At 45.4% G+C, this 57,671-nt stretch carries 51 protein-coding genes (1 of these 51 running past the window's edge); 26 read left to right on the top strand and 25 right to left on the bottom strand.

What is annotated here, in order from left to right:
- Positions 1–1,534 carry the 3' portion of a 1-deoxy-D-xylulose-5-phosphate synthase gene (locus tag H6A28_RS00255; protein WP_204478519.1) on the top strand. It extends 227 nt beyond the left edge of the window, so only the last 1,534 of its 1,761 coding nucleotides appear in the window; the start codon falls outside the window, past its left edge; its stop codon occupies positions 1,532–1,534.
- A gap of 88 nt (positions 1,535–1,622) precedes the next feature.
- Here H6A28_RS00255 and H6A28_RS00250 read toward each other — a convergent pair whose 3' ends face one another.
- Positions 1,623–3,275: an AMP-binding protein gene (locus H6A28_RS00250; RefSeq protein WP_204478518.1), complete on the bottom strand. Its 1,653-nt coding sequence runs from the start codon at positions 3,273–3,275 to the stop codon at positions 1,623–1,625.
- A gap of 23 nt (positions 3,276–3,298) precedes the next feature.
- Positions 3,299–3,877: a helix-turn-helix domain-containing protein gene (locus H6A28_RS00245; RefSeq protein WP_177865082.1), complete on the bottom strand. Its 579-nt coding sequence runs from the start codon at positions 3,875–3,877 to the stop codon at positions 3,299–3,301.
- A 186-nt stretch (positions 3,878–4,063) separates the two neighbouring features.
- On the opposite strand from H6A28_RS00245, the gene H6A28_RS00240 reads away from it, so the two are divergent.
- Positions 4,064–4,570, top strand: coding sequence for a TlpA family protein disulfide reductase (locus H6A28_RS00240; protein ID WP_430622422.1), 507 nt, complete (start codon positions 4,064–4,066; stop codon positions 4,568–4,570).
- Positions 4,570–5,370: an N-acetylmuramoyl-L-alanine amidase gene (locus H6A28_RS00235; protein ID WP_204474967.1), complete on the top strand. Its 801-nt coding sequence runs from the start codon at positions 4,570–4,572 to the stop codon at positions 5,368–5,370. The genes H6A28_RS00240 and H6A28_RS00235 overlap by 1 nt, the downstream gene beginning before the upstream one ends.
- A 79-nt stretch (positions 5,371–5,449) precedes the next feature.
- Here H6A28_RS00235 and H6A28_RS00230 read toward each other — a convergent pair whose 3' ends face one another.
- From H6A28_RS00230 to H6A28_RS00215, 4 genes are all read right to left on the bottom strand, one after another.
- Complete coding sequence (locus H6A28_RS00230) at positions 5,450–6,421, bottom strand: eCIS core domain-containing protein (RefSeq protein ID WP_204478517.1); 972 nt, start codon at positions 6,419–6,421, stop codon at positions 5,450–5,452.
- Positions 6,422–6,884: 463 nt separating this feature from the next.
- Positions 6,885–7,937 carry a recombinase RecA gene (gene recA / locus H6A28_RS00225; RefSeq protein ID WP_204474911.1) on the bottom strand — a complete coding sequence of 351 codons (1,053 nt, stop codon included), beginning with the start codon at positions 7,935–7,937 and terminating at the stop codon, positions 6,885–6,887.
- A 2-nt stretch (positions 7,938–7,939) separates the two neighbouring features.
- Positions 7,940–8,389, bottom strand: a complete 450-nt coding sequence (bcp, locus tag H6A28_RS00220; protein WP_204474912.1) for a thioredoxin-dependent thiol peroxidase — start codon at positions 8,387–8,389, stop codon at positions 7,940–7,942.
- 105 nt (positions 8,390–8,494) lie between these two features.
- Positions 8,495–9,688: a saccharopine dehydrogenase family protein gene (locus H6A28_RS00215; RefSeq protein ID WP_204474914.1), complete on the bottom strand. Its 1,194-nt coding sequence runs from the start codon at positions 9,686–9,688 to the stop codon at positions 8,495–8,497.
- A 174-nt stretch (positions 9,689–9,862) separates the two neighbouring features.
- On the opposite strand from H6A28_RS00215, the gene H6A28_RS00210 reads away from it, so the two are divergent.
- From H6A28_RS00210 to H6A28_RS00200, 3 genes are all read left to right on the top strand, one after another.
- Positions 9,863–10,660 (top strand): META domain-containing protein, encoded by a 798-nt coding sequence (locus H6A28_RS00210; protein WP_204478516.1) that lies wholly within the window; start codon positions 9,863–9,865, stop codon positions 10,658–10,660.
- 76 nt (positions 10,661–10,736) lie between these two features.
- A complete protein-coding gene (gene purT / locus H6A28_RS00205; protein WP_022354587.1) occupies positions 10,737–11,906 on the top strand; it encodes a formate-dependent phosphoribosylglycinamide formyltransferase in 1,170 nt (389 codons plus the stop codon).
- A gap of 117 nt (positions 11,907–12,023) precedes the next feature.
- Entirely contained in the window at positions 12,024–12,275 is a 252-nt protein-coding gene (locus H6A28_RS00200) for a cyclomaltodextrinase C-terminal domain-containing protein (protein ID WP_204474917.1), read from the top strand.
- Between the two features lie 164 nt (positions 12,276–12,439).
- Here the strand turns inward: H6A28_RS00200 and H6A28_RS00195 are convergent, their stop codons facing one another.
- The 4 genes from H6A28_RS00195 to H6A28_RS00180 all read right to left on the bottom strand — a co-directional run bounded on the left by H6A28_RS00195 (position 12,440) and on the right by H6A28_RS00180 (position 18,918).
- Positions 12,440–14,338, bottom strand: coding sequence for a RecQ family ATP-dependent DNA helicase (locus H6A28_RS00195; RefSeq protein ID WP_204474918.1), 1,899 nt, complete (start codon positions 14,336–14,338; stop codon positions 12,440–12,442).
- Positions 14,339–14,344: 6 nt separating this feature from the next.
- Positions 14,345–16,066, bottom strand: coding sequence for a single-stranded-DNA-specific exonuclease RecJ (recJ, locus tag H6A28_RS00190; protein ID WP_204474919.1), 1,722 nt, complete (start codon positions 16,064–16,066; stop codon positions 14,345–14,347).
- A 233-nt stretch (positions 16,067–16,299) separates the two neighbouring features.
- Positions 16,300–17,493, bottom strand: coding sequence for an aminopeptidase C (locus tag H6A28_RS00185; protein ID WP_204478515.1), 1,194 nt, complete (start codon positions 17,491–17,493; stop codon positions 16,300–16,302).
- A gap of 33 nt (positions 17,494–17,526) precedes the next feature.
- The gene (locus tag H6A28_RS00180; protein WP_204478514.1) at positions 17,527–18,918 is read right to left on the bottom strand and encodes an aminopeptidase P family protein; all 1,392 of its coding nucleotides are present in this window, start codon (positions 18,916–18,918) and stop codon (positions 17,527–17,529) included.
- A 131-nt stretch (positions 18,919–19,049) separates the two neighbouring features.
- Here H6A28_RS00180 and H6A28_RS00175 point away from each other — a divergent pair, with 131 nt between their 5' ends.
- Positions 19,050–19,916, top strand: a complete 867-nt coding sequence (locus H6A28_RS00175; RefSeq protein ID WP_204478513.1) for a patatin-like phospholipase family protein — start codon at positions 19,050–19,052, stop codon at positions 19,914–19,916.
- A 60-nt stretch (positions 19,917–19,976) separates the two neighbouring features.
- Here the strand turns inward: H6A28_RS00175 and rny are convergent, their stop codons facing one another.
- The 3 genes from rny to H6A28_RS00160 form a co-directional block, all read right to left on the bottom strand.
- A complete protein-coding gene (gene rny, locus H6A28_RS00170; protein WP_204474926.1) occupies positions 19,977–21,512 on the bottom strand; it encodes a ribonuclease Y in 1,536 nt (511 codons plus the stop codon).
- A gap of 106 nt (positions 21,513–21,618) precedes the next feature.
- Positions 21,619–21,924, bottom strand: coding sequence for a cell division protein ZapA (locus tag H6A28_RS00165; RefSeq protein WP_204474927.1), 306 nt, complete (start codon positions 21,922–21,924; stop codon positions 21,619–21,621).
- Positions 21,925–21,950: 26 nt separating this feature from the next.
- Entirely contained in the window at positions 21,951–22,244 is a 294-nt protein-coding gene (locus H6A28_RS00160; RefSeq protein ID WP_204474928.1) for a hypothetical protein, read from the bottom strand.
- 210 nt (positions 22,245–22,454) lie between these two features.
- On the opposite strand from H6A28_RS00160, the gene queD reads away from it, so the two are divergent.
- Positions 22,455–22,787 (top strand): 6-carboxytetrahydropterin synthase QueD, encoded by a 333-nt coding sequence (gene queD, locus H6A28_RS00155; RefSeq protein ID WP_204474929.1) that lies wholly within the window; start codon positions 22,455–22,457, stop codon positions 22,785–22,787.
- Positions 22,774–23,319 (top strand): 7-carboxy-7-deazaguanine synthase QueE, encoded by a 546-nt coding sequence (locus tag H6A28_RS00150; RefSeq protein WP_204478512.1) that lies wholly within the window; start codon positions 22,774–22,776, stop codon positions 23,317–23,319. Before queD ends, H6A28_RS00150 begins: the two co-directional genes overlap by 14 nt.
- A gap of 329 nt (positions 23,320–23,648) precedes the next feature.
- On the opposite strand, the gene H6A28_RS00145 is transcribed toward H6A28_RS00150, so the two are convergent.
- The 6 genes from H6A28_RS00145 to H6A28_RS00120 form a co-directional block, all read right to left on the bottom strand.
- Complete coding sequence (locus tag H6A28_RS00145; protein ID WP_204474931.1) at positions 23,649–24,380, bottom strand: LytR/AlgR family response regulator transcription factor; 732 nt, start codon at positions 24,378–24,380, stop codon at positions 23,649–23,651.
- Positions 24,377–25,456 carry a sensor histidine kinase gene (locus H6A28_RS00140; protein WP_204474933.1) on the bottom strand — a complete coding sequence of 360 codons (1,080 nt, stop codon included), beginning with the start codon at positions 25,454–25,456 and terminating at the stop codon, positions 24,377–24,379. Before H6A28_RS00140 ends, H6A28_RS00145 begins: the two co-directional genes overlap by 4 nt.
- Positions 25,457–25,600: 144 nt before the next feature.
- Positions 25,601–26,821, bottom strand: coding sequence for an ABC transporter permease (locus H6A28_RS00135; protein ID WP_204474934.1), 1,221 nt, complete (start codon positions 26,819–26,821; stop codon positions 25,601–25,603).
- A gap of 19 nt (positions 26,822–26,840) precedes the next feature.
- The gene (locus tag H6A28_RS00130; protein ID WP_204478511.1) at positions 26,841–27,587 is read right to left on the bottom strand and encodes an ABC transporter ATP-binding protein; all 747 of its coding nucleotides are present in this window, start codon (positions 27,585–27,587) and stop codon (positions 26,841–26,843) included.
- 12 nt (positions 27,588–27,599) lie between these two features.
- The gene (locus tag H6A28_RS00125) at positions 27,600–28,820 is read right to left on the bottom strand and encodes an efflux RND transporter periplasmic adaptor subunit (RefSeq protein ID WP_204474936.1); all 1,221 of its coding nucleotides are present in this window, start codon (positions 28,818–28,820) and stop codon (positions 27,600–27,602) included.
- Between the two features lie 12 nt (positions 28,821–28,832).
- Positions 28,833–30,176: a TolC family protein gene (locus tag H6A28_RS00120; RefSeq protein ID WP_204478510.1), complete on the bottom strand. Its 1,344-nt coding sequence runs from the start codon at positions 30,174–30,176 to the stop codon at positions 28,833–28,835.
- Between the two features lie 142 nt (positions 30,177–30,318).
- On the opposite strand from H6A28_RS00120, the gene H6A28_RS00115 reads away from it, so the two are divergent.
- From H6A28_RS00115 to H6A28_RS00100, 4 genes are all read left to right on the top strand, one after another.
- Complete coding sequence (locus tag H6A28_RS00115; RefSeq protein ID WP_204474938.1) at positions 30,319–30,537, top strand: DUF4492 domain-containing protein; 219 nt, start codon at positions 30,319–30,321, stop codon at positions 30,535–30,537.
- A 37-nt stretch (positions 30,538–30,574) separates the two neighbouring features.
- A complete protein-coding gene (locus H6A28_RS00110) occupies positions 30,575–32,071 on the top strand; it encodes a cytochrome ubiquinol oxidase subunit I (protein WP_204474939.1) in 1,497 nt (498 codons plus the stop codon).
- A gap of 34 nt (positions 32,072–32,105) precedes the next feature.
- Complete coding sequence (gene cydB, locus H6A28_RS00105) at positions 32,106–33,257, top strand: cytochrome d ubiquinol oxidase subunit II (RefSeq protein ID WP_204474940.1); 1,152 nt, start codon at positions 32,106–32,108, stop codon at positions 33,255–33,257.
- Between the two features lie 295 nt (positions 33,258–33,552).
- Positions 33,553–36,051 (top strand): family 43 glycosylhydrolase, encoded by a 2,499-nt coding sequence (locus H6A28_RS00100; RefSeq protein WP_204478509.1) that lies wholly within the window; start codon positions 33,553–33,555, stop codon positions 36,049–36,051.
- 105 nt (positions 36,052–36,156) lie between these two features.
- Here the strand turns inward: H6A28_RS00100 and H6A28_RS00095 are convergent, their stop codons facing one another.
- From H6A28_RS00095 to H6A28_RS00080, 4 genes are all read right to left on the bottom strand, one after another.
- Complete coding sequence (locus tag H6A28_RS00095) at positions 36,157–39,417, bottom strand: S41 family peptidase (protein ID WP_204478508.1); 3,261 nt, start codon at positions 39,415–39,417, stop codon at positions 36,157–36,159.
- Between the two features lie 8 nt (positions 39,418–39,425).
- Positions 39,426–39,686 (bottom strand): hypothetical protein, encoded by a 261-nt coding sequence (locus tag H6A28_RS00090; protein ID WP_204478507.1) that lies wholly within the window; start codon positions 39,684–39,686, stop codon positions 39,426–39,428.
- A gap of 4 nt (positions 39,687–39,690) precedes the next feature.
- Positions 39,691–40,059, bottom strand: coding sequence for a phage holin family protein (locus tag H6A28_RS00085; RefSeq protein WP_204474944.1), 369 nt, complete (start codon positions 40,057–40,059; stop codon positions 39,691–39,693).
- 73 nt (positions 40,060–40,132) lie between these two features.
- On the bottom strand, positions 40,133–40,336 hold the full coding sequence (locus H6A28_RS00080; protein WP_072543161.1) for a YtxH domain-containing protein: 204 nt from the start codon (positions 40,334–40,336) through the stop codon (positions 40,133–40,135).
- Between the two features lie 190 nt (positions 40,337–40,526).
- Between H6A28_RS00080 and H6A28_RS00075 the strand changes: the two genes are divergently transcribed.
- The 11 genes from H6A28_RS00075 to H6A28_RS00025 all read left to right on the top strand — a co-directional run bounded on the left by H6A28_RS00075 (position 40,527) and on the right by H6A28_RS00025 (position 53,591).
- Positions 40,527–41,021, top strand: a complete 495-nt coding sequence (locus H6A28_RS00075) for an SPOR domain-containing protein (RefSeq protein WP_204474945.1) — start codon at positions 40,527–40,529, stop codon at positions 41,019–41,021.
- A gap of 107 nt (positions 41,022–41,128) precedes the next feature.
- Positions 41,129–42,082 carry a PCMD domain-containing protein gene (locus tag H6A28_RS00070; protein WP_204474946.1) on the top strand — a complete coding sequence of 318 codons (954 nt, stop codon included), beginning with the start codon at positions 41,129–41,131 and terminating at the stop codon, positions 42,080–42,082.
- A 241-nt stretch (positions 42,083–42,323) separates the two neighbouring features.
- Positions 42,324–43,334, top strand: a complete 1,011-nt coding sequence (gap, locus tag H6A28_RS00065; protein WP_204474948.1) for a type I glyceraldehyde-3-phosphate dehydrogenase — start codon at positions 42,324–42,326, stop codon at positions 43,332–43,334.
- A gap of 121 nt (positions 43,335–43,455) precedes the next feature.
- A complete protein-coding gene (miaA, locus tag H6A28_RS00060) occupies positions 43,456–44,367 on the top strand; it encodes a tRNA (adenosine(37)-N6)-dimethylallyltransferase MiaA (protein ID WP_204478506.1) in 912 nt (303 codons plus the stop codon).
- 5 nt (positions 44,368–44,372) lie between these two features.
- Positions 44,373–45,305: a diacylglycerol/lipid kinase family protein gene (locus H6A28_RS00055; RefSeq protein WP_204474950.1), complete on the top strand. Its 933-nt coding sequence runs from the start codon at positions 44,373–44,375 to the stop codon at positions 45,303–45,305.
- 2 nt (positions 45,306–45,307) lie between these two features.
- Positions 45,308–46,111: a 3-deoxy-8-phosphooctulonate synthase gene (gene kdsA, locus H6A28_RS00050; protein ID WP_204478505.1), complete on the top strand. Its 804-nt coding sequence runs from the start codon at positions 45,308–45,310 to the stop codon at positions 46,109–46,111.
- Between the two features lie 106 nt (positions 46,112–46,217).
- Positions 46,218–47,327, top strand: a complete 1,110-nt coding sequence (locus tag H6A28_RS00045) for an OprO/OprP family phosphate-selective porin (protein WP_430622423.1) — start codon at positions 46,218–46,220, stop codon at positions 47,325–47,327.
- A gap of 101 nt (positions 47,328–47,428) precedes the next feature.
- On the top strand, positions 47,429–48,703 hold the full coding sequence (gene serS, locus H6A28_RS00040) for a serine--tRNA ligase (RefSeq protein ID WP_204478504.1): 1,275 nt from the start codon (positions 47,429–47,431) through the stop codon (positions 48,701–48,703).
- Positions 48,704–48,964: 261 nt separating this feature from the next.
- Complete coding sequence (locus H6A28_RS00035) at positions 48,965–50,902, top strand: glycogen debranching enzyme N-terminal domain-containing protein (RefSeq protein ID WP_204478503.1); 1,938 nt, start codon at positions 48,965–48,967, stop codon at positions 50,900–50,902.
- A 17-nt stretch (positions 50,903–50,919) separates the two neighbouring features.
- Entirely contained in the window at positions 50,920–52,191 is a 1,272-nt protein-coding gene (locus tag H6A28_RS00030) for a glycosyltransferase family 4 protein (protein ID WP_204474960.1), read from the top strand.
- 14 nt (positions 52,192–52,205) lie between these two features.
- Positions 52,206–53,591: a glycoside hydrolase family 57 protein gene (locus H6A28_RS00025; protein WP_204474962.1), complete on the top strand. Its 1,386-nt coding sequence runs from the start codon at positions 52,206–52,208 to the stop codon at positions 53,589–53,591.
- A gap of 86 nt (positions 53,592–53,677) precedes the next feature.
- On the opposite strand, the gene H6A28_RS00020 is transcribed toward H6A28_RS00025, so the two are convergent.
- Together H6A28_RS00020 and H6A28_RS00015 are read right to left on the bottom strand one after the other, a co-directional pair.
- Positions 53,678–55,141: a DUF4270 domain-containing protein gene (locus tag H6A28_RS00020; protein WP_204478502.1), complete on the bottom strand. Its 1,464-nt coding sequence runs from the start codon at positions 55,139–55,141 to the stop codon at positions 53,678–53,680.
- A gap of 24 nt (positions 55,142–55,165) precedes the next feature.
- Positions 55,166–55,984, bottom strand: coding sequence for a glycogen/starch synthase (locus tag H6A28_RS00015; protein WP_204476739.1), 819 nt, complete (start codon positions 55,982–55,984; stop codon positions 55,166–55,168).
- Between the two features lie 255 nt (positions 55,985–56,239).
- Between H6A28_RS00015 and panC the strand changes: the two genes are divergently transcribed.
- Together panC and panD are read left to right on the top strand one after the other, a co-directional pair.
- Positions 56,240–57,085 (top strand): pantoate--beta-alanine ligase, encoded by an 846-nt coding sequence (panC, locus tag H6A28_RS00010; RefSeq protein WP_204478501.1) that lies wholly within the window; start codon positions 56,240–56,242, stop codon positions 57,083–57,085.
- A 6-nt stretch (positions 57,086–57,091) separates the two neighbouring features.
- Entirely contained in the window at positions 57,092–57,442 is a 351-nt protein-coding gene (gene panD / locus H6A28_RS00005) for an aspartate 1-decarboxylase (RefSeq protein ID WP_204476771.1), read from the top strand.
- The last annotated feature ends 229 nt before the right edge of the window (positions 57,443–57,671 follow it).

Here is a 57,671-nt window from a genome sequence, read left to right as displayed (position 1 = left end):
CCATAAAATGTTGACCGGACGTAAAGATGCCTTCCTGCATGCGGAACAGTATGACGAGGTGTCTGGTTATTCGGAACCGATGGAAAGTGTGCACGACCATTTTGTGATGGGACATACTTCTACTTCTGTCAGCCTGGCGGGCGGACTGGTGAAAGGACGAGACCTGACGGGGAAGGGTGGCAACGTGATTGCAGTCATCGGAGACGGCTCACTCAGCGGGGGAGAAGCCTTGGAAGGACTCGATTATGCAGCTGAATTAGGTACGAATTTTATCATAATAGTCAACGACAACCAGATGTCGATTGCCGAGAATCATGGAGGACTGTACCGCAATCTGCAGGAACTGCGTGAAAGCAACGGGCAGTGTCCTTGCAATCTTTTCCGGGCGATGGGATTGGATTATCTTTACGTGAACGAAGGAAACAATGTGGAGGCACTGATCAAGGCCTTCCAGCAGGTAAAGGACATTGACCATCCGGTTGTGGTACACATCAATACACTGAAAGGGAAGGGATATGCTCCTGCCGAAAAAGACAAGGAAACCTATCACTGGACCATGCCGTTCAACCCAGAAACAGGAGTGGTGTTCCACCCGAGCGAAGAGCCGCAGGACTATGCCGACCTGACTGCCTGCTACCTGTTGCGCCGCATGCAGGAAGACCGTCGTATTGTAGCTATTTCAGCCGGTACGCCTACCGTGATGGGATTCACTCCCGACCGTCGGAAAGCTGCCGGGAAGCAGTTCGTGGATGTGGGCATTGCAGAGGAACATGCCGTGGCGCTGGCTTCCGGCATTGCCAAGAATGGAGGAAAGCCTTTGTTTGGCGTATATAGTACGTTTATCCAGCGTGCGTACGACCAGATTTCACAGGACTTGTGTATCAACCGCAATCCGGCCGTACTGTTAGTGTTCTGGGGTTCACTCTCGGCCATGAATGATGTGACGCATCTTTGCTTCTTCGACATTCCGCTGCTCAGCAACATTCCGAATCTGGTGTATTTGGCTCCCACTTGCCGGGAAGAATACATGGCCATGCTGGAGTGGAGTATCCGGCAGAACGAACATCCGGTGGCTATCCGTGTGCCGGCCACGGAACTGGCTTACGGGTATCGTCCGGTGGATGCAGATTATAGCCGGTTGAACCGTTATCAGACTGTCCGGAAGGGGAGCCGCGTAGCCATTTTGGGACTGGGTTCTTTCTTCGGGCTGGCAGAAGAGACAGCCGCTTTGCTCAAGGAACAGAAAGGAATAGAAGCTACTCTGATCAATCCGCGTTACATTACGGGAGTGGATGAGGCCCTGATGGAAGAACTGAAGGCCGACCACGAACTGGTGGTAACCTTGGAAGACGGGGTACTGGACGGCGGATTCGGTGAGAAGATTGCCCGCTATTTCGGTTGCAGTCCGATAAAGGTGCTCAATTTCGGTGCCCAGAAGGAATTTGTAGACCGTTTCGATGTGCAGGAATTCCTGGAAAAGAACCATCTCACTGCTCCGCAGATTGCCGCCGACATTCTGCAACAGCTTGCCTGACGTGTATTATTGGAAAGAATAAAAATGAATGGCTCCCCAAGATGGATTTATCCGTCCGGGGAGCCATTTCTTTTGGTTGTTTGAAAGTTTATATAATCTCGATGCCTCGTTCGGCACAGAGTTTTACGCTCAGTTCTTTCAGCTTGAATTTCTGGATCTTTCCGCTTCCTGTCATCGGGAACTCCTTGACGAAGAAGATGTATTTGGGAATTTTGTAGCGGGCGATTTTCCCCTGGCAGAACTCCCTGACATCGAACTCGTTCATGGTGTATCCCTCGTGCAGGATGATGAAGGCCCCTACGGCTTCTCCGTATTTCTTGGAAGGCACGCCGGCCACCTGTACATCCTTGATGCCCGGCATCTTGTAGAGAAATTCCTCTATTTCACGCGGGTAGATGTTTTCACCGCCACGGATAATCATGTCCTTGATGCGGCCCGTGATGCGGTAGTTCCCGTTTTCATCCTTCACTCCCAAGTCGCCCGAATGGAGGAATCCCTGGGCATCGATGACCTCAGCCGTAGCCTCCGGATTCTTGTAATATCCTTTCATGTTGTTGTAGCCCCGGTTGCACATCTCTCCCTGTACCCCTATCGGACATTCCTCGCCGGTTTCCGGGTCGAGCACCTTCACTTCGGTAAATTCAAAGTCGTGTCCTACGGTGTGGTATCTCACTTCCGAATCATCGTCGATGCGGCTGTGCGTCATGCCCGGTGAGGTTTCCGTCAGTCCGTACACGCTGGTGACGCGCATGAACATCTTTTCTTCCACCTGTTTCATGAGCTCCACCGGACAGAGGGAGCCAGCCATGATACCGGTGCGCAGGCTTGACAGGTCGAACAGGCTGAACATCGGATGATTCAGTTCGGCAATAAACATCGTCGGTACGCCATAGAGGGCCGTACACCGTTCCTTGTGGACGGAAGCCAGGACCAGCAACGGGTCAAAACGCTCAATCATCACCTGTGTACAGCCATGTGTCAGGCAGTTCATGGTGGCCAGTACCACTCCGAAACAATGGAACAGCGGTACGCAGACACACAGTTTGTCGTCGGGGGTGAATTTCATGTGTTCGCCCGTCAGGAATCCGTTGTTGGCGATGTTGTAGTGGGTCAGCATGACGCCTTTGGGGAATCCCGTAGTGCCCGAGGTGTACTGCATGTTCACGGTGTCGTGGCTGTTTACCTGCTTTTTGGCCCGTGTCAGTTCTTCGTCGTCCACGTTATGTCCCAGCAGCAGAATCTCTGCCGTGTTGTACATCCCTCGGTATTTTTCCTGTCCGATGTAAATCACGTTGCGCATGTGGGGGAAGCGCTTGCTTTTCATGTGTCCCCGTTCAAAGAGTTTCAGTTCGGGCAGCATGGTGTAGGTCATTTCCACGAAGTTGCTGTCCTTTTCCCCGTCGACGATACACAGCGTATGCATGTCGGAGTTCTCACAAAGATACTCCAGTTCCGCCTGCTTGTAGTTCGTGTTGACGGTGACCGCCACGGCCCCGATTTTGGCACAGGCATACAGAAAAGTCAGCCAGTCGGGTACGTTGCGGGCCCAGATGCCCACGTGCGTGTCTTTTTGCACTCCGATGGCCAGCAAGCCTTTAGCCATACGGTCCACCCGCTCGTTGAACTGTTTCCAGGTGAAACGCAGGTTGCGGTCGGAATATACGATGTATTCTTTGTCGGGAGTCACTTCCGCCCAGTGCTCCAGCCAGTCGCCCAAGGTTCTTTCAGATAGTTGTAACATGTCGTTGGAGGTTTGAGTAAGACTTAGGCCGGAGTGTAGACCACGGCCAGAATTTGTGCGGCTTGTCCTTCGGCAGCGTGTACGTGGTGCGGCACGATGGAATCGTAATAGATGGTGTCCCCTTCCTTCAGTCGGTAAGTACTTTTCCCGTAGCTGATTTCCAGTTCCCCTTTCAGCACCATAATGAACTCTTCTCCTTCATGTCCGGAAAGGAAGAAATCCTTTTCGCTGTCGGCTTCGATATCGATGATAAACGGGTCCATGTGACGGTCGGCCTTGCTTCTTGCCAGTGAGTGGTAGTGCATGTGCTGCCGTGCCTGTGTCGCATTGTTGGAAAAGCCGATGGTATCGTCTGCTTCTCCCTTCCGGCAGACCACTGGTCCCGTTTCATTGGGCTGGTCGTCCAGAAAAGTACCCAGCCGTACCCCTAGTACACGGGCGATTTTTATTAGTGGGGCAAGCGAAGGAATGTCGATGTTTTCTTCGATGCGGCTCACCTGTTCCACGGTCAGGCCGGCACGTTCGGCCAGTTCCTGAATACTTATTTCCTGATTGCTTCGGAGCGCTTTGATTTTTTCTCCGATAATGTTTGTGCAGTCCATAGGTCGGGTTGTTTTGAGTTTTTCATGTTTCGCAAAGGTAATAAAGTTTCCGTATAAACATCCGGTGCAGTGGATAAAATACGTGTTTCTCTTCCGATATGCCTGTTTTTCACTTTTTTGTGTTATCTTTGGCCCGGATTATAATTTAGAATGAATATGAAGAAGCTGTTTTTAGCATTGGCTTTGATGGGATGTATGGGGAGCCATGCCCCTCTTCAGGCCAGCCAGCCGGTTCCCGATGCGGCTGGATATATTGTAAAGGTGGGCGATGAGGCACCCGATTTTGAGATGACGCTGACGGATGGCAGCAAGGTGAAACTGTCCGACCTGAAAGGCAAGGTGGTGATGTTGCAGTTCACGGCCAGCTGGTGTGGGGTCTGCCGCAAGGAAATGCCTTTTATCGAAAAAGACATCTGGCAGAAACATAAAGACAATGCGTCATTTGTGCTCTACGGGGTAGATCGTGATGAACCGCTGGAACGCGTGAAGGCTTTTGCCAAGCAGACAGGGGTGACCTATCCGTTGGGCCTTGATCCGGGAGCAGATATCTTTGCCAAGTATGCGGAGCGCAATGCCGGAATCACCCGGAACGTCCTGATAGGGAAGGATGGAAAGATTGTCATGATGACGCGTTTGTATAATGAAGAGGAATTTGCTTCTCTTTGCCGGAAAATAGAGGAGTTGCTGAAGTGATGAAGAAGTATGGCTGTATGTTGTTGGCCTTTTTGCTGTGTCTCCCCTTGGGAATGTACGCAAGGAAAAAAGGCCACTACGAACCTCTGTTAGGAAAGAAATATGCTTCGTATGCCGTGATCTCCAGTTCCTTGAAAGGAGCCGTTTTTTATCTGGTGAGCGGACACGGTGGTCCAGACCCTGGTTGTATTGGCAAATATCAAGGGAAAGAACTGCATGAAGACGAGTATGCCTATGACATCATTCTTCGTCTTGGCCGCGAACTGTTGAAGCGGGGAGCAAAAGTGTATTTCATTATTCAGGACAAGAAAGACGGCATCCGTAACCAGGCAGTGTTGAACAACAGCAAACGTGAGACTTGTATGGGCAAGGAAATACCGCTGAATCAGGTGGCCCGTCTGCAGCAGCGTTGTGATGCCATCAATCGGCTCTATCGGCAGGACAAGAGCCGTTACAAGCGGGCGGTGTTCATTCATGTGGACAGTCGGGCACGCCATAACCAGACCGACGTGTACTTTTATCATGCTCCGGGCAGTTCAAAAGGAAAACGGCTGGCAAAAGAGGTGCAGCGTACGTTCCGTGCCAAATACGACCGCCATCAGCCTAATCGCGGATTCGATGGTACGGTAAGTGAACGCAACCTGTTTGTGCTTCGCAAGACCAATCCGGTAGGCGTATTCCTGGAAGTAGGAAACATCCAGAATGCACAAGACCAGAAACGTCTGGTTATTGCCGACAACCGGCAGGCATTGGCTAACTGGATTACGTTGGCATTGGAAAAGGATTTTCGGAAGAAATAAGAATAAGATAAAGTGATCACAAAAAAAGTCAGGCACCTTTCTAAGGCAACCTGACTTTTTTGTAGGAATATGAAATTTTTTATCGGTTATTGGCTTTTAGTACCTTTTGTGTATTCTGAATGATTTCCGGATTGGGCAAGTCCTTTTTGCCAATCAGGGTGAAGGCAAAATTGTCGGCCATGATTTCCTCCGGGTTGATTACATAACTGGTGTTCTTTCCGACCTGTGTGTAGAAATCTGTTGCATCGTCCAATGAGTAAATAATGGTTTTACCGGATTTTTGGACGGGGATAAATTCCCCATTCAGCGGAACCAGTCCGATTTTCAGGTACTCAAACAAGGTCTTTCCGTCGTAAGGCTTGTCGGTATAGATCACCATGGTGCAATATTGCTTCTGTCCTCCGATCGTGAATGTGCCGTAGCTGTCGTAGCGGCTGATGTCGGGATTGGAGATGCGCATCTCTGCCAAGTCGGACGGGAAAAGGATCTCTTTTTCGGTGGTATCAAATCCGATAACCTGATATATGTCTTTCTTGAAGTCGGCATTCTGTCGGGTCAGCAGGTGGAACAACTCATGGGCAATCAGGTATTTAAAGTCTTCCTCGGAGGCACTTTTCAGAGCTTCCTCTCCAATGGCAATCCAGTTCATACGGGTGTAGGCCTGTGCGTTACCCTCTTCCTTTTGAGTGGTCTTCACGAAAATAATTTCTTTCGGAAATTCCAAATGATATTTTTGTTTCTTGATTTCTGCATCCAGGCTTTTCATGGTTTTGCTGATACGTGCTTTTTCTTCATCGCTCCAGTTGAGTGTCTGGTCCATGGCGAATTGCAGGAGTTCAGATTTACGTCCCTGAGGCTTCTGTAAGCGGACGTCAATGTCAAACTGGTTCCAATTGCGGGTATAGTCGTCCAGTTCTGTAATCAGCATTTGTGCCTCGGCACGGGTAGCAAACCGGAAAGCCGAATTGGCAAATTTATTACTTTGTGCCCACGCAGCAACTGTGGAAAGAGTCAGGCAGAATATGAAAAGAAATTGATGCTTTAAGGTCATAGTCTCGTTTTTTTAGTGGTTCACAATAATTCATCGTGGTAAATATAGCGTATTTTTTTGTTTCTTTCGCTGATTTTTGTCAAGAAAAACGTATAAAGAGAAAAATAGAATGATTGTGTGCGTAGACGGTGGGCGGGAGGAGCTCAAGCATGTTGTGCGATGCGGGTGTCTGGAAAAGGTAAAATGCAGGCATCCATCTTGTTTTTTGAAGGGACGACAGTTCTGTTTCACAGTGCGGGATTTGTGTCCCACACTGTGAAATATATATCCCACACTGTGGTTTTTGTATCCCACAGTGTGAAACAGAGAATTTGTCCTGGGATTTGGAAGAAACGGGATAGGAGTTTGTCATTTAATAGGTAGGTGAAAGTATTAGGTGGAAGGAGAAGACATAAAAAATACGGATTCACCCGCTGAACCTCAGCAAAGTGAATCCGTTCTTAAATTATAGAAAAGAATGAAGTTATTCCTTGTCTTTCAACGCATCGAAAATCAGTTTTTCCAGTTCGTCGGCCAGTTCTGGATTGTCTTGGATGCACTGTTTGGCGGCATCACGGCCCTGTCCTAACTTGGTGTCGTTGTAGCTGTACCATGAACCGCTTTTCTTGATGATGCCCAGTTCGGCACCCAAGTCGATGATTTCTCCGCTGCGGGAAATACCTTCACCGAACATGATGTCGAATTCGGCTTTGCGGAAAGGAGGAGCCACCTTGTTCTTTACGACTTTCACACGTACCTGGTTACCGATGACTTCATCGCCGTCTTTCAACTGAGCGGCACGGCGGATGTCCAGGCGGACAGACGCATAGAATTTCAGCGCGTTACCACCGGTGGTAGTTTCCGGGTTGCCGAACATGACACCGATTTTCTCACGCAGCTGGTTAATGAAGATACAAGTGGTGTTGGTCTTGCTGATGGCAGAAGTCAGCTTGCGCAGAGCTTGTGACATCAGTCGGGCTTGCAGACCAACTTTGTTGTCGCCCATGTCGCCTTCAATTTCAGCCTTTGGAGTCAGAGCCGCTACAGAGTCGATGACAATGATGTCGATGGCAGAGGAACGAATCAGCTGTTCGGCAATTTCCAATGCCTGCTCGCCGTTGTCGGGCTGTGAAATCCACAAGTTGTCGATGTCCACTCCTAACTTGGCTGCATAGAAACGGTCGAAAGCATGTTCTGCATCGATGAAGGCCGCAATACCGCCTGCTTTCTGTGCTTCAGCAATGGCATGGATGGCCAGCGTGGTCTTACCGGAGGATTCCGGGCCATAGATTTCGATGATACGTCCTTTCGGGTAACCACCTACACCAAGTGCTGCATTCAGGGCAATGGAGCCGGTCGGGATGACTTCTACTTCCTGCACGTGGTCGTCGCCCATTTTCATGATAGAGCCTTTTCCGAAGCTCTTCTCAATTTTGTCCATGGCGGCCTGCAGGGCTTTCAGTTTCTCACTGTTATCGGGTTTGGGGGCGTTGTTTTCGATGCCTCCTTCAAATTCTAATTCGTCTTTCTTGGCCATAATTATTGTAGGATTTGTGCGGCATGGTCTTTGGTCTTCACTTCCTTGGGTGAAATAATCCGTTCGATGATGCCTTGTTCGTTAATGATGAAAGTGGTACGGAAAGTGCCCATGTATTTGCGTCCGTACATGCTTTTTTCTCCCCATACACCGAAAGTTTCCACCAGCTTGTGGTCGGTATCGGCAATCAGTGTAAACGGAAGCTGGTTCTTCTCGATGAATTTCTGGTGTGATTTCTCGTCGTTGATGCTCACACCGATGACTTCGTAGCCGGCTTTCTGGAGTTCGGCATAGTTGTCGCGGAGGTTGCAGGCTTGTGCCGTACAGCCTGAAGTCATATCCTTGGGATAGAAATAGAGGACGATTTTCTTGCCCGCGTAGTCGCTCAGGCGAACTTCTTCACCTTTTTCGTTGACTCCCAGTATTTCGGGAGCTTTGTCTCCTATGTTCATAATTGTTTGTTGGAAAAAGTTAGAAAAAAGAAAAGAACCAAGAATGAAGAATGAGTGCTTCGGTTCTCCATTCTTGATTCTTTATATAGGTAATCTTTCAGTCAATTACAGTTCCAGGTCGCCGTCGAATACTTCATGCCAAGGCAGTCCGTATTTGTTCAGCGCGTCCATGAATGGATCCGGGTCGAATTCTTCCACGTTCCATACACCCGGGCGTTTCCACAGGCCTTTCAGGAACATCATGGCACCAATCATGGCCGGTACACCGGTGGTGTAGCTTACACCCTGCATGCCTGTTTCTTTGTACGCAGCCTGGTGAGAGCAGTTGTTGTATACATAATAAGTATGTTCTTTTCCGTCCTTGATACCCCGAATACGGCATCCGATAGAAGTCTCGCCTTCGTAGTTCTCGCCCAAATCCTGTGGGTTAGGCAATACGGCTTTCAGGAACTGCAATGGAACAATCTGCATGCCGTTGTAGTTGATAGGCTCGATGCTGGCCATACCGATGTCCTGAATTACGCGCAGGTGGGTCAGGTATTCCTGGCCGAAAGTCATCCAGAAACGGGCACGCTTGATGGTCGGGAAGTTCTTGACCAGTGATTCCAGTTCTTCGTGATATAGAAGGTAAGAATCGCGCGGGCCGATGTTCGGATAAGTCAGGTCTTTATGGAATTCCAGCGGTTTGGTCGTAATCCATTTGCCGTTTTCGTAGTAACGTCCGTTCTGTGTGATTTCGCGGATGTTGATTTCCGGGTTGAAGTTGGTGGCAAAAGCCTTGTGGTGGTTTCCGGCGTTGCAGTCTACGATGTCCAGGTATTGGATTTCATCGAAATGGTGTTTGGCAGCGTATGCAGTATATACCCCACTTACTCCCGGGTCGAATCCACAGCCTAAAATGGCGGTCAGTCCGGCTTCCTCAAAGCGTTTCTTGTAAGCCCATTGCCAGCTGTATTCAAAGTGAGCCTCGTCTTTCGGCTCGTAGTTTGCGGTATCCAAGTAGTTTACTCCCGTTTGCAGACATGCTTCCATAATCGTTAAATCCTGGTAGGGGAGTGCTACGTTAATAACGATTTCGGGTTTAAAACTGTTGAATAAAGCCACAAGTTCATCCACATTGTCGGCATCTACCTTAGCGGTTTTGATGTGGGGGTTACCAATTGCTTTGACAATGGCATCACATTTTGACTGTGTGCGGCTTGCAATCATGACTTCGGAGAAGACTTCCGGATGCTGAGCCACTTTGTGTGCAACAACGGTACCTACACCGCCTGCACCGATAATCAATACTTTACTCATTTATTAATTTGATACTTTAAATGCCCGGTAAACGTTACCGTTCAATATGCAAAGATAGAAAATAAATCCAAACATGGTGCAGTATTCAAGGGATATCCGTATTTTTGTAAATGAACAATTCTTAAAAATGGATTGTTTGTGAAAATGTGATTACGATTAAAAGAGAAACAAGTTATGAATAAGAAGTATTTTGCAGCAGCGGCTTTTGCTTGCCTGCTGATGAGCTGCGGTTCTGGAAAGAATTCGGTAGCCGTAGTTGATTTTTCAGGGGAATGGAACATTGTAGAAGTAAACGGGGAAAAAGTAAGTGCAGAAAATACGCCTTTTCTGGGGTTTGACAACGCTGAACACCGCTTGTATGGAAATGCGGGTTGCAACCGTCTGGTGGGAACCTTCAACTTGGACACGCTGAATGCAGGGAAAATTTCCTTTGGACAAGTGGGAGCTACCCGGATGATGTGTCCGGATATGAAGGTAGAACAGAGTGTGTTGGAAGCCTTGAATAAGGTGGCCGGATATGAAGAAGTAGGTGAAGGCGTATCCTTGAACGATGCCGATGGAAAATCGCTCATTCTTTTGCAGAAACGGGAAGTAAAGGAAGTTTCTATAAATGATTTGGACGGTACATGGCAGATTATGACCGTGAATGGAACAGAAATCGGCAAAACGGAGAAAACACCTCAGCTGACTTTCGACTTGGCAGAGAAAAAAGTATATGGAAATGCCAGCTGCAATACGATCAATGGCGGATTCTCTCAGGAAGAAGGAAAGTCTTCTTCTTTGCAGTTCACTCAGATGATTTCTACCATGATGGCTTGTCCGGATATGGAAACGGAAAGAAATATTCTGGATGCATTGAACAAGGTGCGCAGCTTTGAGGTAAAAGAAGATGGTACAGTGAGCCTGTTGGGCGAGGACGGTACTGAATTACTGACCTTGAAGAAGCTGGTTGAGACGGAAACTGAGGCTTGATAAATCGGCAGGTCATGGTATAAGGTCCGAAGAAAAATATTATCTTTGCAGGAAAGAAGCATAAACCTTATAATATATGACTAAAAAAATACTTTTGTTAGGTTCCGGAGAACTTGGTAAGGAATTTACCATTGCAGCCCAGCGCTTGGGCCAGTATGTGATTGCGTGTGACTCTTATGCAGGTGCACCGGCTATGCAGGTGGCAGATGCGTGCGAGGTATTCAGTATGTTGGATGGAGAGGCTTTGGACCGTGTGGTAGAAAAGTATCATCCGGATATCATTGTTCCTGAAATAGAAGCGATACGTACTGAACGGTTGTATCACTTGGAAAAAGAAGGCATACAGGTGGTGCCGAGTGCGCGTGCGGTGAATTTTACCATGAACCGTAAGGCTATCCGTGATTTGGCTGCCAAGGAACTGGGCCTGAAAACAGCGAAGTATTTTTACGCTTCCTCTTATGAGGAGCTGAAAGAGGCTGCCAATAAGATTGGTTATCCGTGTGTCATCAAACCGTTGATGTCATCTTCCGGCAAAGGCCAGTCAGTAGCCAAATCTGAAGAAGATTTGAAGTATTCATGGGAATATGGATGCAACGGTAGCCGTGGCGATATCAAGGAACTGATTGTAGAGGAATTCATTCATTTTGACAGTGAAATCACTTTGCTGACAGTGACCCAGAAGAACGGACCGACGTTGTTCTGTCCTCCTATCGGTCACGTACAGAAGGGAGGAGACTATCGTGAAAGTTTCCAGCCGGCTCACATCGCACCCGAACATCTGGCTGAGGCACAGCGTATGGCTGACAAAGTGACAAAAGCACTGACAGGATATGGTTTGTGGGGAGTGGAATTCTTCCTGAGCCATGAAAACGGAGTATATTTCTCTGAACTTTCTCCGCGTCCGCACGACACGGGTATGGTGACTTTGGCCAATACACAGAACTTGAACGAGTTTGAGTTGCATCTGTATGCTGTACTGGGATTGCCTATTCCGGGTATTACGCAGGAACATATCGGTGCAAGTGCAGTCATTCTTTCTCCGATTGCCAGCCAGAAGGCTCCGCAGTACAGAGGCGAGGAACTGGTTTGTTCTCAGCCAAATACTTACCTCCGTATCTTTGGTAAACCGACCACCCGTCTGAACCGCCGTATGGGAGTAGTGGTATGCTACGATAAGAACGATGGCGATTTGGATGCGCTTCGTGACAAGTGTAAGTCACTGGCTGCTAAGGTAGAAGTGTACTAAGCAGTTGATTTATGTCATGAAAAGTGAATAAATACACGAATTTCTTTACTGTTTGGTTTATAACTTATGCGTGAAATGCATATATTTGTCCCCGCAAAATTAAACTAAACAACGTATATGGCAGAAAGCAAAACAGTGAAGTATCATATTCCTCAGCGAGGAATATATATGTATTCTCATGTACATGACGGAAAAACTGAAATGATTGTGCTGAATAGTACGAGTGATGAGCAGACACTAGCTGCTGAGTACTATGGTGTCTTGACTAAGGATTCTAAAGAAGGTAGAGATGTATCGAGCGGAGAGAGAATCGATTTGACAAAGAATCTCGTAGTTTCTCCTCGCAGATCATTGATTATTGAATTCTAATGAAATTTTCATAAAAACGGCGGAAGGGTTTTCCTTTCCGCCGTTTTTTTATGTTTTCCTCTTAGAGATTTGTTTATGGTGGGTGGAGTCTCACCCTCATGAAAGGGAAGGATTGTCAGTCTGGTAATTTTTCTTTTAAGGAGGGTGGTTAGCGTTGATAAGGTTTAGCATTGTAATCGCCCGTTCTCCTGCCGGATGATTTCTTCTGACAGTAGGTAAGAAACTACTTTGGTGAGTTGTTCTTCTGGTACATCTACCATTCGGATCTTCAGTTCTTGCAAGGAAAGAGATTCCATTTCCAGCAGCGAGCGTATCTGGCGACTGATTTCGTCAAACTGGCTTTGTCGTAATCCGGAATGGTGGTGCTGGAGGCATACATCACATTGTCCGCAATTGTGCTCATTCTTTTCTCCAAAATAATGCAGCAGCATGCGGCTCCGGCATTTGTTTTCGCTTTCTGCATATTCAATCATGGCTTCGATGCGCCGGCGATAACTTTCTTTTCGATCTTCGTATACTTCTCTGCTCAGGTAGATACGGTCGGTTTCCTGCCGTTCACGAGTGTAGATAATATAAGGTGTCTTTTTCCCGGGAATATAGTGGAGAATGTGCTGCCTGGTGAGAAAGAGAAGGGTTTCGTAAATTTGTTGCCGGCTCAATCCTGAACGGTTAGACAGAAGTTCCTCATTAATGTAGGCATAGTCGGTAAACAGTCCGGTGTATGTTCGCAACAGGATGCGGATGAGTTTTTCCGTATCTTCATTCTGTTCATGGATGCGGTACAATTCTTCTTTGGTGATGGTGAACATGATTCGGGAAGCGTTGTCCTGTTCGTCCGTGTATTCCAGGTAGCCAGCGCGGGTCAGGATTTTCAAGGCACTGTCGGTTTGTACGGGAAAATGCTTGAAGTTGTGGCAGAATTCATCCAAGTTAAAGGCAAAGGTACATCCCAATCCGTCTCCCATGGCCATCTGGTAGTAGAAATTGATATCTTCGTACACTTTTCGGATATAGTCTTTCTCGGGAAAAGTATCACTGATTCGCTGTTTGAGTGTGATTTTGTCGCGGGGACAGAACAGTAATACTGCGTAAGCTTTCAAGCCGTCGCGTCCAGCTCTTCCGGCCTCCTGAAAATAGGCTTCGGGAGAATCAGGTACGTCGGCATGAATCACCAGACGTACATCAGGTTTGTCAATCCCCATACCGAAAGCGTTGGTGGCTACCATCACGCGATATTCTCCTTTCAGCCAGGCCTTTTGCCGTAAATCTTTGGTCTTGTCACTGAGTCCGGCATGGTAGAAAGTAGCCGTGATGTGATTCCGGTTGAGGAATTGGGCAATTTCCTTGGTTTTTCTTCGGTTGCGGGTGTATACGATACTCGAGCCATTGACCCGTTGTAGGATATGTAACATCTCGCCGTCTTTGTCTTCGGTGTGTCGGACAATATAGGCCAGGTTTTTCCGTTCAAAACTCATGCGGAACACATTCTCCTGCCGGAACTGAAGGCGTTCCTGAATGTCCTTGACCACTTCCGGAGTGGCAGTAGCCGTCAGGGCAATGACGGGAACTCCTGGAAGCAATTGTCGTATCTCCGCGATTTTCAGGTATGCCGGTCGGAAATCGTACCCCCATTGAGAAATACAATGTGACTCGTCGACCGTGATGAGGCTTACCTGCATGCTGCGGAGTTTCATCTGAAAGATTTCCGTACCCAATCTTTCCGGAGAGATATAGAGAAACTTGTAATTACCGAAAATGCAGTTTTCCAAGGCAATCAGAATCTCTTCACGCGTCATACCGGAATAGACAGCCGTGGCCTTGATTCCTCGTTCGCGCAAGTTGCGTACTTGGTCTTTCATCAGGGCAATCAGGGGGGTAATGACCAGGCACAATCCCTCCTGTGCGAGGGCCGGTACCTGGAAAGTAATGGATTTACCTCCTCCTGTGGGCATGAGTCCCAAGGTGTCACGGCCTTCACCGACGCTGCGGATAATGTCTTCCTGTATTCCACGGAAGTGATCATATCCCCAGTATTGTTTCAGGATTTTCAGATAGTCAGGCATGCGGAATCAACTGCGGCTGGGCTTGATGTCTTCTATCTGCAACTGAATCTCCCCTCGCTTGTGGGTATTTTCTTCAATCGTGTAGCAGATATTGAACGACTGTTTGGTTTTGATGTAGCGGACTTGCGAACTTTGTCCGAAAGCAATTCCGTTCATGACGTTGTTCGATTTGTTGTCTACCAGCTCCAGTTTGATATGCTCCTGGTCCCGACCCACTACCTTGCTGGTACCGTAGTCGTAGACATTCAGCGTGGCAAAGATCGGCTTATGATTTTCCGGCCCAAACGGATTGAACTTCTTCAAGTCGAAGAAGAATTTCGGCGTGATGTCCCTGAAATCCAGCTGTGCATCAATCTGAATGGTAGCATTGGTCTGTTCCGGAAGAATGTGGTTGGTGACGTACTCTTCAAACCGACGGGTGAATTCCGGCACGTTTTCCACTTTCATGGAGAGGCCGGCCGCATAGGTATGACCGCCAAAGTTTTCCAACAGGTCGCGGCAATACTCAATGGCTTTGTACACGTCGAAACCGGATACAGACCGGGCAGAACCAGTCGCCAAGTTGTCGGTACGTGTCAGTACAACGGCTGGGCGGTAGTAGATTTCCGTCAGTCGGGAAGCCACGATGCCGATGACTCCTTTGTGCCAGTCTTCATTGAAGATGACAATAGAACGTCTTTCGGATAAGTCAGACAAGTTGTCGACAATCTTGTTGGCCTCTTCCGTCATGCTCTTATCCAAATCCTTTCGGGTTTCATTGTAGCTGTTGATGCGGTTGGCTTTCTTCAGTGCGGCAGCAAAATCTTTTTCAATCAACAGATCTACGGCTTCTTTTCCGTTTTGGATTCGTCCCGATGCATTGATGCGTGGTCCGATTTTGAAGACAATGTCGCTGATGGTGAGTTCTCTTTCGGCCAGTCCGCATACGTCAATAATGGCCTTCAATCCGATGCTCGGATTGGCGTTGAGTTGTCGTAGCCCGTGATAGGCCAGAATACGGTTTTCTCCCATAATGGGTACAATATCAGAAGCAATACTCACCGCTACCAAGTCGAGGAGGGGAGTCAGCTGATGGAATTCAATGCCGTTGTTCTGGGCAAAGGCCTGCATGAACTTGAAGCCTACTCCACATCCGGAAAGATGCTCGTACGGGTAAGTAGAATCAAAGCGTTTGGCATTCAGGATGGCTACGGCTGGAGGAAGTACTTCATCGGGTACGTGATGGTCGCAGATGATGAAATCAATGCCTTTTTCTTTGGCATAAGTGATTTCCTCGACTGCCTTGATTCCGCAATCCAATACAATGACAAGTTTGACACCTGTTTCATACGCATAGTCTACTCCTTTTTTTGACACACCATATCCTTCGTTGTATCGGTCGGGAATATAGTAGTCTATGTTCGAATAGAACTGTTGTAGAAACTTGAAAACAAGGGCGACGGCGGTTGTTCCGTCGACGTCATAATCTCCATACACTAAGATTCGCTCCTTTCTCCCCATCGCCTGATTCAGCCTTTCCACGGCCACATCCATGTCTTTCATCAGGAAGGGGTCGTGCAGGTCATTCAGTTGCGGGCGAAAGAACCGTTTGGCCTCGGCAGCTGTGTGTATGCCTCTTTCTTGCAGCAACTTGCACAAGATAGGACTGATTCCTATTTCTTTGGCGAGGGCTCTAGCTGCTTCTCTTTCTTGAAGTGTAGGAGGTTGATAGTTCCATTTGTAGTTCATTTATATATGTTTTTTCTTTTTTTCTGCTAACCAAGACCTTGCGTTGTTCCCGGCAAAGGATACGAGTATGCTTGCTGTCGGATTTTTATTGGCAAAGCCTTTTGTCGGGAAAATCAGCTTTCTCGACTTCAATCCGTAAAATTAGTAAAAAGAAAGAAAAAAAGCGGCTCATTCCTTCTTAAATTTATGGAATGAGTCGCTTATTATTTATAATTAGTCTATATACTAATATCTTATAATCCTAATTTCTTAGCGATGTCTGCCGGGATGGCTTTCTTGTGGACCAAGATGTTCATGGTTTTGTATTTGACAAATGCTTTAGAAGCGTACCAGATACCTTTGTATTTTCCGCTCAAGCCCCATGAGTTCTTTACCATATAGTATTCTTTGCCGTTCTGGTCTTTTGCGATACCGTAGATAAGCATACCGTGGTCGTCTGTAGTTTCCCAGTTGTCGAAGGCAGTCTGACGCATTTCCTGAGTGACATTGATTTCAGGAAGAGGTTTGCTGGTTAGCTCTTTGCGTCTGTCTGATTTACTCAGTCCCAGCCAGCGTGCCATGTCGGAACCAGTCAGTTCTGCACCTTTTGCTACGTCCGGGCATACAGCTACACCGTCACGAGTGAATCCTTCTTCACTGACGTCTGCACCCCAGGCAAAAGTGTATCCGTTGTTAATGGCGTTGTCCATTACTTCCATCAGTTCGTCGATCGGAAGGTTATATGACAAAGCGTTGCGCCAGTTGTCCTGTACCTCGATGCTGAACGGTTGGTAGAAAGGATGATGTGTATATGAAGTCAGTGATACATAGTCGTCCATGTTCAATCCTAATACTTCATCGGCAAATGTTCTCGGAGTATAAGTTTTGCCTTTGTAAGTAAATTCTTTCGGGCATTCTCCCAAGTAAGTATCATAAATGGCGGTTACACCTTTTTTCCATACTGGAGTCAGTTTTCTTTGTTTTCCTTTTCCGATAGCTTCAACGTAAGCACCTGCTACTGCATCCAGTTCGTTGTGGTTAGGAAGAGAATCTCCGTATTGGATACCCGGCATAACATCCTGTGGTACCATACCATAGTTTTTGTAGCAATATACGATGTCTTCAAAGCTTCCGCCCGGAGAGAATGAAGCGTCACCGTGATAACGTACATAGTTTACGGCACGGTCTTCCATTGTTTTGTGTACCACAAACATTTCAGACAGGTCGAATTCTCCCTTTCCAGTGCGGAGGAGTTCAGATTCCAGGAAACCGATGCTGGAGAATGACCAGCAAGTACCTGACTGATTCTGGTTCTTTATAGAAGTGATAGGGTTTTCTTTTACTGTGGTGAAAGTGAATCCTTCTTCTGCCTTGTCTTTCTTAGGAATCTTGGCATACATGCTTCCGAAGCAGAGTCCTGCTGCGGCCAATAAAATTAGTTTGTTCATTGTTTGATAAAATATTATAGGTTAATAAAACATTTATTCATTCATTATCGCTTCCACTTCCTCAAAGGTGATAGGAATATGCTTTTCGCCTAAGAATCTAGAACCGTTATCTGTAATCAGAATATCGTCTTCCAGACGGATACCACCAAAATCTTTGTATTTCTCGATGGCTTCGAAGTTCAGGAAGTCGGTATGCAGTTTTTCTGCTTTCCACTTGTCAATGAGGGCCGGAATAAAATAGCATCCGGGCTCGTCGGTGATGACAAATCCTTTTTGCAAACGTCGTCCCATACGGAGAGAAGCCAGTCCGAATTGAGTGGAAGGTTGAACTTCATCGTCATAGCCCACGTAGCACTGACCCAAATCTTCCATGTCGTGTACGTCCAGTCCCATCATGTGTCCCAATCCGTGGGGAAGGAACAAGGCATGCGCTCCTGCGGCTACGGCATCTTCCACATTTCCTTTCATCAGACCCAGTTCTTTTAAACCGTTGGCCAGTACCTTGCAAACTTCCAGGTGTACAGATTTGTAAGTTACTCCCGGACGAGCCAATTCCAGTGCCTTGTCGTGGCAAGCTAATACGATGCCATACACATCTCGCTGGCGGCTGGTGAATTTTCCGCCTACTGGGATGGTACGTGTGTGGTCGGAGCAATAATAGTTCATCAGTTCGGCTCCGGCATCGGTCAGCATCATCCGACCTTCCTGCAAAATATGACTGTGGTCATGGTTGTGGAGTGTTTGTCCGTTTTGGGTCAATATGGTAGCGAAAGATACCATACGTCCGTAAGACGAAGCAATTCCGTCGAGTACACCGGCGATGTATTGTTCTGATACCCCAGGTTTGCACAGGCGCATGGCTGCTGTATGCATTTCATATCCCACGTTGCAGGCTTTGTCGATTTCTGCAATTTCGCAATCTTCCTTTGCAGCTCGCAGTGAGATAACTGCCTTGATGAGCTCGAGCGACGCATGATGTTTGGTCATGGAAGCTTTGATACCCGTCAACTCTTCCAACAGCAGCATGTTGTCGTAGCGGTAAGGCGGGAGAAAATGAATGGCTCTTTTTTGGGCGATGGCTTTTCCCACAAAATCTCTCAGTTTGTCGAACGGGAAGCTTTTTTCAACTCCTACCTGCGCTGCCAGTTCCTGTACACTGGGCTGGGGACCCATCCAGATGATGTCGTCCATGTCCACATCATTGCCAAAAAAGTATTCCGTTCCGTTGTCGATGTCAATGATGCCTGCATAGCCCGGATGAGAATGTCCAAAAAAGTAGACGAACGAGCTGTCTTGACGGAATTTATATGTATTGTCTGGATAATTGGCGGGTGCTTCGTTGTTCCCAAGAATGAGGATGATGCCGTTGCTCATTTTGTCTCTTAGAGCCTTCCGGCGTTTCTGATAAGTAAGCGAATCAAACATATTCATTTCATTTTAATATCACATCTGTGAAAATTATGTTGCAAATGTAGTAAATAAAATAGAAAAAATAGCGTAAATGTATTGGAAAAACATATATTTGCAAATCCAAGGTTACTTTAAAAAAGCGACGTATGAAACTAGACTTTGAAAAAACAGGATTGGTTTTAGAGGGTGGAGGCATGCGTGGTGTGTTCACGTGCGGAGTGCTGGATTTCATGATGGATCATCATTTGGAATTTCCCTATGTGATTGGTGTTTCTGCTGGGGCGTGTAATGGTTTATCTTACATGTCACATCAGCGTGGGCGAGCCAAGTTCAGTAATATTGATATGATGGCACAATATCATTATATTGGGCTGAAATATTTATGGTATCAGCATAGTATACTGGATCAGCACTTGCTTTATGATTTATTTCCCAGCCAGATTGCACCTTTTGACTATGAGGCCTATTTCAATAATCCGGCGCGGTTTGAGATGGTTACCACCAATTGTGTGACGGGAAGGGCTTGTTATTTGGAAGAAAAAAAAGGGCGCGACAGGGTGCGGTTGGTAGATATCGCCAAAGCTTCCAGCAGTTTGCCCTATGTGTGTCCTATTGCCTATGTAGACGGTCGGCCGATGTTGGATGGGGGAATTGTCGATTCTATTCCGGTGTTGCGTGCGATTTCACAAGGGTTTGAACAGAATGTGGTGGTGCTGACTCGTAACAGAGGATACCGAAAGTCAGAGAAAGACATTCGTGTGCCTCGTTTCATCTATCGTCGTTATCCTCGGTTGCGTCTGGTGCTCAGCAAACGGTGTGCTGCATACAATGAACAGTTGGACTTAGTTGAAAAACTGGAGGATGAAGGACGTATCATCGTCATTCGTCCAGAGAAGAAAGTGGTGGTAAACCGGATAGAGAAAGATGTGAAAAAATTATCTGATTTGTATGAAGAAGGTTATGCGTGTGCAGAAAAAGTGCTGCTGCCTTTCTTGGAGGAAGAAAAGAAATAAAGAGTGTTGGGATGAAATAAAAAACCGGAATCTTCTGATTCCGGTTTTTTATTGTGGATATTATTTGGCGAAGCTGACCGCACGGGTTTCACGGATAACCGTGATTTTTACTTGTCCCGGATAAGTCATTTCGTCTTGAATCTTCTTGGCTATTTCAGTGGACAGGCTTTCTGTCTGTTTGTCGTCAATCTTGTCAGCTCCTACAATGACACGGAGTTCACGACCGGCTTGGATGGCATAAGTTTTGGTAACTCCCGGATAAGACATGGCAAGTTGTTCAAGATCGTTCAAACGTTTAATATAAGCTTCTACAATTTCACGGCGTGCACCTGGACGGGCTCCGGAGATGGCATCGCAGACTTGTACGATAGGAGCCAGCAGACTAGTCATTTCCACTTCATCGTGGTGAGCTCCGATGGCGTTACAGATATCGGGTTTTTCTTTGTATTTTTCTGCCAGTTTCATACCTAACAGTGCGTGTGGCAATTCAGGTTCTTCATCAGGTACCTTACCAATATCATGCAACAGACCGGCGCGTTTTGCTTTCTTCGGGTTCAATCCCAGTTCTGAGGCCATTACCGCACACAAGTTGGCCGTTTCACGGGCATGTTGCAACAAGTTTTGTCCGTAAGAAGAACGGTATTTCATCTTACCGATGATACGAATCAGTTCCGGATGCAGACCGTGGATACCTAAGTCGATGGTAGTACGTTTACCTGTTTCAATAATTTCGTCTTCTACTTGCTTGCGTACTTTAGCTACTACTTCTTCGATACGTGCCGGGTGGATACGTCCGTCAGTTACCAGCTGGTGCAAAGCCAGACGGGCAATTTCACGGCGGACTGGGTCGAAGGCAGAAAGTACGATGGCTTCCGGAGTATCATCCACTACGATTTCCACACCGGTTGCAGCTTCCAATGCACGGATGTTACGGCCTTCACGTCCGATAATACGTCCTTTGATTTCATCTGATTCTATATGGAATACTGTGACAGAATTTTCAATGGCAGTTTCAGTAGCTACTCGCTGGATAGACTGAATTACGATACGTTTCGCTTCACGGTTAGCGGTCAGTTTGGCGTCGTCCATGATATCATTAATATAAGACTGGGCCTGTGTCTTGGCTTCTTCTTTCAATGATTCTACCAAACGTTCCTTTGCTTCTTCTGCAGAGAGTCCGGAAATCGTTTCCAGTTTTTCTCTTTCTTGAGACTGCAGGTTGTCCAGTTCTTCTTTTTTCTTTTCAATGATTACCAGCTGTGCGTCGAGATTTTCTTTAATGGCTTCTGTTTCGTTACGTTTACGCTGGAGTTCCTCGTTTTTCTGGTTGAGCACCATTTCACGTTGTTTCAGCTTATTTTCTGCCTGTTGGATTTTTTGGTTCCGCTGAGCAACTTCTTTTTCCAGATCCGCTTTTTTATTCAAGAATTTCTCTTTCACTTCCAGAAGCTTGTTTTTCTTGATTACCTCAGCCTCTGTTTCGGCTTCCTTAATAATGGTGTCATATTTCGTCTTCAAGCCGTACTTAAAGAATCCATACGACAATGCACCCCCCACCAGGAAGGCCACAATCGCTAGTATTACTGTCGTCAACATTATAATTAATTTAAATATATAAATAAAAAACGCATAAACTTTTCCGTTGGAATTCCTTCGGTACAAGCTTATGCGTGAAATTAGCTCTAAAAATATATCTATCTCTCTATAAACCTTTGTCCTGACTTTGTTGGATGCATCGTTCGATATCCTCGTTCAGTTCTTTTATTTTTTCCATATACGGACGGGTATCATTCCGGTCTTTCATGGAAGTATTTTCATACGCTAAATCGAGTGCCACCATCTTCCAGTGTTGTATACTGTTGAATTCAGGAAATGCACTGCGGTATTTATTCAGTTTATAGTTAATCTGTCTGGCAGCTTCTCGATATCCTTCCTCTTCCGACGGGAATATAGAGACGGGATAACGTTCGTTGTCAATTAGTAGATTAAATCTCTTTTTTTCGTCCATAAAAGTATATACTTCACCGTTTTGTCTTATTCATTCAGCAAAGCGATGCATTTATCGACTTCACGCACAAGTTTTGCCAGTCTTTGTTTGGTATCTCGGAGGTCATTGTCGTTGATACTGAGAATACGGGCATTTTTCAAATTGATATACTTAGTTTCCAATTCTTTTAAACTGTCCTTCAATTCGTTTATTTCAGCATTTTTCGCATCAAGCTCTTTCCTTAATGAAAGATTTTCTTTTTCCAATCCTTCGTGAAGAAACAGCAATTGTCGTAGCTTGCCTTCGAAAGTATGCAACAGTTTTTTGTCCTCTTCCGTCATCCGTATATCAAAAAAGTATATACAAATATACTGTATTGGTTGGAATTTCAAAAATATTTGTTGCGGATTTTATTAAAATTTGTGAGATTGAGTGGTTACACAAATCTTTGCATGCGATTTTTTTTCTGTCTGATAATTCTTTTTACCTTTGTGATTGCATTGAGGTGACATTAGATGCGGAGTTTTTAATCTTTTAAAAATTAAATTGTTATGTATACTGTTATTAAGCGGATGGAGATTTCTGCCTCGCATCGTTTGGAACTTTCTTACGAAAGCAAGTGTGAGAACTTGCATGGTCACAATTGGATTATCACCGTCTATTGTCAGTCGGAACAGTTAAATGAAGACGGGATGGTAGTTGACTTTACGCATATTAAGAATGTGGTGAAAGGGCAGTTAGACCATAAAAACTTGAATGATGTGCTGCCTTGCAATCCGACTGCTGAGAATATTGCCCGATGGATTTGTGCACAAGTGCCTCATTGTGTGAAAGTAGAAGTCTGCGAATCGGAAGGAAATACTGTGATTTATGAGAAAGATTAATGAGATTTTCTACAGTCTTCAAGGGGAAGGTTTTCATGCGGGTACTCCAGCCGTGTTTATCCGTTTTTCCGGGTGTAATTTGAAATGTGATTTTTGCGATACACAGCATGAGCAAGGTGTCCTGATGTCGGACGAAGATATTTTGGCGGAAGTAAGACGTTATCCTTGTCGGATGGTGATTTTGACAGGGGGAGAGCCAGGCTTATGGATTGATGATTGTTTCGTGGAGGCGTTGCACGAAGCCGGTAAATATGTTTGCATTGAAACCAACGGCACTTGTGTGCTTCCTAAGGCGATTGACTGGGTGACTTGTTCGCCTAAACAAGGGACTAAGTTGCGAGTGGAACGGGTGGATGAGATAAAGATTGTTTATCAAGGTCAGGAGGTAGAGTCTTATTTGCAGATTCCGGCTTCTGCCTATTTTTTGCAGCCTTGTTCATGCACGAATACCTTGGAAGTGGTGGATTACATTAAGTTACATCCCGTTTGGCGTTTGAGCTTGCAGATTCATAAATTGATTGCGATTCCTTAATATATTCATGCAAAATGTAAGAATATGCAGTTTTGTCTTGTTGACGTTTTTTAATAACTTTCTCAAAGAGATTTGTTAATAAATCTATTTTTCAAATGGCTTGAGATGCTTTTGAACAATAAAAAAGATACTCCTGCTAATCACTATTAGCAGGAGTATCACAACACAAAAACTAAACTAGACTTAACTAAACTATTCTAAAGGAAGTTTCACAACTTCCGCTTTTATTATGTACGCTACAAATATAGGATTTAGATTTGTTGTAACCAAAGAAAATCGATAAAAAATTGAATTGTTTCAGAAAAAAATGTTGGAAATACAACAAATTCTCAAATAGTATGTTTATTAACATAATTTTGGAGGTCCTGCTTGTAGCTGTCCGATATCGGAATGTAGTCTTTCCCAAAAACAATTCTTCCTTTTTCTATAATTTTTATTTTTTGTTTTTGTACGATGAAAGACCGGTGTATGCGGATAAACCGGTTGGCAGGCAGTTTGTCTTCCATCATTTTCATGCTGACCAATGAAAGAATGGGGCGTGGGTTGTCTTCGAGATGAATCTTTATGTAATCTTTCAGCCCTTCAATATAGAGAATCTTATCCAGCTCAATTTGAATCAGCTTATAGTCACTCTTTACATAGATGTATTTCTGGTCGTCGGATGATTGCACATCGTTGGAAGCGTTTTCTGCTTTCTGGCAAAGTTCAAACCATTGCACGGCTTTGTTGACGGCTGTCATGAAATCCGTGTAGCTGATGGGTTTGAGCAGATAGTCGAGTGCATTGACTTTATAGCCGTCCAAGGCATACTGTCCGAAAGCGGTTGTAAATATGATGCGGGTGGTATTCGGAATGATTTTAGAAAATTCAAGTCCGTTCAGTTCCGGCATCTGAATATCCAGAAAGATGAGGTCTACCGGATGTTCAGTCAGAAGTTCCATGGCCTGAATGGCGCTGGAGTATGCTCCACACAGTTCCAGTGAGGGGGTTTTCTTTACATAGCTTTCCAGCAATCCGAGAGCCAGCGGCTCATCATCTATAATGGCGCATTTGATTGTCATGGTATGATTGGTTTATTGTTAGTGTCAGGAATGTCAATGATGAGTATTGAACTGTATTCTTTTTGGTCGGGACTGACTTGGTGCTGCCATTCATAATGACCGGCGTACAGCAATTCCAGCCTTTTGCGTACTTGTTCCAATCCAATACCCGATCCACTTTTGTCGGTAGCGTTTTTAGGATAGTTGCTGTTGCGTATTATGCAGTGGATTTTATTTTCTTTTTCCACCAGGGTAATGTCAATGAAACTTGGGCTGGTGGGAGATACTCCATGCTTAAAGGCATTCTCAATCAGTGAAATGAACAGCAAGGGGGCTACCGGGCTCTGACTGTCCGGACGAATTTGGAAATGGGTACTGATTTTCACTTGCGAGGAAACTCGGATGCGCATCAGTTCGATGTAGTTCCGTATGAAGTCTACCTCTTTGTTCAAGGGAACAAATGTTTCCTGGTTGTCATACAGTACATAGCGTAATAATTTGCTGAGTTCTTGAATGGCTTGTTGGGCTTTTTCTGTGTCGAATGCAGTAAGCGCATAGATATTATTCAAGGTATTCAGCAGGAAATGAGGATTCAACTGGTTACGCAGATTCTTGAGCTCGGCCTCCGTACGGCTTTTTACGGCTTCACGGCGTGCCAGTTCTGTGGCACTCCAGCGAAGACTCATTCGGATGGCTACACTCAGTCCTACCATAAAGATCATGCTGGTGATGTCTCTTATATAAAAGATGTATTGAGGTGGCAGATAAGGACGAGGGCGTACGGGTGGGGGAAATGCCATCATGTTGTGCCAGTAGCGCAATCCAATGGAAACTATAAAAATGAGTGCAATGTTCAGTAGAATGAACCGTCCGATATGTTCTTTAAAAAGTATGGTGGGAATTAAAATCAAATAGTTGATATAGAAAATGACAAAGAAGGAAAGAGAGACTCCAGAATGATTGATGAATTCCTTCCAGTTAATGTTTCCATTGTCGTGCTGCGTAAAAAATAACGGAAATCCGAAAAATAATCCCCAGCATATGGTGTGGATGGTCAGTTCCAACAGGTATTGTTTGTTATGAGTGAGGTGTGTCATACAGATAGGTTTAAAGCAAAGATACGATTTTTTTAAGAAAAGTCCGGCCGTCGCATGCAGTAAATACGTTGAATTATTTATTGCAGAGATAGACGGCCGGACAGGAAACCAAAGTTATGAAGAACAAAGTAGTTTCATTATGTTTTATTCATAGCGTAATGCTTCAATCGGATCCAAGTCGGCGGCTTTCTTGGCCGGATACCATCCGAAGAACACACCGGTAAGGGTACATACGGCGAATGACAGCAATACACTCCATGGCTGGATGAATACAGGCCAATGGGCAACCGTCTTGATGACGAAGCTGGCTCCACAGCCCAGAATCACTCCAATCAATCCTCCAGTAATACTGATAAGGATGGATTCTATCAGGAATTGTGACAGAATATCTATTCCCCTTGCACCCACAGACATACGAAGGCCAATTTCACGGGTACGTTCGGTGACACTGACATACATGATGTTCATGATACCGATACCTCCTACTACCAAAGAGATTCCTGCGATGCAGGCCAGCAAGGTGGTCATCAAGTCGGTAGTGGTATTCAGCATGGAACTCAGTTCCTGCTGCGTACGTATAGTGAAATCATCATCGTCTGTTTCTTTCAGTTTATGTTCTCTTCTGAGGATATTCGTGATTTCGTCAACGGCTTCTTCCGTCATGTCTTCCGTCAGAGCGGAGGCAAAGATACCACTCAGGTAGGTCTGTGCCAGCAGACGTTTCATTACCGTGCTGTAAGGAGCCAGTACCACGTCATCCTGGTCCATACCCATGGAGTTGTATCCTTTTGATTTGAGCACCCCGATTACGCGGAGGGGAACCTGGTTGCAGCGGATAATCTTTCCAATCGGGTCTTGTCCGTCGGGGAACAGGTTGTCTACAATGGTTTTACCAATGACACACACTTTTGCTGCCGTGCGGATATCTTCTTCTGTAAACATATCCCCTTGTTCTACAGTCAGCTGACGGATGGTCAGATAGCCAAGGCTTACTCCGCTCACCGAAGAAGGGTAGTTGTTGGAGCCGGAAATCAGCTGACCGGAAGCCGAAACATCCGGGCTGATAGCCGACAAGTACATACATTCATCACGTAAAGTCTCATAATTCTCCAGTTTCAGCGTTTGCATGCTCGACGGGTCCTGACGGACACCTCCTCGCATCTCGGCTCCCGGATGAATCATGATCATATTGGAGCCCATTTCGGAGATTTGTTTTTGGATGCTCCGTTTGGAGCCCTGTCCGATGGCCAGCATGGCAATGACGGAAGCTACTCCGATAATGATTCCCAGCATGGTCAGGAAAGCACGGAGCTTGTTGTTGGCCAATGCCCGGAAGGCTATTTTAAAAAGGTTTGTTCCATTCATAAGTCATCTCGATAAATTATCAATCATCATCATTTTTCGGCAGGGCAGCCAGTGCTTCCGCAGCCGAAAGAATATGGGGGTTCGTTACGTCTTCAATGACATGTCCGTCGCGCAGTCGGATATTGCGGCTGCTGTATTGTGACAAATCCGGATTATGTGTCACGAAGATGATGGTACGTCCTTCCTTGTGTAGCTTCTGGAAAAGGACCAGAATCTCGAAAGAAGTACGTGTGTCCAGGTTACCGGTCGCTTCATCGGCCAGGATAACTGCCGGATTGTTGACCAGTGCACGTGCAATGGCCACACGTTGCATCTGTCCACCGGACATCTGGTTGGATTTATGCTCCAGACGGTCGGCCAGTCCGACAGCCTTCAAGGCTTCAATGGCTCGGCGGCGACGTTCAGCGGCGCTGACAGCACTGTTGTACATCAGCGGGAGTTCTACATTCTCTACGGCTGTCGTTTTTGGCAGCAGGTTGTAGTTCTGGAAGACGAATCCGATTTTCCGGTTTCGCAGTACCGCTCTTTGCGGTTTGCTCATCGTGCGTACGGATACCCCGTCAAGAAGGTATTCCCCACTGGTCGGCGTGTCCAGGCATCCCAATGTGTTCAGGAGGGTGGACTTACCGGAACCGGATGTACCCATGATGGTCACGAACTCTCCTTCCTGGATGCTGAACGAGATGCCACGTAACGCATGTACCGTTTCATCGCCCACTTGGAAATTTCGTTTGATATTTTGTAATTCTATGACAGTCTTTTTCATGACAGTATCTCCTTATTTTTGTTTCTTCTTGTCGCTTCCCGGAGGGCCTGGCATGAACGGGCTTCTTTCTCCGTCGGCAGAAGCTTCAGGTGCTGCATTTGCAAATCCTTTCAATACCGTTTCTGTGACAATCGGAGTGCCTTCGCTGATACCTTCCAGGATTTCCGTGTGGCTTCCGTCGCTCAGACCGATTTTTACAGGGTGTGCTGTGAAACCGTTAGCATCCATGGTCCATACTTTGTGTTCACCTTCACAGTCAGTGATGGTCTTTTTGCCGATTAGATTTTTTTCTGGAGTGAAGCGCAATGCTTTGTTGGGAACCACGAGTACATTGTCACGTGTATCCGTATAGATGGTTACATTGGCGGTCAGTCTTGGTTTCAGCTTCAGGTCCGGATTGTCGGCAGTAATAACTACCTCATAAGTGACTACCGTTTCACTGCTGGTACTGGTACTGCTGGAGCTGCTGCTGTTGGCACTGCCCAGTCGGATTTGGTGAACTCGTCCTTCAAACACATCATTTGGATAGGCATCTACAGTGAAGGTCACTCTGGCACTGTCTTTCACTCCCGCAATATCGGCTTCGTCCACATCGGCCACTACCTGCATCTTGGTCAAATCGGCAGCGATGGTAAACAGGGTCGGTGTTTCGAAACCAGATGCTACGGTCTGTCCTTCTTCTACGTCCTTACTGGTAACGATACCATTGATAGGAGAGGTGATGGTAGCGTAAGAAAGGTTTCGTTCTGCCTTTGAAAGAGCGGCCTGACTTTGTTCGAATGTACTCTTGGCACGTTCGTAGTCATAGGTACTTTGCTCGTAGTCGGTTTCACTGATCAGTTGCTTTTCATGTAGCTTTTTGTTTCTCTCGTATAGTTTCTTTTGGTAATCGTATTCGGCTTTTGCACCGTCGTATGTAGCTTGCGCTGATTGTAAATCACTGAGCAGGGTCACTCTATCCATCTCGGCTATCACTTCCCCTTCTTTTACTACCGAATTATAATCTACGTATATTTTATCAATGATACCTGATACCTGTGTACCGACCTCCACTTCAGTTACAGGTTCGATGGTTCCTGTAGCTGTAATGGAGTTGCTGATATTACCTTTTGCTACTGTTTCGGTGACGAAGTCTACTTTGCCTTGTGCGCTCTTCTTGCCAAAAATCCAGTATCCTGCCACAGCCAGTACAATTACGACGCCAGCTGTGATAATTATTTTTTTCTTGTTCATATTGTTAGGTTATTATAATTCAATGTCTTTTCCTGCATAAAAATCAAGTAGTGTACGATTCAATATAGCCATATATTTGGCTTGAATCCGCTGCTGCTGTGCGCTGAGCAGGTTATTTTTTTCTGTCAGTAGTTCTACGGTATTCTTCATACCCAGTTTGAACTGTTCGTTGACCATATCAAAGCTGGTTTGGCTGCTTTTCAGCTTGACTTCGGCTGCGGCATACTGCTGCTGTGCATTTAGTGCGTCCAGCCAGATGGTTTCAATGTCTGTGTACAATCTTTTCTGCTTATCCTGAAGATTCAGTAAGGAGGAATTGTATTGGAACTGTGCTTTTTCTACCGCACTTTTGGTTTGGCGATTGTTGAAAATCGGTACGCTGATATTCAATCCAATCATGTTGTTCCAGCCATATTTCATTTGCTGTACCCAGTTGTTCTGGCTGGAGTTGTTGGTCATACTGGAGGTAGAGGCCGACAGGCTGATAGTCGGGAAGTAGCCGCTTTTGGCAGAAGAAATGGCCAGCTTGGCATTGTCAATGCTCAGTTTGCTGCTCTGTATTTCCGGGCGGTTGGCCAGGGCCGTTTGGTATACATCCTCCTGACTTGGAAGCAGCAGCATTACTTTGGCATCATCCAGTACCGGAAGTTCCAGTTCCATTTCGGCGGTACCGTCCAGTTCCAGCATCTGTTTCAGCTGAAGCTTGTAGTTTCTGAGTGAACTTTCGGAAGTTATCAGCTGATACTCGTCGTTTCCAACCTGTGATTCCAGCTGTGCCAGATCTGCTTTGGAGATGCTGCCCTGGTTGAACAGCTCCTTGGCCCGCTCGTAAGTAGCTTTGCTTACTTCCAATGTTCCTTTATTGATGTTTACTGATTCGTCTGCATAAAGAATTTGAAGGAAGAGTTTCGTAATCTCTTCTTTGAGAGTATTTTCGGTTTCTGCCACACTCAGTTCAGCTATTTCCTGATTTTTCTTTTGCTGTTTGATGTTGTTCAGGCGCTGTCCACCATTCCAGAGAGTCCATTGTGCCGACAAGCTGTAACTGCCGTTATAAGTAGTTTTATTGTTACTGCTGATAATTTCCGTTCCACTTACAGTGGCACTGTTCTGCTGGTAAGGACGGTTCACCACATTCTGTCCGGTGTTGAATGAAAGGCTCGGGAAAAGTGCAGCCTTTGCTGTTTTCACATCCACTTCGCTTTCCTGTAAGGAAATTTTATTTTGCTGCAGTTGGATGTTTTTCTCCAGTGCATAATTTATGCAGTCTTCGAGCGACCAAGTTTGTTTTTCCTGCGCATTGGCTGATAGAAAAGTCGCGAATGCGGCGAAGAAAATGAGTTCTCTTTTTTTCATATTTCGTTGAATTTTTACATTGCAAATGTATTCCTTTATATATAGAAGCGCAAAACAGATAGATTTTTCCACAGAATATCTCGATAAACTCTTGTTTTTTCCCGATAAAGCATTTACTTTGTAATCATTATAAAACTACATTATGATTAAAAACACTATCATTCGAATTTTTCATTTTTACCGTGACGGTTTTCGGGAGATGACTATCGGCCGTACGTTGTGGGCCATTATCCTGATTAAACTGTTTGTCATGTTCTTCATCTTGAAGTTGTTTTTCTTTCCTTCGTTCCTGAGTGGAAAGAGTGAGACGGAAAAGCAGGACTATGTGGGAGTGGAACTGACCGACCGGATGGCAGAATAATTATACCTTATTATATTAACCGATAAAGTGATTTTTTATGCTTGAAACAATCGACACTTCGATGATTGACTGGTCGAGGGCACAATTTGCCTTGACGGCCATTTACCATTGGTTGTTTGTGCCATTGACATTGGGCTTGGCCGTGATTATGGCAACTATGGAGACACTGTATGTGCGTACGGGTAATGAATTCTGGAAACGCACTGCAAAGTTTTGGATGAAACTTTTTGGAATTAATTTTGCCATCGGTGTGGCTACCGGCTTGATTCTGGAATTCCAGTTTGGTACCAACTGGAGTAATTATTCCTGGTTTGTGGGGGATATTTTCGGAGCCCCGCTGGCCATTGAAGGTATTCTGGCCTTCTTTATGGAAGCTACCTTTGTGGCTGTGATGTTCTTTGGCTGGCACAAGGTGAGCAAAGGATTCCATTTGGCATCTACTTGGCTGACCGGATTAGGAGCCACAATTTCTGCCTGGTGGATTCTGGTAGCCAATTCCTGGATGCAATATCCCGTGGGAATGGAATTCAATCCAGAAACCATGCGTAATGAAATGGTCGATTTCATGGCTGTGGCGTTCTCTCCGGTGGCTGTCGTGAAATTCTTCCATACCGTGTTGAGCAGCTGGATGGTAGGAGCGGCTTTTGTCATCGGTATCAGTGCCTGGTATCTGATTCGTAAGCGTGAAAAGGAGTTTGCCTTGGCCAGCATGAAGGTGGCGGCTGCTATTGGACTGTTTGCCGCTTTGGTGACTGCCGGAACGGGTGACAAGTCTGCTTATCAGGTGGCACAGGTACAGCCAATGAAACTGGCTGCCATGGAGGCACTCTATGAAGGAGGTACGCACGAACCGCTTACGGTGGTAGGTGCCATCAAAATACCGGAAATGCTTTCTTTCCTGGCTACCCACAGCACTTCGGGCTATGTGCCGGGTATCAATGATTTACAGAACGGTGGTTATACGTTGCCGGACGGCTCTACCGCACTTTCGGCTGAAGAGAAAATGGCCAACGGTAAGAAAGCCATTACAGCTTTGGCGGATTTTCGCAGAGCAAAACAGCAAGGCGATGAATCGGCCATGCAGATTGCCCGCAGCGCGTTGGATGAATACATGCCTTATTTCGGTTACGGATATATTCAGGATAAGGATACTTTGGTTCCTCATGTTGGACTGTTGTTCTGGTCATTCCGGGTGATGGTCGGCTTGGGAATGTATTTCATCCTGTTCTTCCTGGTAATCCTGATCTTGGTTTGGAAGAAACAGTTGGCTAAGCTGAACTGGTTGCATTGGATTGCCTTGTGGAGCATTCCGTTGGCTTACATTGCCAGTCAGGCCGGATGGATTGTGGCCGAGATGGGACGTCAGCCCTGGACCATTCAGGACTTGTTGCCCGTCAATGCGGCCGTTTCAAAACTGGAAACAGGTTCCGTACAGACCACATTCTTTATTTTCCTTGTGATGTTTACCGTACTGCTGATTGCGGAAATCGGCATCATGGTAAAAGCCATCCGTAAAGGACCGGATGAAAAATAAACTAACCGATACATTATCTTAAAACCGAAAAAATATGGATTCAACTTATATATTCTTGCAGCATTACTGGTGGTTCCTGGTCTCTCTGCTGGGTGCCTTGCTGGTATTTTTGCTGTTTGTGCAGGGAGGAAACTCTTTGTTGTATTGCCTGGGACGTACAGAAGACGAACGTACTTTGCTTGTGAACTCCACGGGCCGTAAATGGGAATTTACCTTCACGACACTGGTTACTTTTGGAGGAGCCTTCTTTGCTTCTTTCCCTTTGTTCTACAGTACCAGCTTCGGAGGGGCGTACTGGTTGTGGATGATCATCCTTTTCAGCTTTGTGCTTCAGGCGGTGTCTTATGAGTTTCAGTCGAAACTGGGCAACTGGTTGGGCAAACGCACTTATCAGTTCTTCCTGGTGTTGAACGGAGTAGTCGGTCCGCTGTTGCTGGGGGCAGCCGTAGCAACTTTCTTTAACGGCTCCAATTTCGTGGTGAGCAAGGGCAACCTGACCGACGAGATGATGCCGGTTATCAGTCATTGGGGAAACGGTTGGCATGGACTGGATGCTTTTGGCGACCCTTGGAATCTGGTGCTGGGATTTGCCGTGCTGTTCCTTGCCCGTTTGTTGGGGAACCTGTATTTCATCAACAATATCCGTCATGAAGAACTGAATGCCCGATTCCGCCGGCAGCTGATTGCGGATGTAGTGCCTTTCCTGGTATTTTTCCTGGCATTTGTCATCCGTACGCTGTTGAAAGACGGCTTTGCGGTGAACCCGGACAACGGACTGATTGTGATGGAACCGTTTAAGTATTTCCATAATCTGATAGAAATGCCGTATCTGCTCGTCCTGTTCCTGATAGGAGTGGTAGGTGTTTTGTATGGAATCGGCAAGAGCATTTTCTGCAAAACCTATACTCGCGGCATCTGGTTTGCCGGAATCGGTACGGTATTGACCGTTTTGGCCTTGCTGTTAGTGGTTGGCTATAACCATACGGCTTATTATCCGTCTACTGCCGACTTGCAGAGTTCATTGACTATTGCCAACAGCTGCTCCAGCCAGTTTACGTTGAAAACCATGGCCTATGTGTCTATCTTGGTTCCGTTTGTACTGGCTTATATCATCTATGCATGGCGGGCTATCGACCGCAAGCCGTTGACCATGAAGGAAGTGAAGGAAGACGATCATAGCTATTGATCTGTTGGCTGACTATTTTTTTGATAGAAACCGTTGTCTGATTGTTTATTCTCAGGCAACGGTTTTTTTATTGGAAAAACGCACTTGCGTTTCAACTAAAACGCCTAAGCGTTTGAATCAAAACGTCAAAGCGTTTTGACTTAAACGCACTTACGTTTTACTCCAAACGCACTTGCGTTTTGGAGAAGCCTTTTAACAGTTGCATTTCTCTACCTTTTGTGTCCTTTTTTCTCCGTTTTTTCAGAATTTACTTGCTATTTTTGTGCATTGTATAATTTAGCATCTTGTAAATCTCATGAAAAAACTATTCTTGTTGATTGTGCTTTTCATTTCTGTGGGGACTGGAATAGGGGCACAGAATCTTCCAAAAGTGATTTTTCCCGGAGACTATCCGGATCCGTCCATCCTGCGTGATGGTAAGGATTATTACATTACGCATTCACCTTTTTATTATGCGCCGGGTTTCCTGATTTGGCATTCCACCGATTTGATGAACTGGGAGCCGGTATGTCGGGCTTTGCCGGAGTATGAGGGCTCTGCGATGGCTCCTGATTTGTTGAAATATCAGAATCGATATTATATTTATTATCCTACGTCTGCGGGAGAGATTTATGTGATTTATGCGGACGATATCCGTGGCCCGTGGAGTAAGCCGGTGAAACTGGCATTAAAAGGAATAGACCCCGGCCATGTGGTGGGAGAGGACGGGAAACGTTATCTGTTTACCAACAACGGATGGATTACTCCTTTGAGTGAAGACGGCTTGAAAGTCACCGGTCCGAGCCGCAAAGTGTACGATGGATGGGAATATCCGGCCAACTGGGTTACGGAAGGAAAGGATAGGTATCTGGAGTCTCCTAAACTGATTCGTAAAGACGGGTACTATTACATGATGTCGGCAGAGGGGGGGACCGCTGGTCCAGCCACCAGCCACATGTGTGTGGTGGCCCGTTCCAAATCGGTCTTCGGTCCTTGGGAAAATTCCCCGTATAATCCAATTGTGCATACATATAGTGCCAGCGAGAACTGGTGGTCAAAGGGACATGGGACACTTATCGATGATGTGAACGGTAACTGGTGGGTGGTATATCATGCGTACGCCAACGGATATCATACGTTGGGGCGCTCTACCTTGCTGGAACCGATAGAATGGACTTCCGACGGATGGTGTCGTACGACGCAGGAAGCTGACTGGTTGGGCAAAAGTAGACAACCGGAGTGGAAGATGAAGATTTCGGATGATTTCAGCAGGCCTGAACTGGGATTGCAGTGGACCTTCTGGAGAGAATATGCGCCGAAAGCACTGACATTCGCCGATGGAGAAATGCAGGTAAAAGCCAAGGGACATACTCCGGCAGATGGTCGTTTGCTTTTGACTACGGCCGTGGATAAATGTTATGAAACGGAAGTGGAAATTGCATTGGGCAGTGGCAACACGGGAGGACTGTTGCTTTTCTACAATGAGGAAGCCTATGCCGGTGTGATATCCGATGGAAAGAATTTCATGGTTTACCGAGGAGAGGAAAAGCCTTTGACGCTGCCCAACCGGATGGGAAAACACTTCCGGGTAAAACTGTTGAATCAGGGCAACCGCGTGAAAATGTCGGTCAGTGCGGATGGAAAGGCTTGGGAGGTACTGGCCGAGAATGTGGATGTATCCCGCTTGAACCATAATGTATATAAAGGTTTCTATGCCTTGCGTCCGGCACTCTTTGCTGCCGGAAAAGGAAAGGTAGGGTTCCGTGATTTCCGCTATCGTAATGCCATACCGGAAGAAAAAGATATGGCTGCTTACCTCATGGTCTTCCATCGGGATGAAACGCATGGACTGTATATGGCGATAAGCCGTGACGGATATACCTTTACTGCTGTCAATAACGGGGAACCTGTGCTGGCCGGCGATACGATAGCTTATCAGCATGGAATTCGTGACCCTCACATTTTCCGCGGACCGGACGGAGCCTTTTATCTGGCAATGACCGATTTACACGTATTTGGTGTGCGTGACGGTTATCGTACTACGGAATGGGAACGAGGAGCGGAATACGGATGGGGAAACAACCGGGGGCTGGTGCTGATGAAGTCGTGGGATTTGATTCACTGGAACCGGGCGAATATCCGTTTTGACCGGCTTTCTGCCGGATTGAGCGAAATTGGTTGCGCGTGGGCACCTGAGGTGGCTTACGACGACCAGAAAGGACGTCTGATGATTTATTATACCATGCGTTTCAAGAATGAGGCCAACAAATTGTATTATGTGTATGTGAATGATGATTTCAACAAGATAGAAAGCACTCCACAAATTTTGTTTGAGTATCCGATGGACGGGGTGTCGGCCATTGATGGCGACATCACGAAAGTAGGCGACAAGTACCATTTGTTTTATGTGGCACACGATGGCGTGGGCGGTATCAAGCAGGCCGTGTCCAATCGGATGGACGGAGGCTATGTGTACGATGCCCGTTGGTATGACTTTGAGCCGAAAGCCTGTGAGGCCCCCAATGTATGGAAACGGATTGGAGAGAACAAGTGGGTGCTGATGTATGACATTTTCAGCATCACTCCTCATAACTTCGGTTTTGCAGAAACCACCGATTTTGTGCATTTCAAGAATTTGGGTCATTTCAATGAGGGCGTGATGAAAACCACGAACTACACTTCTCCCAAGCATGGAGCTGTGATTCATCTAACCAAAGAAGAGGCGGATAACCTGGAGAAATACTGGAAAGCGCATCAGCGGAATTATGACCGCCAGTCATTACGGCAACAGCTGTTGACGGAGAAGGCTGAATAGTTCTCATAGAAATATACGTCAATGACCTGACTACATAATTAAAAAGGCGGGGAAAGAGGATTGTTTTTCCATCTTTCCCCGCCTGATTTTTAGAGGTTTGTCCTTTTATTTTTTATTCTTTACGGCATCGGCCTCTTTGAGCATTTCTTTTACGGCTGCCTCCAATTGTTCATCTTCGCCGTTCAACGATTTTTCAGGTGTGTTGTATACGGTGATGTCAGGTTCCAGCAGATGGTTTTCCATGTATTGGCCCCGCATATCCATACAGCCTACCTGTGGGATACCGAACACGATAGTTGGGTCTATCTGGCGTTCCCACCAAACGGCGGTCATCGTGCCGGGCACAGGAGCACCAATCAGTTTGCCGATTTTCAGTTCTTTGTATACCCAAGGGAAACCATGTGCGTTACTATAGTTATCTTCGCAAACCATGACGCAGGAAGGTTTCAGCCATTTGTTGAACGGATCACTGCCGATGTATTGTCCACGTGGTACGAAGCGCTGGTATTCCTTGCCGCTCAGCAAAGTGGCCAGGTCGTCGTGCAGCCATCCTCCACCGTTGTGACGGGTATCCACGATGACAGCTTCCTTGTTGCGGTTCCGGTCGCTCAGCAATTCGCTATATACGGTGCGGAAGCTTGGGCTGTCCATGCCTTTCACGTGTACGTATGCAATACGTCCTCCGGAAAGTTTTTCCACCATCTGCTCATTCCGTTTTACCCAACGCTTGTAGAGAAGCTCGTTCTGTGCCCCTATACTGATGGGTTTGATGCTTACCTGGAAGCGCTTGCCGTTGGTTGGGTTGTAGATACTGAGTTGTACATTCTTTCCGGCTTTTCCTTCCAGCATCGGGAAATAGTCAGTACCTTTCAGTATGGCCTGTCCGTCGATTTTTTCAATGATGCAACCCGGAGTGACCTCGGTTTTCTTGACGGCAAACGGACCTTTGGCGATGATTTCCTGAATCTTCAAGCCGTCGCCTTCGTACTGGTTGTCGAAGAATACACCCAGGCAGGCGGTCGACAGGGTAGCTCCCGGTGCAGAATAGCGGGCACCGGTATGGGAGCCGTTCAGTTCACCCAGCAGTTCACTCAGCATTTCCTGGAAGTCATAGTTGTTGTTGATGTGCGGCAAGAAACGGGCATAACTTTCGCGGTAGAATTTCCAATCGGTTCCATGTAAGTCGGCCACGTAGAACTTGTCGAGTACTTGCTGCCAGATGTGGTTGAAGATATATTCCCGTTCCTTGTACGGACGGTAATTGAAGATGGCTTCGAAATTCACGTTTTTGATGTCGTTTTTCTCAGTGTCAATCTTCTTGATAGCTCCGTTGCTGCACAAGAACAGCTGTTTGTTTTCTTTGTTGTAAATCAGTGAACCATATCCGATATCTTTAAGTAGGAGTTCGGTCTTCTGTTCCTTTAGGTCGTGTACCCAGAGGTCGGCTCCATCTTCAAAAGAAGCCTGGTAATACAATTTGTCACCTTTGGGAGAAAGTACGGCATCGCCTAAGAAAGAAGAGTTTACTGTCAGTCGGATCACGCGGTCACGACAGTTTTCCAAGTCGAAGGTCAGAGGAGTAACTTCATCCTCTTTCTCTGATTTGTCTTTCTTTTTGTCCTTTTTCTTGTCGTCCTTGTTGTCCTTTTCTTCATCTTTCTTCTCTTTTTCTTCTACCAATGCCAGCTCTTCTTTGCTCAAGCGGAAACGTTCGTAGGCGTCCAGGTCGAAGAACATGATGTAGACATCGCTTTCAGCTCCCCAGCTTCCATGACTTCTGTATCCGGCACGGTCGCTTTCCCAAATCATGGCTTTGCCATCCAACACCCATTTGGCATTAGAATCGTTGTAGCCGCTTTCTGTCAGGTTATGGATTTCACCGTTGCCGGAAGCGTTGACCAACGCAACGTCGTTGTTGTTCCATCCTCCTGTGCCGATGTAGCCGCAAAGCAGCCAGCGGCTGTCGGGACTCCATTGGAACCACTGGTCACCGTCGCTGTAAGAGTATTCGTATTTCCCGTCCATGGCGGTACATACGGATTTGTCTTTCAGGTTGAGTACGCGTAAAGTGGTACGGTTCTCAAGGAAGGCGATTTTCTTTCCGTCCGGGCTGTATTGAGGCTGGAAAGAAGTGACTTGTGTCTGTGTGAGCCGCTCTTCCTTGATGCCGGTGGCATAAGTGAACAGCTTTTCTTCCTTTTCAGTAAGGGTAGACTGGTAAATCTGCCAGATGCCGTTGCGTTCAGAAGCATATACGATGCTTCTTCCATCGGGGGCGAAGTCGATGGTGCGTTCCTGTTCAGGAGTATCTGTGATTTGCTTGGTGGTTTTATAGTCGGTAGAAGTGACAAAGACATCGCCGTGAAGCACGAAGGCCACTTCTTTTCCGTTAGGGGATACGGCAATTTCCGTAGCTCCAGAGGTTCTGATTTGGTGTGCAAGTTCCGTTTCAGTCTGGTCTGTCACGATGCGGATGTTGACTTTCTGTGGAGACTGTCCTTCTTTAACCGTATAGATTTCGCCGTCGTAGCCGTAGCATAACAAACCGTTCTGGGCGGCAGACAGGAAACGTACCGGGTGTTGTTTGTGGTGGGTCAATTGAATTTCGTTGCTTCCATCCAGGTTGCGTTTGAATACATTGAATGAACCTCCTTTTTCACTCAAGTAGTAGAACGACTGGTTGTCGGCACTCCATACCGGGCTGCGGTCTTCTCCGTTGAAGGAAGTCAGTTTCTGGTAAGAGCGTTTATGATTGGCCTCCTCCTTGCTGATCCAAATGTCGCGTGTAATGGAAGAAGTGTGATGTTTGCGCCAAGGGTCTTCATATCCTTTCTGGTCGTGATAGAGCAGGGTTGTACCGTCTTTACCTACACAGATGTCCTCCATTGGGAGTGATGAATACAGCGTGGGGCGTCCTCCTTGGGTACTGATTTCATAGATTTGCGGGAATTGTGCGCTTGGGAAGCCCATATCCGCTGCATCGGGCATTAAGGTAGCCTTGAACAGCAAGTGTCCGGCATCTGTGAAAGTGACAGGCGTTTCGTTGCCCGAATGGGTAGTCAGTCTTTTGGGAGTTCCTCCATCCTTGGATACGATGTAGATGTCCTGGCTGCCCTGACGGGACGACGCGAAGGCAATCTGCTGTCCGTCCGGATTCCAGATAGGATGTGTATCAAAAGCCTGGTTTGTAGTCAGTTGTCTGGCATTTCCTCCCGTAGAGGCTACGGTATAGATGTCTCCTTTGTAACAGAATGCGATGGTGCTTCCATCTGGAGAGATGGCGCAATAGCGCATCCATAACGGATTTTCTGCCGCTCCGGCCATCGTACATGTGGCAAGAGCTGCAATCAACAATTGGGTTTTCATTCGTGAATTTATTTTTTCTTTCGGTTAAAAAAACGGTGAATGCGTTGGAAAATCATGATGCCCGTCCGGAGTCCGTCGTAAGCAGCAATTCCGGCATTGACATGCTGCATGAGATTCTCCATCTTGTTCTTGCTTTGCTGTGGAGCAAATAAGTCTTCAGTCAGTTGCTGTATGCGTGCCTTCGAGTTCCTGAGTTCTTGTTTCTTTTTGTCTCTCAGTTTGGAAATCATTTCCACGCTATAATTGATAGGGGTTTTTATTTCGTCCATTATTTTATTCTTTAGGGGTAGATTCGTTTAAAAACAACCGGGCCAGGAAATGTACCATAGGTTGGAAAATCCATTGTTTCCGCATTCGGTAGATAAGAATAGCCAAAAGGAGTACTACTCCTCCGATAATGGCATATCCGCCAATCAGGCTTCCTACAAGAGGAGCCAAGGCGTAGACCAGCATGAATGAGAAATAGAAAAGCGCCATCATGCCGAGGATGGTAAGTATGAAGATAAGAATAAGGGTGGATAGAAGAATCGTCAGTTTTTCTACTAAATCCAGTTTTATGTACTGTCCTTGGAGTTCAATGTATTTTTTGACTTCTTTGAAAAGGGCTTCCAGGTTGTCAATGCTTTTATCGTTTGCGAACATAAGCAGTTATTCTTTGATGAAAAAATAAAAGCAGACTTTTCCTGAGAAAAGCCTGCTTTATACTTGCGACAAATTATTCAGCGTCTTTTACTTCTGCTGCAATCTGATCAACCAAATCTTCCATTTCAGCACGATTCAGTCGAATGCCTTTCTTGCGAAGAACTTCTGCGATTTTTCTACGGGTTTCTTCGCCTTTTTCCGGAGCAAACAAAATGCCTGCTGCAGCTCCTAAAGTTACACCACCCAAGAATGCTGCTACGATACTTAATGCTTTCATAAATCTGCTTTTTTAAAGTTATTACTTCACAAATCTAATAATAATCCTGATATGTTGTTCTTTTTTTATTGAAAAATGCATATCTATGTAAGGTAAGGAGCATTATTAACTGATTTTAATAGTCAGGCAGATTTTATATTGTTACCTTTGCAACAGTTAAACTGAATATTCATCTAATTTTATAGATAACATGAAGAAAGTAGTTGTAATGGGAATGGCATTGTGCACTGCATTGGCGTTCTCTTCTTGTAAATCAAGTGAAAGTGCTTACAAGAAAGCTTATGAAAAGGCTAAACAGCAAGAACTGGCAGAAGCATCAGCTGCCACAGAGGCTCCGGCAGAAGCACCTGCAGTAGAAGCTGCACCGGCACCGGCTCCCGTCGTTTCTACAGCTCCAGTGCGTGAAGAAAAAGTTGAACTCGTTTCTGGCGATGGATTGAAAGCCTACAGCGTAGTTTGTGGTAGCTTTGGAGTGAAAGCCAATGCGGATGGTCTGAAATCCATGCTCGATGGTGACGGATATAATGCCAAAGTGGTATATAATGCGGAACGTAATATGTACCGTGTGGTAGTAGAATCATTCGATACCAGAGATGAAGCTGCACGTGCAAGAGATGCATTCAAGGCCAAATATCCGAATCGGGAGGATTTCCAAGGCTCTTGGCTGTTGTATCGTGTCTATTAATTTGACATAAAATAAGATTTATTGGTCCATATAGGTGGATTGAAAGCGACTGTTTTTACACGGTCGCTTTTTTTTGTATATTTGCCGCCTGAAAATAATTAGTATTTATGAAGTTATATAGGATTATTGGTATGTGCCTGCTTGGCATGCCTTTGGTAATGCATGCGCAGGAAAAGGTTGTTCCCATTAAGTATGGTGATATGGACCAGTGGGTAACCCGTAAGATTCATGAATCGGGAATTATCGGGGGAAATACAAAATTGTTGTATGAACTGGGACCGACGAAGGAAATAGATGGAAATGTGGCTTATGTGAATCAGGGCGGTTCTCCATGGGGAAACTCCAATGTGATGGCCAAAGTGATGGGAATCGTAAAGACCAATACCAGTGTATATCCTGAAAAGAGAGGTAACGGCTATTGCGCCCGTCTGGAAACCCATATTGAAAGTGTGAAAGTGCTGGGGTTGGTGAATATTACGGTATTGGCTTCCGGTTCAATGTTTCTTGGAGATATGAAAGAACCTATTACCAGCACAAAGGATGGGGAGAAAGCTTTGAATTCAGGACTTCCTTTCACTTCACGTCCCAAAGCCATCCGTTATGACTATAAAGTGCAGATGTCGGGTGAACCCAATCGTATCCGTCAGACAGGTTTCAGCAAGAAGGCAACCATTCCAGGGCAGGATTGCGCCATTATGGTGTGCCTTTTACAGAAACGTACGGAAGATGCGGAAGGGAATATCATTGCTAAACGTGTGGGAACGGTGGCTGTGAAATATAACAAGACTCAGGGATGGCATAATGGAGCTACGTATGAAATTATGTATGGAGATATTACGCATGACAAACGTTATGTGGCAGATTTGATGCAACTGGGTACAGGTGGATATTATGCTCGAAATAGTAAAGGAGAGAGCAAGCTGATTAAGGAAGTGGGTTGGGCTGGAGAAAATGAACATCCTACTCATCTGATTCTTCAGTTTACGTCCAGTATGGGAGGTGCCTTTATCGGGTCGCCTGGAAATAAGTTATGGATTGATAATGTCAATTTGGTATATTGAGATTGCAAATTACGTTTTTGAGAAGTAAAAATCAGATAAAATAAGGCCCTATATATAAATAAGGTGTAAAAAGCCGGTTTTTTTTGATTATTTTTTCTCCTATTCTTGATTGACTTTAAAAAGAAATACTTATTTTTGCATCGCAATCAGGAAGAAGAGATGACATTTTAATAGTTCTTCGTGATTACGAAAAGAGTGAGTGTTTATAAAGCAATTATAAAACCTTTAAATTTTAAACAAAATGATTAAAGTAGGTATTAACGGTTTCGGTCGTATCGGCCGTTTCGTATTCCGTGCAGCTCAGAGCAGAAACGATATCCAGATCGTAGGTATTAACGACTTGTGCCCGGTAGATTACTTGGCTTACATGTTGAAATATGATACTATGCACGGTCAGTTCAACGGTACTATCGAAGCTGATGTTGAAAACAGCAAATTGATTGTTAACGGTAAAGAAATCCGTGTAACTGCTGAAAAGAATCCTGCTGATTTGAAATGGGATGCAGTTGGTGCTGAATACGTTGTTGAATCAACTGGTTTGTTCCTGACTAAAGAAAAAGCTCAGGCTCACATTCAGGCAGGTGCTAAATATGTAGTAATGTCAGCTCCTTCTAAGGACGATACTCCGATGTTCGTTTGCGGTGTAAACGAAAAAACTTATGTAAAAGGTACTCAGTTCGTTTCTAACGCTTCTTGTACTACTAACTGCTTGGCTCCGATCGCTAAAGTATTGAACGACAAGTTCGGTATTGTAAACGGTTTGATGACTACAGTTCACTCAACTACTGCAACTCAGAAAACTGTTGACGGTCCTTCTATGAAAGACTGGAGAGGTGGTCGTGCTGCTTCTGGTAACATCATCCCGTCTTCAACTGGTGCTGCTAAGGCTGTAGGTAAAGTTATTCCTGAATTGAACGGTAAATTGACTGGTATCTCTATGCGTGTGCCGACTTTGGATGTATCTGTAGTTGACTTGACTGTTAACTTGGCTAAACCGGCTACTAAAGCTGATATCTGCGCTGCAATGAAGGAAGCTTCTGAAGGTGAATTGAAGGGTGTATTGGCTTACACTGAAGATGCAGTTGTTTCTTCTGACTTCTTGGGTAACACTCACACTTCTATCTTCGATGCTAATGCAGGTGTTTACTTGACTGATACTTTCGTTAAAGTTGTTTCTTGGTATGACAACGAAATCGGTTACTCTAACAAAGTATTGGATTTGATCGCTCACATGGCTTCTGTAAACTGCTAATTAGTTTAAACCATATAGCGAAAGCCGTCAGGATTTTCCTGGCGGCTTTTTTTTGCTCATAATCATGCTTGATGTGCAGAAAAAGGTTATCTTTGCTGCCGAACTCCTCAATTTGGCTCTTATGAAGTATGATTTGATTACGATACTGGGTCCTACGGCTTCCGGAAAAACTTCTTTGGCGGCCGCATTGGCAGCTCGTCTGAAAACAGAAATTATCAGCGGTGACAGCCGGCAGGTGTATCGTAAAATGGATTTGGGAACAGGGAAAGATTTGTCGGATTATGTGGTAGATGGTTACCAAGTTCCTTATCATCTGATTGACATAGTGGGTCCGGGATATAAGTATAATGTCTTTGAATATCAGCGGGATTTCCTGACTGCGTATGAAGACATGAGATCCAGAGGGCTTCTTCCCATCTTGTGTGGAGGAACAGGCATGTATCTGGAGTCTATCTTGAAAGGTTACCGTTTGCTGCCTGTACCTGAAAACAAGGAATTGCGTGAACGCTTATCCTCCAAATCTCTGGCAGAACTGACAGAGATACTGAGTCATTATAAGAAATTGCACAATTCCACCGACGTGGATACGGTGAAACGAGCGATTCGTGCCATTGAAATCGAAGAATATTACTTGACACAGGATGTCAATGCCCGTTCGTTTCCGGAGATACACAGTCTGATTATTGGCGTAGACATCAACCGGGAACTGCGGAGAGAAAAAATAACCCGCCGGTTGAAGAAACGGCTGGAAGAAGGGATGGTAGATGAAGTGAAATCCTTGCTGGCAGAGGGGATCCATCCGGATGACTTGATTTATTATGGACTGGAATATAAATACCTGACTTTGTATGCAATTGGAAAACTTTCGTACGAGGAGATGTTCCATCAGCTTGAAATCGCTATCCATCAGTTTGCCAAACGGCAGATGACCTGGTTTAGAGGCATGGAAAGGAGGGGATTCCAAATTCATTGGATCAATGCGGAATCGCCGATAGAGGAGAATGTGAAACTAATTGTAGACTTGATAAATTAACCGATATGGCAGTAGAACCAGACAGATGGGGGGTCATTTACAACCCTAAAGCCGGAAGTCGCAAAGCGCAGAAACGCTGGCGGAATATTCGCGCTTACATGGATGAATGTAAGGTGAAATATGACTATGTGCAGTCGGAAGGATTTGGGTCTGTAGAGCGCCTGGCAAAAACGATGGTGAACAACGGATACCTGACCATTGTTGTAGTGGGAGGTGACGGAGCCATCAATGATGCGTTGAATGGCATTATGAATTCCGATATAGAAGACAAGCAGAAAGTGGCGTTGGGCATCATTCCCAATGGCATTGGCAATGATTTTGCCAAATATTGGGGCTTGAATTCGGATGATTACAAGATGGCGGTGGATGTATTGATCAACCGTCGTTTGCGGAAAATAGACACAGGTGTATTTTCTTATTTTGATGGAGAACAGCATCAGACCCGTTATTTCCTGAATGCCGTTTACATGGGGCTGGGAGCGCGGATTGTGCGGATTACCAATGAAACCCGAAGGTTTTGGGGCATTCCGTTGGTTTCTTATCTGGCTTCTTTGTTTTTGGTGGCGTTTGAAAGAAAATTGTATCGGATGCATCTGAAGGTGAACGATGAGCATATCCGGGGGCGGATCATGGCGGTGGCTGTGGGTAGCGCTTATGGCTATGGACTTACGCCGAGTGCGGTGCCTTATAATGGATGGCTGGATGTATCGATTGTATACCGTCCGGAACTGCGTGAATTGATTTCCGGATTGTGGATGCTGCAACAGGGACGTTTGTTGAACCATAAAATCGTAAAGCCTTATCGGACACGTTGTGTAAAAGTATTACGGGCTCAAAATGCGGAAGTCAGTCTGGATGGACGTCTTTGGCTGGACCGTCATTTCCCTATTGAGATAACTATTGCCCCAGAAGCGATAACTTTGATAATTCCTGATTGATTATGATAAAGAACATTTCAGATTTGAAGCGGGAGGATATGTTTTTCCTCTTGGCCGGACCGTGTGTGATAGAAGGAGAAGACATGGCGCTCCGTATTGCAGAAAAGGTAGTGAAGATTACGGATAAATTGCATATTCCTTATGTGTTCAAAGGGTCTTACCGGAAGGCGAACCGTTCGCGCTTGGATTCTTTTACAGGCATTGGCGATGAAAAGGCTTTGAAGATTCTGGCAAAGGTACGGAGTACGTTTGATGTACCTGTAGTGACGGATATTCATACGGCACCCGAAGCTGAAATGGCTGCCGAATATGTCGATATTTTGCAGATTCCGGCTTTTCTTTGCCGTCAGACGGATTTGCTGGTAGCGGCAGCCCGTACAGGAAAGATAGTCAATATCAAGAAGGGACAGTTCCTTTCACCGGCTGCCATGCGATTTGCGGCAGATAAGGTGGTAGAAGCCGGAAACGATCAAGTGATGCTGACGGAGCGTGGTACGACCTTTGGTTATCAGGACCTGATTGTGGATTATAGGGGGATTCCGGAAATGCAGTCTTTCGGCCATCCGGTAATTTTGGATGTGACCCATTCTTTGCAGCAGCCTAATCAGACTTCTGGAGTGACCGGAGGTATGCCGCAGCTGATTGAAACGATGGCTAAAGCTGGTGTGGCAGTCGGCGTGGATGGGCTGTTTATGGAAACGCATGAAGATCCTTCCAAAGCGAAGAGTGACGGGGCTAATATGCTGAAACTGGATTTGCTGGAAGACTTGCTTGTCAAACTGGTACGTATTCGCCAAAGTCTGTGATTTGCCGATGAAACAATTCTTAGGTGTGAAGTGTGGACTTAAATGGAAGGTTACTTTGTGGATACTGTGGGGATTAACCCTGAAAGTAGCCGCACAAAGTGAGCCCATGATTTCTTCCCAGGAACAGCCGTTACTGGAACGTTTGACAGATGGAAAACGCAAGGTGGACTGGGCTGATATGAATATCCAGTTCTGTTCGGCGGTGGATGCCTCTTTCCAGAACGGACAATTGGATGAGGCGGCTTTCAAGGTGCATCGTATCCGTTTGGAGGTGTTGGGAGGTTTTCATGAGAAGTTTACCTATCATTTTCGGCAATCATTGAATCAGTACACTACTCCCAATATTCCGTTGGATAATCTTTCGGGTTCGGTGGAGCTGGCCATGGTGGGTTGGCAGTTGAATGACAGATGGAAGCTGACCGCCGGAAAGCAGGCTGTGCAGTTCAGTGGGTATGAATGTTGGGTGAATGCCATTAAAGTACGGCATTATTCTGATTTCAACAACACGATACCTTGCTATCAGGCCGGATTGAATGTGGCATATAAGATGAATGACAGCCATGAATTCAATTTTCAGGTGACCAACAACCGGAATGGAGACAGCAATGACCAGTTCATGTATGGATTGCCGGAAGGAGTGGAGGCCACCAAGATTCCTTTGCTGGCTACGGTGAACTGGGACGGATATTTCGTGGATCATGCCATGCAGCTCCGTTATTCGTTGTCGTATGGGCAACTGGCCAAAAATAAGAATGTCTTTTATTTTACCTGCGGTAATGTATGGGACAAGAAACCTTTTTTGGGTTACATCGATTTCATGTATTCTCGTGAGGGAATCGATTCGAAAGGATTGATTAGCGGAGTGACCGTACAGGATGGAGTCGGGAAGACTTTGTCGAACGTGGATTATTTCACGACTATTTTTAACCTGGACTATCGGGTGGCTTCTCATTGGAACCTTTATGTGAAAGGAGTGTATGAGCAGGGAAATGTGTTCAAGTCGTCGGGTGATGTGACTGCCGGTACCTATCGAAGGGTATGGAACGCCCAGCTTTGTGCCGAATATTATCCATTGAAAAACAGTGAACTGTTATGCTATTTGCATTTGCTGTATAAGAATGTGCATCTCACGGAAAGAGCCACTCGCTGGGGAGCCGAAAGTTATAACCAGCAGCGAATTTCTTTGGGATTGGTTTACACCCTTCCTGTTTTCTAAACGGAACAGATTTTATACGTGACATCTGTTTATGTATTCCAATAAAAAACTATATCTTTGCAGCACGAAACAGAGAGGATTATACTAAAAAGTAAAAAGATATGCTTACCATTAAACAAATTACAGAAGATACCGACAAGGTAATTCGTGGATTGGAAAAGAAGCATTTTGCCAATGCAAAAGAAACAATTGCCAAAGTGCTTGAACTGAACGACAAAAGACGTAGTGCACAGAATCAATTAGATAAAAATCTTTCAGAAGTAAATTCTACTTCAAAGGCGATTGGAGTCTTGATGAAAGAAGGGAAGAAAGAAGAAGCTGAAGCTGCCAAGGCACGTGTGGCAGAAATCAAGGAAGCCAGCAAAGGCTTGCAGGCCGAGATGGATAAGGCAGCAGAAGATATGCAGAACTTGCTTTACACCATTCCGAATGTGCCTTACGAATGTGTACCCGAAGGATTTGGTGCGGAAGACAATGTGGTAGAGAAGATGGGTGGAATGGAAACCGAACTTCCTAAGAACGCGCTGCCTCACTGGGAACTGGCAAAGAAATATGACTTGATTGATTTTGACCTGGGTGTGAAGATTACAGGAGCAGGTTTCCCGGTATATAAAGGAAAAGGAGCTCGTTTGCAGCGTGCATTGATCAACTTCTTCCTGGATGAAGCTCGTGCAGCAGGTTATGAAGAAATTATGCCTCCTACGGTAGTAAACGCTGCCTCAGGATATGGTACGGGACAGTTGCCTGACAAGGAAGCTCAGATGTATCACTGCGAACTGGATGATTTGTATCTGATTCCTACGGCCGAAGTTCCGGTAACGAATATTTACCGTGACGTGATTTTGGATGAGAAGCAGCTCCCGATCAAGAATTGTGCGTATACACAGTGTTTCCGTCGTGAAGCAGGTTCTTATGGAAAAGATGTACGTGGTTTGAACCGTCTGCACGAGTTCTCTAAGATTGAGTTGGTACGTATTGATAAACCGGAACATTCCAAACAGTCTCATCAGGAAATGTTGGATCATGTAGAAGGTTTGTTGAAGAAGTTGGAGCTTCCTTACAGAATTCTTCGTCTGTGTGGTGGAGATATGAGCTTTACAGCTGCTCTTTGTTTCGATTTTGAAGTTTATTCCGAAGCACAGAAACGCTGGTTGGAAGTTAGCTCTGTTTCTAACTTTGATACTTACCAGGCCAATCGTTTGAAATGCCGCTATCGTACCGCAGAAAAGAAAACAGAATTGTGCCACACCTTGAATGGTTCTGCATTGGCTTTGCCGCGTATCGTAGCTGCATTGCTTGAAAACAATCAGACTCCGGAAGGCATTCGTATTCCGAAAGTATTGGTACCTTACTGCGGATTTGATATCATAGATTAAGGAACATAGGGCGTTTTGCCTATCCCCATTTGTAGTCGTCTGACAAATCTCTTTTTAAGATAAAATAAGAGAAATTTGTCAGACGACTTTTTTTAATGTAAGAATTGCTATCTCTGATATGATACTTTTTGGAAAAATGTGCCTTAGAGGCCAAAAAAAAGGGATTTTGGTTTTGCTATTAGTTTTTAATCATTAATTTTGAGGGAAAATAAATAACATCTTTTTAGAACGAATATTAATTTATAACCTTAATATACAACTATGAGTTATTTACGATTTGATAAGACGATAATGACAAATCTGGAAGAAACTCTGACAAGAGAAATTCTTCGTACAAATCGCTCGGGGGCTTATCATTGTTCGACTATTGTGGATTGTAATACTCGCAAGTATCATGGCTTGTTGGTAATACCGGTTCCGGAACTGGATGATGAGAATCACGTGTTGCTTTCTTCGTTGGATGAGACTGTCATCCAGCATGGCGCAGAATTCAATTTAGGTCTGCACAAGTATGGAGGTGATAATTTCAGTCCGAGAGGACACAAGTACATCCGTGAGTTTGAATGTGAGAAAGTGCCGACTACAGTTTATCGTGTCGGGGGATGCGTACTGAAGAAGGAAAAAGTGTTTGTGCATCATGAAAACCGTATTTTGATTCGATACACGTTGGTGGATGCACATTCAGAAACTACGCTCCGGCTTCGTCCTTATTTGGCTTTCCGCAGTGTGCGTCAGTATACTCACGAAAATGCACAGGCCAGTCGTCATTACGATCTTGTGGAGAATGGTATCAAAACTTGCATGTATCCGGGATATCCGGAGCTTTATATGCAGTTGAGTAAGGAAAATGAATTCTGTTTCCATCCTGACTGGTACAGGGGAATTGAATATCCAAAGGAACGTGAACGTGGATATGATTTCAATGAGGATTTGTACGTTCCGGGTTATTTTGAAGTAAGTATCAAGAAAGGAGAATCAGTGACATTTTCTGGAGGAGTTTCCCCTATCGAAACACAGTCTTTAAATGCTTTGTTTGCTGCCGAAGTAGAGCAGCGTACTCCACGTAATAACTTTAAGAACTGTCTGATTAACTCCGCTCATCAGTTCCTGAACAAGCAGGAGGGTGAATCTTACATTTTGGCCGGATATCCTTGGTTCAAATGTCGGGCACGCGACATGTTCATTTCTTTGCCGGGACTGACATTGTCTATTGGAGAAGTTGGTAAGTTTGAGATGATTATGGACACTGCCATAAAAGCGGTGTATGCCTTTATGGAAGGAAAGGATAGTCATCTGAAAGTGACGGAAATCGAACATCCGGACGTGTTGTTGTGGATGGTATGGACCATACAGCAGTACGCCAAGATGGTTTCCTGGGATGAGGCAAGAGTGAAGTACGGCAAGTTGCTGAAAGATGTGATGGAATACCTGGCAGGTAGTAAGCATCCTAATTTGGCGGTGCATGACAATGGACTGGTTTATACCAACGGAAAAGACAAAGCTGTGACTTGGATGAATTCTACGGTCAACGGACGACCGGTAGTAGCCCGAACGGGATATATCGTAGAATTCAATGCATTATGGTATAATGCTCTCTGTTTCGTGGCCGATTTGCTGGCTGGAGACGAGGGCTTTGCTGCTTATTTGCGTCAGTTTGCTGAAAAAGCGGCTCCTTCTTTCATCCAGACTTTCTTGAATGAATATGGCTATCTGCTGGATTATGTGGACGGCAACATGATGGACTGGAGTGTGCGTCCGAACATGATCTTTGCCGCTGCATTCGATTATTCTCCGCTCGATTCTAAACAGAAGAAGGGAGTAATTGACATTGTGACCAAGGAATTGCTGACTCCGAAAGGCCTTCGTTCTTTGAGTCCGAAGAGTGGCGGTTATAACCCGAACTATGTGGGACCGCAATTGCAGCGTGATTATGCCTACCATCAGGGAACTGCATGGCCGTGGTTGGAAGGATTCTACTTGGAGGCTTATTTGCGCATTTACAAGCGGAGCGCCATTTCGTTTGCGGAACGTCAGATGATCAGTTATGAAGACCAGATGACTTGTCACTGCATCGGTTCCATTCCGGAATTGTTTGATGGAAATCCACCGTTCCAGGGAAGAGGAGCCATTTCATTTACCATGAATGTGGCGGAAATTTTACGTACATTGAATTTGTTGGAGAAATATAACAATCAATAAGAAGAGGAGGAGTTTGTATGAAAGTTTTGATGTTTGGTTGGGAATTTCCTCCTCATATCTTAGGAGGATTAGGTACAGCCAGTTATGGACTGACTCATGGACTTGCCCAGCAGGAGGATATGGAAATTACTTTCTGTATTCCGAAACCTTGGGGGGATGAAGACCAGAGTTTCTTGCGTATTATAGGAATGAACAGCGTGCCCATTGTATGGCGTGATGTACAGTGGGATTATGTAAAAGACAGAGTAGGGAGCTACATGGATCCGCAGCTTTATTATGATTTGCGTGATCATATTTATGCGGATTTCAATTATATGCACACCAACGATTTGGGCTGTCTGGAGTTCTCAGGAAGATATCCGGACAATCTGCATGAAGAAATCAATAACTATTCAATCGTGGCAGGGGTAGTGGCCCGTCAGCAGCAGTTTGATATTATCCATTCACACGACTGGCTGACCTATCCGGCAGGTATCCATGCAAAGCAGGTTTCCGGAAAGCCATTGGTAATTCACGTGCATGCCACGGATTTTGACCGTAGTAGAGGAAATGTCAATCCTACGGTTTATTCCATTGAAAAGAACGGTATGGATCATGCGGATTGCATTATGTGTGTGAGTGAGCTTACGCGTCAGACCGTAATCAACAAGTATTATCAGGATCCCCGTAAAGTATTTACCGTGCACAATGCCGTATCTCCGCTTTCCAAGGAGATTCAGGATATTCAGGTCAAGAAGAATCCAAAAGAGAAGATTGTGACGTTCCTGGGACGTATTACAATGCAGAAGGGACCGGAATATTTCGTAGAAGCAGCAGCCATGGTATTGAAGCGTGCCCGCAATGTACGTTTCGTAATGGCTGGAAGTGGAGATATGATGAATGCGATGATCCGGCTGGCGGCCGAAAGAGGCATTGCTGACCGGTTCCATTTCCCGGGATTCATGAAAGGCAAGCAGGTATATGAAGTCTTGAAAATGAGCGATGTATACATTATGCCTTCAGTCTCTGAACCGTTTGGTATTTCACCTTTGGAGGCCATGCAGTGTAGCGTGCCGACAATTATTTCCAAACAGTCAGGATGTGCGGAGATTCTTTCCAAGTGTATAAAGACCGATTATTGGGATATACACGCCATGGCAGATGCTATCCATTCTATTTGTACGAACCATTCATTGTATGAATATCTCCGTGACGAAGGGAAGAAAGAAGTGGACGGAATCGTATGGGAAAAGGTCGGCGTAAAGATTCGTGGACTTTATGAGCAAGTCTTAAAAAATTATGGTAAATAAAACAGCAATACAATATGAAAACAATTTGTCTTTACTTTGAAATACACCAGATTATCCATCTGAAACGCTATCGTTTCTTTGAAATCGGTTCGGAACATTATTATTACGACGATTATGCCAACGAGCAGGGTATGAATGAAGTGGCTGAACGCTCTTATATTCCGGCATTGAAAACCTTGATTGAAATGGCTAAATCTTCGAATGGAGCGTTTAAAGTCGCATTGTCCATCTCTGGAGTGGCTTTGGAACAGCTGGAAATTCATGCTCCTGCAGTGATTGAACTGTTGCATGAGTTGAATGCAACCGGTTGTTGCGAATTCCTTTGCGAACCTTATTCACACGGTCTGTCTTCATTGAAGAATGAAACCTGCTTCCGTGAAGAAGTGGAACGTATGCGGGTGAAGATTAAAGATTATTTCGGTCAGGAACCCAAGGTATTCCGTAATTCCAGTTTAATTTATGATAATGAAATTGGAGGTATCGTAGCCGATATGGGCTTCAAGGGAATGCTGGCAGAAGGTGCAAAGCACGTATTGGGATGGAAGAGTCCTCACTATTTGTATCATTGTGCCGAGAATCCGAATCTGAAATTGCTGCTGCGTGACTATAAGTTGTCAGACGATATCGGCTTGCGTTTCTCTAATACTGAATGGAGCGAATATCCGTTGTTTGCCGATACATACATTGGTTGGATTGCTTCTTTGCCTGAAAACGAGCAGGTCATCAATATCTTTATGGAACTTTCTGCATTAGGTATTTACCAGCCGTTGTCATCCAATATATTGGAATTCTTGAAGGCGCTGCCTGAATGTGCCCGCCAGAAAGGCATTACGTTCTCTACACCTTCTGAGATTGTAACTAAGTTGAAATCTGTTGACATGCTTGATGTGCCCTATCCGGTATCTTGGGTAGATGAAGAACGCGATATCAGCCCGTGGTTGGGTAACGTGATGCAGCGTGAAGCTTTTGACAAGCTTTACAGCGTGGCAGAACGTGTATATTTGTGCTCAGACCGTAGAATCAAGCAAGACTGGGATTACCTGCAGGCCAGCAACAATTTCCGTTTCATGACCACCAAACAGATGGGCGTGTCTTTGGACCGTGGTATTTACGATTCTCCGTATGATGCGTTCACCAATTACATGAATATCTTAGGTGACTTTATCGGACGTGTCAATGCCTTGTATCCGGTAGATATGGAAGATGAAGAATTGAATTCCTTGTTGACCACTATCCGCAACCAGGAAGAGGAACTGGTACAGTTGAATGATGAAGTGAAACATTTGCAGGAAGAGCTGAAGGAGAAAGAACAGAAAGCGGAAAAGGCTCCCGCAAAGAAAGCTCCAGCCAAGAAGGCTGCTTCTTCTACGACTAAGAAGACTACTTCAAAGAAAGCATAAATCTCCGAAGTATCGGAACAAAAAAATCCTGGAATCAATTGATTCCAGGATTTTTTTATGCTATAGAATTAAATTAAATGCTTTGTTTATTTATTGAACTTTGGCTTGGTATAGATAACTTCCATTTTTATCTTTTCACCGTCTTCACCTCCTACTAACTTGGCTGAGTTCACCTCCAAATCGTGCGACAGTCCGATTGTATTTCCCTGTGAGTCTGTTTCTGTTTTCACCGGAATCAACACCAACGTATTGTATTCGTCCCATCCTTCAGCAGGTTCTTCTTTGGTTCTCATGTCGCTGAATATCTGACTGATCAGACGGTTTAACTGTGAGAAGTAATAAGAATTCGTGGTACTGCTGTAAGTGCCGAGGAAAGACGTCTTGCTGTCGTAAGTTTTCTTCTGTTCAAAGAAATCTTTTACCTCACTCTTCCGGATAAGCAACAGGTTCTGTGGGGTTCCCATTTTGTAAGGATTGTTTGCCGAGTTCTCGCTGACATTTTTGTACTTGGTGAATGACATGGATACAGAGTTCAGTGTATCATTGCCAAGGGCTTCATACATTTCTTTCAGCGGGAGCTTTACTTCCGTGCAAAGTCCGGCAGGCGTTTTCAGATACGTGTTGTGCGTTTCAGCCGCCAGTCTTTCCAAGTTGTCTCCAGAGTTGTTCAAACGCGTAGACATATATACTTCGTTGGTAGCCGCAAAAGGAATGTAAGTATAAACCAAAGAGTCCACTTTACCGGTAGAAGGTCTTTCTACCAAATAGCTGACTTTTGTTTGCAGCCAGATGTCTCCGATATATAAAATAGAGCCTTCTCCACTTGTGTTGTGGATATAAAATCCAGGTATCACATTATGAATGAAGGAGTAAGCATCCTTGAAATAGTTCTTATTTTCCTGGTATTTCCTTTTCAAGAAGGCACTCATTGTTTCTTCTCCTCTTTCTTTTCTGGCTTTATCCAAATCAATCATCAAAGGAGGATAGTATTTATTCACATTGTTGGATTTTATAGAGTCAACTTCTGCATCGGTCCACAAGTTATTACGGGCGGCATAGTCTTGTTCTGCCAAGGGAGCTTCGTTCTTATTGTAAAAGTTCTCCGGATTGTAAGACGTATAATATAAGCTTAAGTCTTCACCTGTATCATCAATGGCTTGATTCAGCATATCTACTCTCACGCGCATGGGGGCCAATGAATCGCCGTAGAAACTGGAATAATATAAGACTAAAGTCGTAGATTCAATATCCTGCATGGTTTCCGGAAATTCAAAATCTTCCGTGCAATTGATTTGTGTGATGAAATCTGCGGTATAGGTTCCAAAGTCCGGATCCGTAAATTTCCCCAAATATGCATTGCTGGTACGGGAGAATACGCCATCCGGATTCAGGTCTGTATATTTCAGTGTCTTTGTAGTTGCTTCGAATGTTTGGGCCGATGCGGTGATTTCATCTGCGTCTGCCACAAAATCACCGATACCCGTAGTGGTATCATCACAGCTGTAGAGTGTGGCTGCAAGTGCGATTGCGGCCAAGAACTTAAGTCTCATTTTTGTACTTTTTTATCTAATTTATTATTCAGCCCCATCGAATACCTTGTCGTAGAATGCGTCACACGCATCTGCGTAGGCATCGCCTGAAGCGTATTCAAGCACCGGAATGTTCAGACTGTGTGCGTAGTCAATGACATTCTGGTTGACAGTCTCATCGTTTTGAATCACTCCGTCGGAGTAAGCTACCGCCAGTTTGCAGAGGTCTTCATAGCTTGCCGGAGATTTCAGCATGCTGAGGTCTTCCGGAGTCACTTCCTTGAAGAGTGCCTGATCGGCAAAGTTGGGAGCGAGAGTGGATTTGAAGCCCTCCTGATAAAGAGAATAAATCACTTTTGAGTCGCGGAAAGAAGGTTCGTCATAATAAGCCTTCTTGATATAGAGTGGAACCATTGCGCTCATCCAGCCGTGGCAGTGAATTACATCCGGACACCAGCGTAATTTCTTCACGGTCTCCAGTACGCCACGGGCATAGAAAATGGCACGTTCACCATTGTCCTCATAGTCGTTTCCATTTTCGTCGCATGTCATCAGACGGTGCTGGAAATAGTCGTCATTATCAATGAAGTACACTTGTCTGCGCGCAGCCTGGATAGATGCCACTTTGATAATCAGCGGATGATCCGTATCGTCGATAATTAAATTCATTCCAGACAGACGGATTACTTCATGCAGCTGATTTCTGCGTTCGTTCACGATGCCCCATTTAGGCATGAATGTTCTGATTTCGCGCCCTTTGTCTTGTATGGCTTGTGGTAATTTCTGGCCAATCAGTGCCAGGTTACTTTCGGGTACGTAAGGAGTAATTTCTTGTGTAATGAATAAAACTTTTTTCGCGCTCATTGTATTATTGTTGCTCTTAACAGAGTGCAAAGATACAAAAAATAAGGCAATGAAGCGAAAAGGCGGGCGTTTATAAATCCTTATAGTATGTTAATGTATTGATAAACAGTAGGCTATATAAGTGTTTGTTATACAGGATAGCTGTAGTAAATTCGGTTGGTGAAGAAAGAATTTTTCATTTCCGTTTCTTTTTGTGGCAAATAAATAGTTACTTTGCAGCCGTTTTCTGAATTTACGACTAAAAACAGGAAGAAGATGAAGTTAATTCAAACTATCAGTGAGCTTCGCACCGAACTGGAGGCTTTCCGCAAAGAAGGAAAGACCATCGGACTGGTTCCGACGATGGGAGCTTTGCATGCGGGTCACGCTTCACTGGTGAAACGTGCCGTGGCTGAGAATGATGTAGTAGTAGTCAGCGATTTTGTAAACCCTACGCAGTTTAACGATCAGAATGACCTTCTGAAGTATCCGCGTACGCTGGAAGCAGATTGCGCTTTGCTGGAGTCTTGTGGAGCGACATTGGCTTTCGCCCCTTCTGTAGAGGAAATCTATCCGGAACCGGATACCCGTCAGTTCAGTTATCCTCCGTTGGATACCGTAATGGAAGGAAAGTTTCGTCCGGGACACTTCAATGGCGTTTGCCAGATTGTGAGCAAACTGTTCTTGATGGTAGAACCCGACCGTGCCTACTTTGGTGAAAAGGATTTCCAGCAACTGGCCATCATCCGTGAAATGGTGCGGAAGTATCCTTTCAACATCCAGATTGTGGGTTGTCCGATTGTACGCGAGGAAGACGGCTTGGCCTTGAGCAGCCGCAATGCCCGACTCACTCCGGAACAACGGAAAGAAGCCTTGCAGATTTCGAGAGCCTTGTTTGCCAGCGTGGATTTCGGCCGGTCACGCATCTTGCGTGAAACCAAGGAGTACGTAGAAGAGTGTATCCGTCGGGCTTCGGGGCTGGAACTGGAATATTTCGAGATTGTAGACGGCAATACCCTGCAGCCGGTGAACGCATGGGATGAAAGCAATTATATTGTAGGTTGCATGGCTGCTTATTGTGGCGATGTACGTCTGATTGATAACATTAAATATAAAGGATAACGGATGATGATGATTGAAGTGTTGAAGTCGAAACTTCATTGCGTAACGGTGACAGAAGCAAACCTGAATTACATGGGCAGCATTACGATTGATGAAGATTTGATGGATGCGGCCAACCTGATTGCCGGTGAGAAGGTGCAGATTGTAGACAACAACAACGGTGAGCGTTTTGAAACCTATATCATAAAAGGAGAACGTGGTACCGGATGCATTTGCCTGAACGGGGCAGCAGCCCGCAAGGTACAGGTGGGCGACGTGGTGATTATCATGTCGTATGCCCTCATGGACTTTGAGGAGGCCAAGCATTTCAAGCCGACCGTGGTATTCCCGGATACGGCTACCAACCGTCTTCTGTAATCTTTTGTAGAGATATTGAACGAAAAAAGAGGCCGTCTCAAAATGAATTGAGATGGCCTCTGTCGTTTCATCTCAGATTGAAGTTGTTTGGATTTTCCTCACAAAAGGAGTATCTAAGTTTCCTCCTGCAAATTTCATCATTTTAAACCGTTTTCCCCCGTCAGAAGCCTCCTAAGAGGCTACTTTTGCAAGATTATGTGCTATGGCCAGCAGGCCAAATTCAATTTCC

The sequence above is a fragment of the Bacteroides mediterraneensis genome (assembly GCF_016900355.1).
GTDB lineage: Bacteria > Bacteroidota > Bacteroidia > Bacteroidales > Bacteroidaceae > Phocaeicola.
The sequence above is the reverse complement of the archived record's forward strand: the minus strand, read 5'-3'. Positions and strand labels throughout refer to the sequence as shown.

Excerpts from the sequence above, each read along its gene's own strand:
- H6A28_RS00195 (WP_204474918.1), bottom strand. The coding sequence starts at position 14,338 with ATGCCTGACTATCTGAAAATCCTGAAACAATACTGGGGATATGATCAC.
- H6A28_RS00075 (WP_204474945.1), top strand. The coding sequence starts at position 40,527 with ATGAAGAAAGTAGTTGTAATGGGAATGGCATTGTGCACTGCATTGGCG.
- H6A28_RS00110 (WP_204474939.1), top strand. The coding sequence starts at position 30,575 with ATGCTTGAAACAATCGACACTTCGATGATTGACTGGTCGAGGGCACAA.
- cydB (WP_204474940.1), top strand. The coding sequence starts at position 32,106 with ATGGATTCAACTTATATATTCTTGCAGCATTACTGGTGGTTCCTGGTC.
- recA (WP_204474911.1), bottom strand. The coding sequence starts at position 7,937 with ATGGCCAAGAAAGACGAATTAGAATTTGAAGGAGGCATCGAAAACAAC.
- H6A28_RS00120 (WP_204478510.1), bottom strand. The coding sequence starts at position 30,176 with ATGAAAAAAAGAGAACTCATTTTCTTCGCCGCATTCGCGACTTTTCTA.
- H6A28_RS00020 (WP_204478502.1), bottom strand. The coding sequence starts at position 55,141 with ATGAGACTTAAGTTCTTGGCCGCAATCGCACTTGCAGCCACACTCTAC.
- H6A28_RS00100 (WP_204478509.1), top strand. The coding sequence starts at position 33,553 with ATGAAAAAACTATTCTTGTTGATTGTGCTTTTCATTTCTGTGGGGACT.
- bcp (WP_204474912.1), bottom strand. The coding sequence starts at position 8,389 with ATGAACATAGGAGACAAAGCTCCCGAAATACTGGGAGTCAACGAAAAA.
- H6A28_RS00160 (WP_204474928.1), bottom strand. The coding sequence starts at position 22,244 with ATGACGGAAGAGGACAAAAAACTGTTGCATACTTTCGAAGGCAAGCTA.
- H6A28_RS00215 (WP_204474914.1), bottom strand. The coding sequence starts at position 9,688 with ATGAGTAAAGTATTGATTATCGGTGCAGGCGGTGTAGGTACCGTTGTT.
- H6A28_RS00250 (WP_204478518.1), bottom strand. The coding sequence starts at position 3,275 with ATGTTACAACTATCTGAAAGAACCTTGGGCGACTGGCTGGAGCACTGG.
- H6A28_RS00030 (WP_204474960.1), top strand. The coding sequence starts at position 50,920 with ATGAAAGTTTTGATGTTTGGTTGGGAATTTCCTCCTCATATCTTAGGA.
- panC (WP_204478501.1), top strand. The coding sequence starts at position 56,240 with ATGAAGTTAATTCAAACTATCAGTGAGCTTCGCACCGAACTGGAGGCT.
- miaA (WP_204478506.1), top strand. The coding sequence starts at position 43,456 with ATGAAGTATGATTTGATTACGATACTGGGTCCTACGGCTTCCGGAAAA.
- rny (WP_204474926.1), bottom strand. The coding sequence starts at position 21,512 with ATGTTGACGACAGTAATACTAGCGATTGTGGCCTTCCTGGTGGGGGGT.
- H6A28_RS00140 (WP_204474933.1), bottom strand. The coding sequence starts at position 25,456 with ATGACACACCTCACTCATAACAAACAATACCTGTTGGAACTGACCATC.
- H6A28_RS00125 (WP_204474936.1), bottom strand. The coding sequence starts at position 28,820 with ATGAACAAGAAAAAAATAATTATCACAGCTGGCGTCGTAATTGTACTG.
- H6A28_RS00085 (WP_204474944.1), bottom strand. The coding sequence starts at position 40,059 with ATGTTCGCAAACGATAAAAGCATTGACAACCTGGAAGCCCTTTTCAAA.
- H6A28_RS00130 (WP_204478511.1), bottom strand. The coding sequence starts at position 27,587 with ATGAAAAAGACTGTCATAGAATTACAAAATATCAAACGAAATTTCCAA.
- H6A28_RS00080 (WP_072543161.1), bottom strand. The coding sequence starts at position 40,336 with ATGAAAGCATTAAGTATCGTAGCAGCATTCTTGGGTGGTGTAACTTTA.
- H6A28_RS00135 (WP_204474934.1), bottom strand. The coding sequence starts at position 26,821 with ATGAATGGAACAAACCTTTTTAAAATAGCCTTCCGGGCATTGGCCAAC.
- H6A28_RS00200 (WP_204474917.1), top strand. The coding sequence starts at position 12,024 with ATGGCAGAAAGCAAAACAGTGAAGTATCATATTCCTCAGCGAGGAATA.
- kdsA (WP_204478505.1), top strand. The coding sequence starts at position 45,308 with ATGATAAAGAACATTTCAGATTTGAAGCGGGAGGATATGTTTTTCCTC.
- H6A28_RS00180 (WP_204478514.1), bottom strand. The coding sequence starts at position 18,918 with ATGTTTGATTCGCTTACTTATCAGAAACGCCGGAAGGCTCTAAGAGAC.
- H6A28_RS00015 (WP_204476739.1), bottom strand. The coding sequence starts at position 55,984 with ATGAGCGCGAAAAAAGTTTTATTCATTACACAAGAAATTACTCCTTAC.
- H6A28_RS00175 (WP_204478513.1), top strand. The coding sequence starts at position 19,050 with ATGAAACTAGACTTTGAAAAAACAGGATTGGTTTTAGAGGGTGGAGGC.
- H6A28_RS00240 (WP_430622422.1), top strand. The coding sequence starts at position 4,064 with ATGGGATGTATGGGGAGCCATGCCCCTCTTCAGGCCAGCCAGCCGGTT.
- H6A28_RS00235 (WP_204474967.1), top strand. The coding sequence starts at position 4,570 with ATGAAGAAGTATGGCTGTATGTTGTTGGCCTTTTTGCTGTGTCTCCCC.
- H6A28_RS00210 (WP_204478516.1), top strand. The coding sequence starts at position 9,863 with ATGAATAAGAAGTATTTTGCAGCAGCGGCTTTTGCTTGCCTGCTGATG.
- panD (WP_204476771.1), top strand. The coding sequence starts at position 57,092 with ATGATGATTGAAGTGTTGAAGTCGAAACTTCATTGCGTAACGGTGACA.
- H6A28_RS00165 (WP_204474927.1), bottom strand. The coding sequence starts at position 21,924 with ATGGACGAAAAAAAGAGATTTAATCTACTAATTGACAACGAACGTTAT.
- H6A28_RS00115 (WP_204474938.1), top strand. The coding sequence starts at position 30,319 with ATGATTAAAAACACTATCATTCGAATTTTTCATTTTTACCGTGACGGT.
- gap (WP_204474948.1), top strand. The coding sequence starts at position 42,324 with ATGATTAAAGTAGGTATTAACGGTTTCGGTCGTATCGGCCGTTTCGTA.
- H6A28_RS00090 (WP_204478507.1), bottom strand. The coding sequence starts at position 39,686 with ATGGACGAAATAAAAACCCCTATCAATTATAGCGTGGAAATGATTTCC.
- H6A28_RS00035 (WP_204478503.1), top strand. The coding sequence starts at position 48,965 with ATGAGTTATTTACGATTTGATAAGACGATAATGACAAATCTGGAAGAA.
- H6A28_RS00185 (WP_204478515.1), bottom strand. The coding sequence starts at position 17,493 with ATGAACAAACTAATTTTATTGGCCGCAGCAGGACTCTGCTTCGGAAGC.
- recJ (WP_204474919.1), bottom strand. The coding sequence starts at position 16,066 with ATGAACTACAAATGGAACTATCAACCTCCTACACTTCAAGAAAGAGAA.
- H6A28_RS00045 (WP_430622423.1), top strand. The coding sequence starts at position 46,218 with ATGATTTCTTCCCAGGAACAGCCGTTACTGGAACGTTTGACAGATGGA.
- H6A28_RS00230 (WP_204478517.1), bottom strand. The coding sequence starts at position 6,421 with ATGACCTTAAAGCATCAATTTCTTTTCATATTCTGCCTGACTCTTTCC.
- H6A28_RS00025 (WP_204474962.1), top strand. The coding sequence starts at position 52,206 with ATGAAAACAATTTGTCTTTACTTTGAAATACACCAGATTATCCATCTG.
- H6A28_RS00095 (WP_204478508.1), bottom strand. The coding sequence starts at position 39,417 with ATGAAAACCCAATTGTTGATTGCAGCTCTTGCCACATGTACGATGGCC.
- queD (WP_204474929.1), top strand. The coding sequence starts at position 22,455 with ATGTATACTGTTATTAAGCGGATGGAGATTTCTGCCTCGCATCGTTTG.
- H6A28_RS00070 (WP_204474946.1), top strand. The coding sequence starts at position 41,129 with ATGAAGTTATATAGGATTATTGGTATGTGCCTGCTTGGCATGCCTTTG.
- H6A28_RS00245 (WP_177865082.1), bottom strand. The coding sequence starts at position 3,877 with ATGGACTGCACAAACATTATCGGAGAAAAAATCAAAGCGCTCCGAAGC.
- H6A28_RS00150 (WP_204478512.1), top strand. The coding sequence starts at position 22,774 with ATGAGAAAGATTAATGAGATTTTCTACAGTCTTCAAGGGGAAGGTTTT.
- purT (WP_022354587.1), top strand. The coding sequence starts at position 10,737 with ATGACTAAAAAAATACTTTTGTTAGGTTCCGGAGAACTTGGTAAGGAA.
- H6A28_RS00055 (WP_204474950.1), top strand. The coding sequence starts at position 44,373 with ATGGCAGTAGAACCAGACAGATGGGGGGTCATTTACAACCCTAAAGCC.
- serS (WP_204478504.1), top strand. The coding sequence starts at position 47,429 with ATGCTTACCATTAAACAAATTACAGAAGATACCGACAAGGTAATTCGT.
- H6A28_RS00145 (WP_204474931.1), bottom strand. The coding sequence starts at position 24,380 with ATGACAATCAAATGCGCCATTATAGATGATGAGCCGCTGGCTCTCGGA.